Raw genomic sequence first — 56,363 nt, 5'->3', positions numbered from 1 at the left:
CCCTGCAGCAGCAACTCCCCGGCTTGCTGTTCAGCACCCACAGCGCCTCCGAGTACCGCGCCAACACACAGGCGCTGTCGCGCTGCGTGGCCGACATTGCCCGCGCCGACATCGTCATCGTCAGCATGCTGTTCATGGAAGACCACTTCCTGCCGGTGATGGAAGCCCTCAAGGCACGCCGTGAGCTGTGCGATGCCATGGTCTGCATCATGTCGGCCCCGCAGGTGATGCAGCTCACCCGCATGGGCAAGTTCACCATGGGCGGACAGAGTGGCGGCCTGATGGGCCTGCTCAAAAAGCTGCGCCCCAGCGCCAAGACTTCGGGTGAGGGCACAGCCCCTGCGGCCTCAGCCGGTGCCAAGCAAATGGCCATGCTGCGCCGCCTGCCCAAGCTCTTGCGCTTCATCCCCGGCACCGCGCAGGACGTGCGCATCTTCTTTTTGGTCATGCGCTACTGGCTGGCCGGCTCCGAGCACAACATCACAAACATGGTGCAGCTGGTGGTGGGCCGCTATGCCGCCGGCTCACGCGAGGCGTTGAAGAAACTCAGCCAGGCGCAAGACCCGGTGGAGTACCCCGAGGTGGGCCTGTACCACCCGCGGGTCAACGGCCGCATCACCGAGCAACTGGCCGACCTGCCCAAAGCCAAAGCGCAACAAGCCACCGTGGGCCTGCTGCTGATGCGCTCCTATTTGCTGGCCGGCAATGCCACGCATTACGACACCGTCATCCAGACGCTGGAAGCCCGCGGCCTGCGCGTCATTCCCGCCTTTGCCAGCGGCCTGGATGCGCGCCCCGCCATTGCCCAGTACTTCATGCAGGACGGCCGCAGCACCATTGATGCCCTGGTGTCGCTCACCGGCTTTTCGCTGGTGGGTGGCCCGGCCTACAACGACGCGCAGGCCGCCGAAGTGGTGCTCAGCCAGCTGGACGTGCCCTACATCGCCGCGCATCCGGTGGAGTTCCAGTCGATTGCCGAATGGGCCAGCTCCGAGCGCGGCCTGCTGCCGGTGGAGAGCACCATCATGGTGGCTATCCCCGAGCTGGATGGCTCCACCGTGCCCATGGTCTATGGCGGGCGCCCCGGTGCGCCCGGCACCAGCTGCAGCGGCTGCGCCCGTGCCTGCGCCTTCACCGAAGCGCACCAGTCGCAAGAAATGTTTGCCTGCAGCGAGCGCATCGACATGCTGTCTGACCGCGTGGAGCGCCTGGTGCGCCTGCGCAACAAGCCGCGCCTGGAGCGCAAGGTGGCGCTGGTGCTGTTCAACTTTCCGCCCAACGCGGGCAACATCGGCACCGCGGCTTACCTGGGCGTGTTTGAGTCGGCCTTCAACACCCTCAAGACGCTGGCAAACGAGGGCTACCGAGTGGAGTTGCCAGAGAGCGCCGACGACCTGCGCTTGGCGCTCCTGGACGGCAACCGCGAGCAATATGGCGCCGAGGCCAATGTGCACCACCTCATCCCGGTGGCCCAGCACGTACAGCAGGAAACCTATCTGCACGAGATCGAGGCGCAGTGGGGCCCGGCACCCGGCAAGCATTTGACCAATGGCAGCGGCCTGTTCATTCAAGGCGTGCAGTTCGGCCAGGTGCTGGTGTGCATACAGCCCGGCTTTGGCTACGAGGGCGACCCCATGCGCCTGCTGTTCGAATCCGGCTTTGCCCCCACCCACGCCTTCAGCGCCTTTTACCGCTACCTGCGCTCCGAGTTTGATGCCGATGCCGTGCTGCACTTTGGCACCCACGGTGCACTCGAATTCATGCCCGGCAAACAAACGGGTTTGTCGGCCCGCTGCTGGCCGGACCGCCTGATTGGCGCGATGCCCAATATTTATCTGTACGCCTCCAACAACCCGTCCGAGGGTGCCCTGGCCAAGCGCCGTGGCAGCGCCACGCTGGTGAGCTATTTGCCACCCACGCTGGCCGAGTCCGGCCTGTACAAGGGCCTGGTGGAACTCAAGCAGACGTTGGAGCGTTGGCGCGGTCTGGACGCGGTGGCCAGCGAGGAGCGCAACGAGCTGGCTGTGATGATCCACGAGCAGGCCCTGGCATTGGACCTCAAGGCCCCCGCCGCCATTGCTGCAGAAGCCGCCCTGGCCGAGCCCTGGATTGACGCCCTGCAAGCCCAGCTGCTGGAGCTGGAATACGCCCTCATCCCCGACGGTCTGCATGTGCTGGGCCAGCTGCCCACCCGCGCACAACGCCTGACCACCCTGCACGCCATGGCCCAGGCCATGGGCCTGGACAAGTGCTGCCATTTGCAGCCCCTGCTGGAGCAGCTGGTGGACGGCGCGAGCGTTGACGCCCTGGCCCGCCTGGCACCCGGCCTGTCGGCCACCCAGCGCGAGGCCCTGCACCAGCTGGTGCGCTCCAACGCCTTGCTGCAAGAAGACCATGAGATGATGGGCCTGCTGCGCGCACTGGACGCCCGCTACACCCTGCCCGCCCCCGGCGGCGACCTGCTGCGCAACCCCGAGGTGCTGCCCACCGGCCGCAACCTGCATGGCCTGGATCCCTTCAAACTGCCCACCACCTTTGCCGTGCGCGACGGCCAGCGCCAGGCCGAAAAACTCATAGCCCGCTTTGCAGCCGACGGCGGCACCTACCCCGAGTCGGTGGCCATGGTGCTGTGGGGGACGGACAACCTCAAGACCGAGGGCAGCCCCATGGCGCAGGCCTTGGCCCTGATGGGCGTGCTGCCGCGCTTTGATTCCTACGGCCGCCTGGCCGGTGCCACGCTCATTCCCCTGGCCGAGCTGGGCCGCCCACGCATCGATGTGGTGATCACCCTCTCCGGCATCTTCCGCGACCTGCTGCCCATGCAGATCAAGCTGCTGGCCGAGGCCAGCTTCATGGCCGCCAGCGCGGACGAGCCTGGTGAGCAGAACTTCATCCGCAAGCACGCCCTGGCCTATATGGCCGAGCATGGTGGCGATATCGAAGCCGCCTCGCTGCGGGTGTTCGGCAACAACGAAGGCGCTTACGGCTCGAACGTGAACATGCTGGTGGAGAGCTCGGCCTGGGACAACGAGGACGAGCTGGGCAACACTTTTACTGCGCGCAAGGGCTTTGCCTACGGCCGCGAAGGCCGCCCGGTGCGCAACAACACCCTGCTCAAAAGCGCGCTGGCCAATGTGTCACTCACCTACCAGAACGTGGACTCGGTGGAGCTGGGCGTCACCAGCATTGACACCTACTTTGACACCCTGGGCGGCATCAGCCGCGCCGTGCTGCAGGCCAAGCACGACCGCGATGGCGATGCCGCTTGCGCCCCGCCCGTGTACGTGGGCGACCAGACGCAAGGCGACGGCGTGGTGCGCACGCTCACCGAGCAGGTGGCCCTGGAAACCCGCACCCGCATGCTCAACCCCAAGTGGCACGAAAGCATGCTGCAGCACGGCTACGAGGGCGTGCGCCAGATCGAGGCGCATTTGACCAACACCATGGGATGGTCTGCCACCACCGGCCAGGTCCAGCCCTGGGTCTACCAGCAGCTGGCCCAGACCTTCATGCTCGACCCGGCCATGCGTGAGCGCCTGGCCACGCTCAACCCCACATCGTCGGCCAAGCTGGTGAACCGTTTGCTGGAGGCCTCGCGCCGCCAGTACTGGGCACCAGACGCCGACACCATGAAAGCCCTGCAAGCCGCAGGCGAAGAGTTGGAAGACCGCCTGGAAGGCATATTTGAAGGAGTCCCCGCATGATGGAAACCGCCACCGTTCCCGTGTCCCACATTGGACGCGGCAACCGCCCACCAGATGGCGAGGGCAGCCTGCAGGTGCAACTCGACCCCGCTATCAAGATCGGCACCGCCAAGGTGTTTGCCGTCTATGGCAAGGGGGGCATTGGCAAGAGCACCACGTCTTCCAATTTGTCGGTGGCCTTCAGCAAGATGGGCAAGCGCGTGCTGCAGATTGGCTGCGACCCCAAGCACGACTCCACCTTCACCCTGACCAAGAAGCTCATGCCCACCGTCATCGATGCGCTGGAAGCGGTGAACTTCCACGCCGAGGAATTGCGCGTGGAAGACTTTTGCTACACCGGCTACAACGGTGTGATGTGCGTGGAAGCCGGTGGCCCGCCCGCCGGCACGGGCTGTGGCGGCTATGTGGTCGGCCAGACCGTGAAGCTCTTGAAGGAACACCACCTGCTCGAAGACACCGACGTGGTGATTTTTGATGTGCTGGGCGATGTGGTGTGCGGTGGCTTTGCAGCCCCCCTGCAGCATGCCGACCGCGCACTCATCGTCACCGCCAATGACTTCGATTCCATCTTCGCCATGAACCGCATCGTGCAGGCCATTGGTGCCAAGAGCAAGAACTACAACGTGCGCCTGGGCGGCGTCATCGTCAACCGCAGTGATGCCACCGACCAGGTGGACAAGTTCAACGCGGTGTGCGGTTTGAAGACCATGGCGCACTTCCCCATGCTCGATGAAATCCGCAAGAGCCGCCTGATGAAGGCCACCCTGTTTGAGCTGGAAGCCACGCCGGCCGTGAAGGCGGTGCAGGACGAGTACATGCGCCTGGCTGCAGCCCTGTGGATTGGGGGCGAGCCACTGCCCGCCATCCCCATGAAGGACCGCGACATTTTTGACCTGCTGGGTTTTGACTGAGTTTGCAAGAGGAACCTGAGTCCATGAACACCGCCACCTCCACCGATACCTTGGCCCACGCCAGCTACACCCAGCGCCGTGGCCAGATCGAGCATTACTTCGACCGCACCGCCGTGGCCGCCTGGGAGCGCCTGACCTCCGACGCACCCGTGGGCCGCGTGCGCGCCACGGTGCGCGCCGGGCGTGACAGCATGCGCAGCACCCTCCTGTCCTGGTTGCCGCAGGACCTGAGCGGCACGCGCATTCTGGATGCCGGTTGCGGCACCGGCGCCTATGCCGTGGAAGCCGCACGGCGCGGCGCCGAGGTGGTGGCCATAGACCTCTCGCCCACGCTGGTGGAGCTGGCCCGCAGCCGCCTGCCGGCCGATGTGGCCGCGCGCATTGACCTGCGCAGTGGCGACATGCTGGATGCGGCCCTGGGCCATTTTGACCATGTGGTGGCCATGGACTCCATCATCCATTACTCGCCCGAAGACGCGGTGGCTGCGCTGGCCCAGCTGGCCGCGCGCACCCGCAAGACCATCCACTTCACCTTTGCGCCGCGCACACCACTGCTCTCGCTGATGATTTCGGTGGGCCGCCTGTTCCCGCGCGGCAACCGCGCGCCCTGGCTGGAGCCGATGGCGGCTGACAAAATTGCCTCGCTCATGGGCGAGCACGCTGCCTTGCAAGGCTGGGGCATAGGGCGCACGCAGCGCATCGCCAGCGGCTTCTACCAGTCGCAAGCCCTGGAGTGGAGCCGCGCATGATGTTTGCCCAGCGCTTCCGGCACATGGCCCAGCAGATTCCGGCAGGGTGGCTTCCGTTCGCGGACGTCGCCAGCACCGGTCTGCCGCTGCCTCGCCTGCTGCGCTTGTCGCTGTTCAAAGTGACCATGGGCATCACCACGGCGCTGCTGATCGGCACGCTGAACCGGGTGATGATTGTGGAGCTGCATGTGGCCGCCTCGCTGGTGTCGCTGATGCTGGCGCTGCCCATGCTGGTAGCGCCCTTCCGCGCGGTCACTGGCTACCAGTCGGACACGCACCGCTCAGCCTTTGGCTGGAAGCGCGTGCCCTTTATGTGGGGCGGCACGCTGATCCAGTTTTTTGGTCTGGCCTTCATGCCCTTCGCCTTGCTCAACCTCTCGGGCGAGGCGCAAAACCCCCTGCCCACCTGGCTGGTGGAAGCCGTGGTGGCCCTGTCGTTTTTGATGGTGGGCGCTGGTCTGCAAACCTCGCAGACCGCAGGTCTGGCCCTTGCAACCGACCAGGCCAGCGAAGAGACACGCCCGCGCGTGGTGGCCCTGATGTACGTGATGCTGCTGGCCGGTGCCGTGGGCGGCAGCCTGATTTTTAGTGTGCTGCTGGCCGACTTTCGCCCACAGCGGCTGATCCAGGTGGTGCAAGGCACCGCCCTGCTGGTGCTGCTGCTCAATGCCTATGCACTGTGGAAACAGGAGGGCCGCAACCGTGAACGGGCTGCGGCCATGAAGCTGCAGAAGCAGGAGCCCTTTGCGGCTGTGTGGTCGCGCTTTATCGGCAAGCCGCAGGCGCGCCGCTTTCTGTGGACCACGTTCCTGGGCACCATGGCCTTCAACATGCAGGACATCGTGCTGGAGCCCTATGGCGGCGAGATCCTGCACCTGAGCGTGGGCGCCACCAGCGCACTCACCGCCATGCTGGCCGGCGGCGGGCTGATAGGTTTTGTGCTGGCCGGGCGCCAACTCGCACGCGGCATGGACCCGCTGCGCCTGGCCGCCCTGGGTGTGGTGCTGGGCCTGCCCGCCTTTTCTGCCGTGATTTTTTCGGCCCCGCTGGAAGCCGGTTGGTTGTTCCGCCTGGGCGCCCTGGGCATTGGCCTGGGTGGCGGCCTGTTTGCGGTGGGCACCTTGTTTGCCGCCATGCGCCTGGAGGGCAGCGCCTTTATCGGCCTGGCGCTGGGCGCCTGGGGTGCGGTGCAGTCCACGGGTGCCGGCCTGGCCATGTTTTTGGGTGGCGCGCTGCGCGATGGCGTGGCGCAGCTGCAGGCTGCGGGTGCCTTGGGCGCAGAGTTTGCCGACCCGGCCATTGCCTACAGCGTGGTCTACCACCTGGAAATGCTGTTGCTGTTCATCACCCTGGTCGCCATTGGGCCACTGGTAAGCCGCCGCAGTGCTTCCGGCCTGCAGCGCACGCTGGGCACGGCCCGCGCCAATACATAGAACCTGAATTTTTCGAAGGAGACAATCCATGGAAACTGGAGCCATCACGCAGTACATCGATGTTGCACAAATCGTGCTGTACATGTTCTGGGCGTTTTTTGCCGGTCTGATCTATTACCTGGTGCGCGAGAACCACCGCGAGGGCTACCCCATGGACAACGGCCGCCTGGATCCCAACACCGGCCCCAAGGTCACCGGTTGGCCCGTGCCCGAACCCAAGACCTACAAGCTGGCCAATGGCCATGAGGTGCAGGCCCCCGATTTCAATCGCCCGGATGGAAGCTACCAAGCTGAGCCCAGCCACGCCTGGATTGGCGCGCCACTGGAGCCGGTGGGCGACCCGCTGCTTGCCGGTGTGGGGCCCGGTGCCTGGGCCGCACGTGCCGATGTGCCGGACGTGACGGCTGACGGCCGCTTAAAAATCGTGCCCCTGCGCTCGGACACCTCGCACGGTGTCGCCAAACAGGATGTGGACCCGCGTGGCCTGCCGGTGTTTGGCAAGGATGGCGAGGTGGCAGGGCATGTGAAAGAGATGTGGGTGGACCGCTCGGAGATGCTGTTCCGCTTCATGGAGATGCAGTTACAAGGTACAGAGTCCGGGGCCCACACCGTGCTGGTACCCATGCCGTTTTGCCGCATCAAGAAGAGTGGCGTCACCGTGGGTGCCCTGCTGGCTTCGCAGTTTGCCAAGGTGCCCACCCTGCGCAACCCGGACCAGGTCACGCTCCTGGAAGAAGAAAAGATTTCTGCCTATTTTGGTGCAGGCCTGTTGTACGCCACCGCCGACATCCAGGAGCCCCTGTTTTGAAAGCCCACCACGAACACGAATTCGAGGCCGCCCCCGGCCTGCCCGAAGCGCTGCCTGCGGGCGAGCACATCCTGTGGCAGGGTGCGCCCTCGGCCCAGTCACTGGCGCTGCATGTGTTCCATGTGCGCGCGCTGTGCGGCTACTTTGCCGCCATGCTGCTGGTGCAAGGCCTGTACCTGGCCGGTGAGCCCGACGGCCTGTCCTTCAAGCCGCTGCTGTGGAGCCTGCTTGCCGCTTTGCTGGCACTGGGTCTGCTGGGCGCAGTGGCCTGGTTTGCCGCACGCAACACGCTCTATACACTCACCAACCGCCGGGTGGTGATGCGCATCGGCATTGTGCTCACCCTCACGCTCAACCTGCCCTTCAAGGCCCTGTCTGCCGCTGCGGTGCGCACCTACAAGGATGGCACGGGCGACATCGTGGTGGACCTGGCCGGCGACGACCGCATTGGCTGGGCCCACCTGTGGCCGCATGCGCGCCCCTGGGCCCTGCGCAAACCACAACCCAGCCTGCGCTGCCTGCCTGATGTGCAGCAGGTGGCTGGCCTGCTGAAGAACGCCTGGACGGCTGCCTGACCATGTCCACGCTCAACGCGCCCCGCGCCTTCAACCCCATGCTGCTGCTGGCCGCGGCGGCCCTGTCCTCGCTTCTGCTGGTGGTGTTTGCACGCTGGAATGGCGCACCGGCGCCGCAGTTTGATTCGCCGGTGACCCACAGCCGCGCACTCATGTTTGAAGACACCGCCAGCGGCGCTGTGTCGGTGCGGGATATGAGCAGCGGCGCCCAGGTGGCATTGTTTGAAGGCGAGCAGGGTTTTGTGCGCGGAGTGCTGCGCGCCATGGCACGCGAGCGCAAATTGCAAAGCGCAGACCGCCATGCCCCGCTGCTGCTGCAAAACCATGCCGATGGTAGCTTGAGCCTGTATGACGCCAGCACCGGCGAGCGCATCCACCTGGAGTCGTTCGGCCACACCCAGCGCGAGACCTTTGCCCGCCTGCAGGACAGCACGGCGCAAAGCCATACCCCCACTTCCATAGCCAAGTAAGGAGACACCCCATGAACGCTGCCGCAATGGACTTTGACCATGTTGAACTGCTGATAGGCGCCGTGGAAAACGCCGAAGAGGCCAACGCCAAGGCGGTGCGCAGCACGGTGCTGACACCGCGCTTCTACACCACCGACTTCAAGGCGCTGGACGCGCTGGATGTGAGCAGCATGCGCGCCGAGTGGGACACCATGATGGCCGAGTACGAGGGCGACAACAACCACGACCACTTCCAGCGCGACGCCGCCTTTGCCGACGAAGTGCGTGAACTGATGCCCAAGCTCTCGCCCGAGATGCGCCAGGAGTTTCTGGACTTTTTGATCAGCTCGCTGACCTCGGAATTCTCCGGCTGCATTCTCTACAACGAGATCCGCAAGAACGTCAGCAACCCCGACATCAAGCAGCTCATGACCTATATGGCGCGGGATGAGTCGCGCCATGCGGGCTTTATCAACCAGTCGCTCAAGGACTTCAATCTGGGCATTGACCTCGGGGCCCTCAAGCGCACCAAGGCCTACACCTTCTTCAAGCCCAAGTACATCTACTACGCCACGTATCTGTCGGAGAAGATTGGCTACGCCCGCTACATCACCATCTTCCGCCAGCTCGAGCGCCATCCGGACAAGCGCTTCCACCCCATATTCCGCTGGTTCGAGCGCTGGTGCAATGACGAGTACCGCCACGGCGAATCGTTTGCGCTCTTGATGCGCGCCCACCCCGAGCTGCTGTCGGGCGTCAACAAGCTGTGGATCCGCTTCTTCATTCTGGCCGTGTACGCCACCATGTATGTGCGCGACCATACCCGCCCGCTCTTGCACGAAACCATGGGCTTCAAGTCCACCGAGTACGACTACGAGGTGTTTCGCATCACCTCCGAGATTGCACGCCAGGTCTTCCCCATCGAGGTGGACATTGACCACCCCACCTTCCGCGCCTGCATGACGCACCTGGTGAAGATTGCGGTGGAAGACGCCAAGGCGCGCAAGCAGGGCGGCATTCTGGGCAAGCTCAAACAGGGCTGGTGCGTGACGCGTGCCTTTGTCACCTTTGTGCGCCTGTACCTGCTGCCGGTGAAGCAACAGAAGCTGCCCGATCAGGTGCGGCTGGCACCCACCTGGTAGCCCGGCGCACAACAGACAGGCACACACGCAATGACGGAATTTCTCTCCTCGGTCCCTGGTGCGGTGCTGGTCGCCATCCTGAGCTGGTGGCTGGGCACGGGTGCCATTCTGTGGCTGGTGCGCCTGCCCGCACGCCTGTTCAAGCGCAGCATGGCAGCCCTCACCTTCCTGGCACTACTTAGCACCATCAGCACGGCCTGGAGCATGCGCCACGCCACCATGGCGGCCAGCTACGTGGGCTTTGTGAGTGTGATCGTGATGTGGGGCTGGCACGAGATGGCGTTCTTGTCGGGCTGGATCACCGGCCCGCGCCGCATTGCGCAAGAGAGCAGCGCGCACGGCGTGCGCCGCTTTTATCTGGCGGTGCAAGCCCTGTTGCACCATGAGATTGGCCTGCTGCTCAACATGGGCTTTTTGATGTTGCTGCAGTGGGGCAACGTAAACCACGTGGCGCTGTGCACCTTTGCCTTGCTGTGGTGCATGCGGGTGAGCTCCAAACTGAATCTGTTTTTTGGCGTGCCCCATGTGGGCGACCAGTACCTGCCCGCGCACCTGGCCTACATGGGCAGCTACTTCCGCCGCTCGGCGGTAACCGCGTGCTTTTATCTCACCATCAGCCTCTCGGCCGGCACCTGGGTCTGGCTGGTGCTGGAAGCACAGCGCAACACCGTCACCATCACCACCGGCTGGGTGCTGCTGGCCTCGCTCTTGGGGCTGGCGATTGTCGAACACCTGCTGATGGTGTTTGCCCTGCCGCTGCAGCGCCTGTGGGGCTGGGCCATGCGCCAGCGCGGCGAACTGCCCTCCCCCCTGCCAACTACTTTGCCCACCACGCGGCCCAGTCAACCGGACAGCCTATGAACGCCTTTCGCGCCACCGACGACCGCTTTGCCCACGCTACGCCCGCTGACAAGCGCCCCAAAGCCGTGGTGATTGGCAGCGGCTTTGGCGGGCTGGCTGCGGCCATCCGCCTGAGCTGCAAGGGCTATGCGGTGTCCATCTATGAAAAGCTGGACGCCCCCGGTGGCCGTGCCTATGTGCACCGCCAGGACGGCTTTACCTTTGATGCCGGCCCCACCATCATCACCGCGCCCTTTTTGCTGGAAGAGCTGTGGGCCCTGTGCGGCCAGCGCATGCAGGACGATGTGGACCTGCGGCTGATGACGCCGTTCTATCGCATCCGCTTTGCCGATGGCACCAGCTTTGACTACAGCGGCGATGAAGAGGCCATGAGCGCGCAGATCGCCAAGTTCTCACCCGCGGATGTGCCCGGCTACAAGCGCCTGATGGCTGCGGCCGAGCGCTGCCGCGTGCTGGGCTTTGTGGAGATGGGTGCAGTGGCTTTTGACAAATTCAAAGACCTGTTGGCGGCCCTGCCGTCGTTTATGCGCATGAACGCCTGGCGCAGTCTGCACAGCCTGGTGGCCAAGCATATCAAGCACCCCAAGCTGCGCATGGTGATGAGCTTTCACACGCTCCTCATTGGCGGCAACCCGTTCTCGGTGACCTGCGCCTATGCGCTGATCCACTCGCTGGAAAAAAACTGGGGCGTGCACAGCGCCATGGGCGGCACCGGCTCCATCGTCACCGGCCTTGCCAAGCTGCTGGCCGGGCGCCAAGTGCCCATCCATTACAACGCCGCTGTGACCCGCATCCGCGTGGAAGACGGGCGCGCACGCGGCATTGAGCTGGAGAACGGCGAGTATGTGGAGGCCGACATTGTGGTGAGCAATGCCGACGCCGCCTGGACCTACCGCAAGCTGATTGCCCCAGAGCACCGCCGCCACTGGACCGACCGCAAGATCGACAACGGCCGCTACAGCATGGGCCTGTTTGTCTGGTACTTCGGCACCAACCGCCAATACCCCGATGTGCCCCACCACATGATGCTGCTGGGCGACCGCTACAAAGAGCTGCTGACCGACATCTTCAAGCACAAGAAGCTGGCCGATGACTTCAGCCTGTATCTGTACCGCCCCACCGCCACCGACCCCTCGATGGCGCCCGAGGGCTGCGACAGCTTTTATGTGCTGTCCCCCGTGCCGCACCTGGACGGCGACACCGACTGGCCCACCATGGCCGAGACCTACCGCCAGCGCATTGCGCAGGCCCTGTCGGACTCGGTGCTGCCGGGGCTGCAGGACCATGTGGTCAGCTCCAAAGTGAGTACGCCGCAGGATTTTCAGGACCGGCTCTGGTCCTTCAAGGGCGCGGGCTTTGGCCTGGAGCCGCTCCTGCTGCAAAGCGCCTGGTTTCGCCCCCACAACCGCAGCGAGGATGTGGCGGGTTTGTACATGGTGGGTGCCAGCACCCACCCCGGTGCCGGGGTTCCCGGCGTGTTGATGTCTGCCAAAGCACTAGAGACGGTGGTTCCCCATGCCAACAGCTTCGCCTGAATACGCCGCGCGGGACCTCAAGGCCTGCATCGCCATGATGCAGGGCGGCTCCAAAACATTCTTTGCCGCCAGCCGCCTGCTGCCGCTGCGCGTGCGCGCCGCCTCCATCGCCCTCTATGCCTTCTGCCGCGTGGCCGACGACCTGGTGGACGAAGGCGGCAATGTGGACGCCAATTTGCAGATGCTGCGCCAGCGCCTGGACCTGATTTATGCAGGCACCCCCAGCGATAGCGTGGAAGACCAGGCCCTGGCCATCGTGGTACAGCAGCATCAACTGCCGCGCATGCTGCTGGACGCGCTCCTGGAAGGCTTTGCCTGGGACGCCACCGGACGCCGCTACGACACCCTGGAAGACCTGCACGGTTACTGTGCCCGCGTCGCCGGCACCGTGGGCGCCATGATGTGCTGGATCATGGGCTCGCAATCCGAGCGCACGCTGGCGCGCGCTTGCGAACTCGGCGTGGCCATGCAGCTCACCAACATCGCCCGCGACATCGGGGAAGACGCCCGCAACGGCCGCCTCTACCTGCCGCGCGTCTGGCTGCAGGAGGCTGGCGTAGACGTGCGCAAATGGCTGGCAGACCCTGTGTCCACCGCCGCCATCCAGACCCTCACCGAGCGCCTTTTAGCCGAGGCCGACACCCTGTACGCCCAGGCCCAGGCCGGCATTGCCGAACTACCCCCCGACTGCCGCGCCGCCATCCTGGCCGCCAGCACCATCTACGGCGAGATCGGCCAGCAGTTGCGCCGCGAAGGCCTGGACTCGATCCACCACCGCACGGTGGTCAGCACCCGGCGCAAGCTGGTCCTGCTGGCAACGTCCTGGGCCCAGGCCGGCTGGATCACCACCCGCACCGCACAGCCCGCACCCCTGGCCGCCATCCGCTTCCTGATAGCCGGTTGCCAGGCCGATGTGCTGGAACGCCAAGCCCAAGCCTACTTCCCCAACCGCGCCATGCCGCAGCGGGTGGAATGGGTGTTTGGGCTGCTGGAGCGGCTGGAGAATGCCAAGCGGGAGAGGAAGGTGGTGGGGGTTTGAAGGGGGACTAACGCCGCAATTCATTGATGTCGCGCAAGGGTTCAGTTTGACAATGAATCTCCCGTATGTACACTCATTCGCACCTAAATACTTTGAGGTGTTCGCTATGAGCAAAACACTGGATGCGCGTTTCCCTTTGGTCCGCGCGCTGATCACATGGGGATGGATCGCATGGATGGTTCTGGGCCTGAGCCACTTTGCATCGGCACAGGAGTTGCGGTTGGCAGTCAGCCCCATGTCTCCCTACGTCATTCCAGAAGGGGAGCAAGGCATTGAGCTTGACATCATCCGGGGAGCACTTCCACCCGGTACCAAGATCAAGTTTGTCTACCTGCCGTTTTCACGCATGATTGCCAGCTTCACGGACGGTACGGTAGACGCCATGTCGCCGGTGACAGAAAGTGCGGCACTCCCTGGTGCCTTTTTTTCGACCGTGCACGTCACCTACCAAAACGTCGCCATTTCGCTCAAATCGCGTGGGCTCAAGATTGGCTCGATAGCCGACCTGGGCAAGCTTCGCATCGTGGCATTTCAAAAGGCCAATCTGTATTTGGGAAAAGACTTTGCTGCCATGGCCCGGGCCAACTCCAAGTACGACGAGTTGTCTTCACTGGAGAACATGATCAAGATGATGTACTCAGGGCGGGTGGATGTGATTGTGCTGGATATCGCGATTTACAAGGACCTCAAGTCCAAGATCAAAGATGTAGACGTAAGCCAGCAGGAAGCATTCGCTGAATTGTTTCCCATCAACGAATACAAGGTGGCATTCAAGTCCAGGGAGACCGCCGCTGCGTTCAATGACGGGCTTGCCAAGCTGAAAAGCTCTGGCAAATATGCAGCCATCCTGCACCATTACATACCCTAGCGGTATAGGCCCAGGAGCGCGCTGAGACAAACGCCAACCTCATGTTTTCCAGGCATTGGCGGTCGGTACAGACCCGCTTTATGGTGCTCGTGGTCGTGGCGGCCACCTGTGTATTCGGCGGCTTTGCTTACCTCAACTACCGCAACGACAAAATTGCACGCATGGATGCGGTGCACTCCCAGATTGAAAAACTCGGTCGACGCCTTCCGCTCAGTCTGGTCAATGCCATATGGGAAGTGCATTACTCCGCCGTTCCACAAATCGTTGCCCTCGAACTCGAAGAGCCCTTTCTGCTTGGCATCACGGTGGAAGCAAGCGGGGCGTTCATACACGGCGTGCGCAGTGACCACACAGCCATCGCGTCGCCCGCAGTTGCCCCGCAGGCGGATGAGGTCCGCACATTTGATGTGGTGTACATCGATGAAACGACCCACCAGAAGATAGGCGCTGTCACGCTGTATCTGAGTTACAAGCAGGTGCAGCAGAGCCTGCAGCAGGACTTGCTGATCACCTTGCTTCAGTTTGCCGCACTCAATCTGGCGACTGTTTTGGTCATGGTATGGGCCCTTCGGCGGGTCGTGATCAAGCCCATCAAGGAACTGGGCGTGGCGCTGTCCGACGTCGCATCCGGGGAGGCCAATCTGTCCACCCGACTGACCCATAGCCACACCACCGAATTCGCTGATCTCACGGGCAGTTTCAACAACTTTGTTGAAAAACTGCAGGGGGTCATGGGCGGCACGATTGACAGCGTGCAACAGGCCATTGCCAGGGTGGCCCGCGGGGACCTGAGCGCCGACTTGCAACAATCCAATTTCAGCGAGCACAGCGTCATGGGTCGTCTGGCCGTGATGCAGGCCAACTTGCTCACCCACCAGTCCGAGGCCGCCAAGAGTGCCGGCGAACTGGCTCTTGCTCTGGAAGCCGCCGAAGCTGCCACCCGGGCCAAGGGTGACTTTCTGGCCAATATGAGCCACGAGATCCGCACGCCCATGAATGCCATCATCGGCATCAGTCGTCTGACCTTGAAGACCGACCTGAGTGACAAGCAACGCGACTACCTGCAGAAGATCAGCCAGTCGGCGCGGCATTTGCTGGGCATCATCAACGACATCCTGGACTTCTCCAAGATCGAGGCCGGCAAGCTCGACGTCGAGCATGTGGCGTTTGACCTGCAACAGGTGCTGGACACCGTGGCCAATATGGCCTCTGACCGGGTGCGCGAGCGCAATCTGGAACTGGTCTTCGACCTGGGCCGGGACATTCCGCAAAACCTGCTGGGTGATCCGCTGCGCCTGGGCCAGATACTGATCAACTACACCAACAACGCCATCAAATTTACCGAGGCAGGAACCGTGTGTTTGCGGGTGCGCAAGCTGTCTGCCACGGATGGGTTTGTAGAGCTGCGCTTTGAAGTCATTGACACCGGCATTGGCCTGTCCGAAGAGCAGATGGCCAAGCTGTTCCAGAGCTTCAGCCAGGCCGACACGTCCACCAGCCGCAAGTTTGGCGGCACGGGGCTGGGCCTTGCCATTGCAAAAAGTCTTGCGGCCTTGATGGGTGGTGACGTGGGCGTGAACAGCGTGCTGGGCCAGGGGGCATGCTTCTGGTTCACCGCCAAGTTGGGCCTGGGCGGCCAGATGGTGCCGGTGCCGCATTTGTACGGGGCGTTGCAGGGCCTGTCTGCCTTGGTGGTGGACGATAACCTGCAGGCCCGCATGGTGCTGATGGACATGCTGGTTGACCAAGGTCTTGTGGTTGAAGAGGCGCCAGACGCACGGACGGCACTGCAAGCCATTCACAGCCGCGCGCAGTCTGCAAAGCCCTTCCAGCTGATTTTGTGGGACTGGCAGATGCCCGGTATGGACGGACTGGAAGGCGCACGCCGCGTGCGCGAGATGCAACTTGCACCTTGCCCCAAACAGGTATTGGTGACGGCCTTCGGGCGCGAGGAAGTAATGAGCCAGGCGGAGCAAGTCGGCATGGATGAGGTGCTGGTGAAACCGGTATCGCCTGCGCTGCTGCTGGACAGCCTGATGCATGCGCTGGGCGGACAGGCCCGTGGAATGGTTTCAGGCCGTGGCCTGTCGGACACGCCGGGGCAAAGCCTGCTGGAACAAGAAGTTCGCAAGCTGCAAGGCCTGCGCATCCTGCTGGTGGATGACAACGATCTGAACCAGCAGGTGGGCGCCGAGCTACTGCAGGACGTGGGCTTTGTGGTCGACCTGGCCGACGATGGCCAGCAGGCCTTGGACCGGGTGCAGGCCACGGCCTACGACCTGGTGTTGATGGATATGCAAATGCCGGTCATGGACGGCCTGGAAGCGACGCGCCACATCCGTGCCTTGCCAGGCTTTGGCACCCTGCCCATTGTGGCCATGACGGCCAATGCCATGCAACGCGACCGCGACCGCTGTGTCGAGGTGGGCATGAACGGCTACGTCGCCAAGCCCATCGAGCCCGATGCGCTGTGGCGTGTCTTGCTGACCTGCATCGGGGGCACGCTCTCGGCGACCAGAGCCACGCCAGTGGTGCCCGTCAAAGCGACAGCAAAGCACAGCGTACAGCAGCCCTTTGCGTCGGCACTTGCAGGCATCCCGGGGCTGGATGTGGCACAGGCCTTGAATCGGGTGGCGGGCAATCAAGCGCTCTACTTCAAGCTGCTGTCCACATTTGTAGGTCGACTGGCGAACAGCCTGGCCGATTTGGACCAAGCTATTGCCCTGCAGGATTGGCCTGTGGCTGAACGCCTGGCACACACCCTCAAGGGATCGAGCGCCAATCTGGGAGCCAATGGACTGGCTGTGCTGGCCGGGGAAGTGGAGAGGTCGGCAAGCAAGGGCCAGGCAGCTGATACGCAGGCCATGCAAATAGAGGCCGAGGCGCTGGCCAACGCGGTACGGCCACACTTGCATGTGGGTGATTCCGTGGCCACAGCGCCGCCAGACTCCCAGCCTCCCAGCGCGGCAACATCCGATGCGCTGCAGCAACTGCGAAGGTTACTGGGTGACAGCGACCCGACGGCCGTCGATTGGACGCTGCAGCACCAGGACGTTTTGCGTTCGGCTCTCGGGCCAAACTTTCCGGCCCTGAACGAGGCCGTGCAGGAATTCGCGTTTGATGAGGCGATCTCCCTCTTGCCAACTTCGCAATATTCTTCCAGCACAGCTACAACATCAGAGATGCGCACCTCGCCGCCAGCAGATTCCTTGAGCACAGGAAGCGTCAAGGATTGAAAGTCCGGGATCCCCATTGCGCTGTGTCCACCCTGGTTGTTAGTTTTCTTTTGCACTCTATGGGAACCGGCCTTACACCGGCGAGTGGCTTTGCGGCCAATCGCGCAAGGCATCGTTCATGCGCGTCTGCCAGCTTGGGCCGGAATTCCTCGCTGCTCAACGGACGGTCATCCTCGTTGACGCCATCCCACACATAGCCACCGTCCTTTGGCAAAGCACGCACAGCGGCTCGGACTTTGGCGCGGGAGAGTTCATTGGTCTTGGAGCCAGGCATCGCATACCTCACATCTAGCGCTCAGGCTGCACCACCGTAACCTCTGCGCGCACAAACGCCTGCAGACGCTCCGAAAAATCCCAGCGCTCAATCAGGCAGCGTCCTGCAGGCGGAGGCTCATTACCGATAGCAAGCTCCGGCGTACCCGCCGCGTCCGCCCAGCGCAACAGGTTGACCGAATTGGGCACCCCCGGGCGTGTGCGGGTGGACACGGCCGTGCCGGCCTGCACCACACACAGCCGCCGCCCCAAGCCCTGCAGTGGCAGCGTGAAAGGCAGGTGGATGTGGCCGCCCATCACGATGTCAGCCCCGGCCTGTGCCCAGGCCCGCGTGGCCTCTGCGTGGCCGCGCAACAGGTTGCTGGCTTCACCGCCTGCGGGCACGGCCAGCGGCTGGTGCACCACCACCACGCGCAGTTGCTCCGGCGTGGCGGCACTCAGCACAGTGGCCACCCGCGCAATCTGGGCAGCCGATACCTCGCCATGAACGTGGCGCCACGCGCGGGTTGTGTTGACGCCCACAATCAGCCAGTCGGGCGAGGACACAACAGGCTCCAGATCGGCCCCAAAAACTTGTGCGTAACGCGCATAGGGGCGGGTCAACCGGGCCCATACATCCAACAGCGCAATGTCGTGGTTGCCGGGGATGGCCAGCACCGGCGCACCGAGCCGGTCCACAAAGGCCTTTGCCGCACGGAACTGCGCAGGCCGCGCGCGCTGGGTGATGTCGCCCGACAGCACCACCACGTCGGGCCGCTGCTGCGCAGCCAAGGCCACCAGGGCTTCCACCACCCGTGGCTGCTCGGTGCCAAAGTGGGTGTCGGAGAGGTGCAGCATCACTCCCATGCCGCACCCCCCGGGCCGTTGGCCGTACCGATGTTGGGCAGGGCCTGAAGCAGGTACAGGGGCTTGGCCAGCACCCGGATGGCTATGGGCGCGCGCATGCGTGCCACCTCGCCGTCAAACGCCACCACCACGTCCCGGCGCCCGCGCGCCATGCGGGGGCGGACCACCATGTGGTGGAACTCAAAGCTCTCCACCCCGGCGGCCTCGCCCAGCCGGCCCAGGGCGCCGTGCAGTAGGAGCCTGAGCATGGCCAGCGTGCCAATGGGCCGCAGCATCAGGGCCGCCATGCTGCCGTGGCCGGGCGTGCCGGCCAGCGTGTCGGCGGGCTCGGCGCCCAGCTGCGCCAGTTGGAGCCGGTTGTTGCCGACAAAAAGCGTCAGGGTTTGCACGTCGCGGGCCGTGCCACCGGTTTCAATGTGCAGACGCAGCCGGCGCTGCGCGCGTAGCAAGGTCGCCACGCCCGCCAGCAGGGCCACCCAGCGGCTGCGGCCAAAGCGGGCCTTGTAGGCCTCGCGGTCTTGCAGCAGCTCGGGGTACACGCCCAGGCTGGCGTTGACCAGAAACAGCCGCTCGTTGATGGCCGCCACCTGCACCGCGCCGGGTTGCGCGTGCATCAGCATCTGCACCGCAGCCCCCGGGTCGGTGGGAATGCCGTGCGTGCGGGCAAAGTAGTTGAAGGTGCCGTAGGGAATCACGCCCATGGCACAACCCGCCGTGTGGGCGGCTTGCGCCACGGTGCTCAGGCTGCCGTCGCCACCCACTGCCACCACGGCGGAGCCGCTGGCCACGGCAGCCGTTGCCGCCTCAAAGGCCACACGCTGCAGGTCTGCCGGGCTGCACACCCGCAGCTCGCCCTGGCGACCATGCTGCGCCAGGGCGGTTTGAATCACCCGGCACTTGGCATGCATGTCGTGTGCGCCCGCAGACGCGTTGATAACAAACAGCAGCGGCGCCGTGGGGTCGAAACGCGGGCCACCCGCCATCAGTCGTGCCGCAGCAGGTCGCCAAAAACTGTGTGCTCGCCATCGCGGCGCTCGGGGCCCGGTGCGTCATAGAGCACCAGCCAGCGGCGCTTGCCACCGGCTACGGCGGGTGGCAGGTCGCAGAAGGCCTCGGCACGGTTCACGCCACGTCCGTGGGGCAAGGCAATGGATTCGGTCAGCGCTGCCTCAAACCGCGCAACCTCCTGGTTGTCTCTCAGCACAGTGCGGGCTTGGGGCCACTTGAAAACACGGATGTCGCCATTGAGCACCATGGTGGGCCCAGCCAGAATGTACAGATCATCGCCAGAAAAATGCAGGTCACGGATGCCCAGACCATCAAGCTGCAAAAAGTGCTTGCGCACCAGCGTGCCTTTGGCGTCCAGGGGCACCAGGCGCAGGTACTCGCCCTGGGCCTCGACCTCGATTTCCAGCAGTGCCGACCAGCCGCGCAGCACCGGGCCCCGCAGGCCCAGCAGCAAGCGGCGGCCATCCACCGCCAGCCCCTCAATGTCAAAGCCGTTGTCCTTGCCCGGTATCGCCATGAAGGGGCCAAAGTGCGGATCGTCGGCCAGCGCGCGGGTCAGTTGGTTGGTCTGTGCATCGCCCTTGAGGCGCAGGGCCTTTCTGCCGTCCCGGGCCTGCCTTACCAGGCAGGGCTGGCCATCGGCATCGGGCTCAATGGGAAGGCAGGCCAGCAGGCGGCGGTTGCCGTCCAGGGCCAGCTTGGCCAGCCGCTTGGCATTGGCCGCATGGCTGCGCTCGGGCTGGGCGTTTTTGCGTTTAAGGCCGTGCGAGCCCACCACCCACATGAAGCCATCGGCAACGGCCATGCCTTCCAGATCGGCCTCTTCTTCCCGCGTGCCGGGCAAGTCCAGCAGGTCGGCCAGCGGAAAATCACGCACCTCGCCATAGCGCAGGGTCTCGCTGCCCACTGCCTCCAGGCGGCGCAGCCGGTCCAGGCCGCAGGCTTCGTCGCCCGCCACCCACAGCCAGTCGTCGGTGAAGGCGGCGCCCGACAAATTGGTTTGCACAAGGCATCCGGGGGAGAACTCTAGGCGAACGGCGTTGGCTTGGCGGGTGTTGGGCATGGGTCGTATGTTTGGCAGGGTGAGAGGTTTGCAGTGTGCGTCAAAGACAGGGTCGGAAGGTCAGCTTTTCCCGATGTTCAGGATCTGAAAAAGCTTCTTTTTTTAGGACCGTCAAACTGTTCCAATCCAGACCATTTGCATCCGGACAAACAGCAGTGACACATCCCAGGTTTCCCCCTCCCCCAACTGCAAGCCTGAAAGACAGGCGCAGCTCCACGGTAAACCGTATTGCGTCGGCCCACCTCGCATCCATGGGCGATACGGTGGCCGACACCGTGGGCCAGGGTGCACGGCGGCAGCTGGTCTGGCTGGGCCTGCTGGCCATGCCGCTGCTGTTCCCCGTGGCGCTGCCGGGCATGGCTTCAGCGGTGGGCGGCTTGGGCATGGTGGTGGCGATCGGGCTGTTCCGGGGTCGGGCGGTGCCCTTGCCCCGGTGGCTTGGCAAACGGGTGCTGGGTGAGCGCGTCAAAGCGCTGCTGGCCCGCATGATCCACCGGGCGCTGGCCCTCTTTGCGCGTGTGGGCCGGCCCCGCCTGCTGGCCTTGAGCAACAGACCCGCACGCACGCTCAACGCACTGATGCTGGGCCTGGCAGGCCTGTCCATGGCGGTGCCCGTACCGGTGATTACGTTTGACAATGTGTTGCCCGCCCTGGCCATTGTGCTGATTGCGTGGGGCCTGCGTCTGCGGGATGGCCTGATGCTGCTGGCCGGCTACTGCGTCACCCTTGCCGCGGCGGCCTCGGTGGTGCTGTTGTGGTGGGGTGGCTCCGTGCTGGCCACCCGGTTGCTGGCCTGGGTCAGCGGCTGAATCTGGCGCCCCGGCGCGGGCCACCAGGGGTCTGCGCCAGGGCACCATTCACTTGTGATCCCGGGTCATCCGTTCAGCAAACGAAATGCCAACCGCTGACAGCACGAACATGAAGTGAATGACTGCCACCATGGTGACGATCTGGATGTTGTCCAGCGTCAGGTCGCCACTCAGGTATGTCTTCAGGGCATGCACACCCGAAATGGAGATGATGGCAAAGGCCAGCTTCAGCTTCAGGTTGTAGGTGTTGACGTGGTCCAGCCAGTCCGGCTTTTTGATGTCCTCTTTGTCAAAGTGCCCGGTGGTCACAAACAGCGACACGCCGGCCAGCGCCACCACCCAAACCAGTTGCGCCACCATCGTCATGTCCACCAGTTCCAGCACCTTGATGATCAGGTCGATCTTTTCCAGATGGCCAAACAGCAAGGTGTTCATCAGCTTGTAGGTTTCCAGCAGGAACTTGCCCAGGATGCCGAAGATGATGCCCACCAGGCCGATGTAAAAGAACAGCATGGTGAAGCGCATGCCATAGAGCAGGGAACCAACCCTTGAGAGAACCTTTTCCACTATGCAGACCCCTTTGTACAAAAACGGTAATTCAATAAATGCCAACGCGGTGGCGTCAAACCCAAAGCGCTACCAGGAAGATGCCAACCATCACAAACGACAGCACCACCTTGGCAAGCATGCCGACCATCAGACCCAGCCAGGTGGCCAAGCCTACCTTGGCCGCCCGGTGCTGGCTTTTTTGTGCCCAGTACTCGCCCACGGTCGCACCTACCAGAGGCATAAAGAGCACCCCCACCAGGCCCATGAAGAGCCCGACCACTGTGCCAATGGCTGCGCCGATGAGGGCCTGCTTGCTCGCACCTGCGCGCTTGGCCCCCAGCAAGCCCGCCACAAAATCGAGCGCCCAGGCAAACAAGGCCAGCACACTGATGAACACCACGGTGCCAACACTCACCCGCGTGAAGTCGTCGATCCACGCGCCCAACAGCACACCACCCCACACCAGCAGCGTGCCGGGCAAGACGGGCAGCACCGTGCCTGCCAAGCCGATCAGGATGAGTGCTGCACTGGCGGTCCACAAGAAATAAATGTCCACAGCGGTCTTTCTAAAAAATCAGGTCGTTGTAGAAGTGGGCGCGGGCTGGCCGCGTGTCTTCCACAAGGACACCACCACACCACCGGCAATCAGGCCAAAGGTCACGCCAAGCGAGATCAGAGGATCAATCTTCCCGATGAAGCCGACCAGGAAAATCTTGCTACCGATAAACACCAGCACCAGGGCCAGCGCGTACTTCAGGTATTTGAAGCGGTGGATCATGGCCGCCAGCGCAAAGTACAGGGCACGCAGGCCCAGGATGGCGAAGATGTTGCTCGTGTAGACGATGAACGGGTCGGTGGTGATGGCGAAGATGGCAGGCACCGAGTCCACCGCAAACACCAGGTCCACAAACTCCACCAGCACCAGCGCCAGAAACAGCGGGGTGGCAAAGCGCACCACTTTGCCGGTGGCCGGATCGGGCTCATTCACCCAGAAGGCGTTGCCCCGCAGGCCTTCGGTCACCCGCATGTGGCGCTTGAGGAACTTGAGCAAGGGGTTGTTGGCGATATCGGGAACGTGGTCCGCAATGATCCACATCTTGATGCCCGTAAAAATCAGGAAGACACCAAACAGGTACAGCACCCAGCTGAACTGGCTGACCAGCGTGGCGCCCAGACCAATCATGATGGCGCGCAACACGATCACCCCCAGGATGCCCCAGAACAGCACGCGGTGCTGGTACTGCCGCGGAATCGCAAAGAAGCTGAAGATCAGCGCGATGACAAACACGTTGTCCATGGACAGCGACTTCTCGATCATGAAGCCGGTGTAGTAGTCCATACCGCTTTGCGCACCGAGCTGCCACCAGATCCAGGCACCAAAGGCCAGCGCGGCGCTGATGTAGCCCGCAGACAGCAGCAGGCTTTCGCGCACGCCGATCTCGTGGTCGTCCTTGTGCAGCACGCCCAGGTCAAAGGCCAGCAGCGCGACCACGATGGTTACAAAAGTCAGCCAGATCCATGCGGGCTTGCCCAGGAAGTCTGCCGACAAGAAAGGAATCAGAATGTCCATAAAACCACCTCCAGTTGCGAGGAACAAGAATCATGTGTCTTGTATGCACGGGTCGTGCAGCACGCGTGGAGGGATATTCGCTGCTTTTTTACTTCCAAAAAATCAGCATTAAATTGAATGTTTATTCGTATTAGACGAAGTATTCGGCAAGCCATCCTGGTGCAACCTTGCCGTGTGCAAGACACCCATCCGAATGCGGTTGGAGAACTTTTTTGGGTTGGCGGCATCGTTCTGACACACCACTGAGACAGCTGACCTTGCCAGGGTGCGCCGCCGCACAGAACTTGGGGGCGTATCTCACTACGCTTGAAGGCAGGCAGCAAAGAACATTCCAAAGTCATCCTTTGATGACCCATGGCTTGGTTTTGCAGTGCCACTTTTCTTCACCCACAAAGGATTCCCAATGAAATACACACTCCCCCTCCTCGCCGTCGTTGCCGCTCTCAGTCTGGCTGCTTGTGATCGCCCCACCGTGATTGCCGTGCCCGCAGCACCTGTGGCCGTACCCGGCCCCGCAGGCCCGGCTGGCGCCACCGGTGCGACTGGCAACACAGGCAGTACTGGAAACACTGGCAGCGCAGGCGGCACCGGTGCCACCGGTGATACGGGCGCCACCGGCAACACCGGCAGCACGGGCAAGGCAGGCGATGGCACCACCATCATCGTGATGCCCCAGGCTTCAGCGCCTTCCAACTGATTTTTTCAGTCAAGCTCCAAGGAAAATCTCCCGCAAGCGTCCACGCTCGAGGGAGACCTTGGAACGCAGTTGAGGACCTTCCAGCCTCGTCAGCCGCGCCGCGCTGCTTCAATGGCAGCGATATCAATCTTGCCCATTTCCATCATGGCCTCAAAGACGCGTTTGGCTGCTGCAGGGTCGGGATCGGCAATGCCGGCAATCAAGGCGCGTGGGGTGATCTGCCATGACAGGCCCCATTTATCCTGGCACCAGCCGCACACGTTGGCCTGGCCGCCGTTGTCAATAATGGCGCGCCACAAACGGTCGGTTTCCTCCTGGTTGTCGGTGGCAATCTGGAATGAGAAGGCCTGGTTGTGCAGCACGCCCGGCCCGCCGTTCAAGCCCAGGCACGGGATACCCGCCACGGTGAACTCCACCGTCAGCACATCGCCCGCTTTGCCTGCGGGGTAGTCGGCAGGTGCACGGTAGACCGTGCCTATTGCGCTGTCAGGGAATGTCCGCGCGTAGAACGTAGCCGCCTCCAGAGCGCTGCCGTTGAACCAGAGACAAATGGTGTTCTTGTTGACCATGGTGGGTGCCCTCACGTTGGATGAATGACCAGACAGATTCTGAACCAAACCGGCTGGCCAAGCAGCAAAGTCGCGCGTATTGGTCGGTCTCTTGGCAATAGGCATTAACATCGCGCCCTCAAGAACCATTGCAACGGCCCTCCTGCTATGAACAACCTGGGCCCCAGCGGCACCGCCACACCCCCACAACTGACAAACCTGCAGATCGGCTTGGTGATTGCCGCGCTGGCCTGTGGCGGCTTTGGCATTGGCACCGGCGAATTCGCCATCATGGGTTTGCTGCCCGGTGTGGCCAGCACCTTCTCGGTGACAACGCCCCAGGCGGGCTATGTGATCAGCGCCTATGCACTGGGTGTGGTGGTGGGTGCGCCGCTGATTGCCGTGGCGGGCGCGAAGGCATCACGCCGAAGCCTGCTGCTGATCTTGATGCTGGTCTTTGCCATCGGCAATCTGGCCAGTGCCGTGGCGCCCAGCTTTCTGAGCTTCATCGTGTTGCGGTTTTTCTCTGGCCTGCCGCACGGCGCCTACTTCGGCGTGTCGGCACTGGTGGCGGCCTCCCTGGTGCCAGTGTCCAGGCGCACCAGGGCGGTGGGCTATGTGATGCTGGGGCTGACCGTGGCCACACTGGCAGGCACACCGGTCATGGCCTATTTTGGGCAGACCCTGAGTTGGCGCGCGATGTTCCTGGCCGTGGGGCTGATGGGCGCGCTGACGGCCGCGCTGATCTGGAAATACCTGCCACGCGACAAGCCTGCAGAAGGTGCGAGTGTGATGCGCGAGCTGGTGGCCTTTACCCACCCGCAGGTGCTCTTGACCCTGACCCTGGCTGCCACCGGCTTTGGCGGCATGTTCTCGATTTTTTCGTACATCGCCAGCACCAGCACCGAAGTGGCGCACATGCCGGTGGCCCTGATTCCGCTCATCATGTTCCTGTTTGGCGTGGGCATGAATGTGGGCAATATCGTGGGCTCCAAACTTGCCGACCACTCGCTGATGGGCACCATAGGCGGCATGCTGGTGTTCAACATCGTGGTGATGACGCTGTTCAGTCTGACTGCGGCCAACCCGGTGCTGCTGTGCATTTTTGTGTTCCTGATCGGTTGCACGTTTGCCGCAGGCCCCGCCATACAGACGCGCCTCATGGACGTGGCGGCAGACGGCCAGACGCTGGCCGCGGCCTCCATGCATTCGGCCTTCAATGTGGCCAATGGGCTGGGCGCCTGGCTGGGCGGCCTGGTCATTGCAAATGGGTTTGGCTATGCCGCCACCGGCTATGTGGGTGCGGCACTGTCAATGCTTGGCTTGGTGGTGTTCGCCGCGTCCGTGTGGCTGGAGCGGCGCAGCGTCAGCCCCGGGTCTGCAAAAACGCGCGCAGTGTTTGCACAGTCGGGTCCGGCAATTCTTCAGGAATAAGGTGCCCGGCCCCCTGCTGGGCGCGGCTTCCACGGTCAGGGGCAATCAGACGTCCGGCTAATGGGCAGCCCGGTTGTCTTTGTAGGCCTTCTGGATATGTTGAATGGCCGATTGGAAGCGCCAGGCAAATTGGTTGGCATAGGCCAGACGGTCAGTGCCACCACTGCTGGCGGCGCGGTACAGCAGGTGACCTTTTGCAAGGTCTGGCTGGTCTACTGCCATGGTGTTGTGGTGCGGCAGCGAGCCGCGCTGCCAGAAATCGGACCGGTTGCGCAGCTCGGCAGGAATCGTTGTCGGCGCCTCCAGAATTGATTGCGAATCCCCCGGCTGGGCGTACCGTCCTGACACCAGCTGGCCAGCCCAGAGGCCCGGAATGCTGTTGCGGTCGCCATGGAAAACATGGGTGTTGGGTGGAAGTCTGCCAGACCGCGACAGATCGAATGATGAGCCCGCAGCGTAGGACGGCACCTCCATGCCCAAGCCCTGGGGCTTGGCAGGGTCATACAGTGCGAAGGCGTTGCCGCTCAACGCGGCAAAGTGTCCGTAGGAACTGTGCGCATAAAAGTCGGCAATGCCGTGGGCGGCCAGGGCAAAGCTGTCAAAGTCCAGGTTGTTCTTGCGGAATGCCAACAGGCGCTCCGCAACCCTTTGCCAGCCTTCTGCGATGAACCCATTGTCGAAATGGTCACGCGGGTCGTAGCCCTTGATCACAAAATTGTCCACGTCTTCAACCACCGGAATCACACCCCGGCTCCATCCAAACGCAAAGTGCCGGTTCAAGGAATGGACCATCTCCTGCGGTGCCAGGCCCGTGAGCGCCGTGTTGATGATGTTTTGGTGCACAAAGCCTGCAAACTTCGGATTGATGCGTTGCCAGGATTTGTAAACCAACTGCTGCAGGGTGCTGCCCTCATCCGAAGAATGCATGGCCCAGACATGGTCTCCATTGAAGACAAACCGTGGGCGGTATTCGACCGAAGCCACCTGCCCGTCAGGGGTGCCATGCTCGGCAGAGGGCCGGGCTTCTCCGGCTTCAGCCATTGCCACATGCAACGGCTCCAGAAGCTGCCACAGCCCTGACTCTGCCTTGTACATCACCCACATGTGGTCGTAGCGCCTGGCCGCACCGATGCGCTGGTGGGCGACTACGCTTCCGAGTGCAACACGCAGGTTCTACGGGCTGACACCTGAGGCCAGAAGCAGCGAGGCCAGCACAAACGCAATGTCTTCACAGTCTCCCGTGCCCAGGGCCAGCGTCTCCTCGGGGTATTGCCAGGGATCACTTCCCTTGCGTGCCTGGTAGCGAATGCGTTCGCCAACGAAGTTGGTCAGCACATGAACACGGTAGTCAAAAGCGCCCTTGCCGCGTTTGGTGAAGCGGGCCCGGCTCATGCTTTTTCGGTGCATGTAGGCGGCCACCTCTTTCACCAGCGTCTTGCGAATCACCGCATTGTTCTCAGTGGCAACATATTGCCGGACATCCATTGCATAGGGTTGATGCGGGGGAGCGATGGTCGGACGCCCGGAGGGCAGGACCGCATCGAACAGGATGACGTCTCCGTCCCAGTTCCATTGGTGAATACCCGTCATTCTGGATTGCTGCAGGCACATAGTCGATCTCTTGTTGTGTGTTTTTGATCTTCACTGGGCCTTTGCCGACACATTTTGAGAAGTATCAGCGATCACCAAAAAAAAGCCTGAATCACTTCAGGCTTTTTTGTGTGCAGATCACTCATCCTTCTTCGGCTTTTTGTAGGGCCGGTTGAGCCAGTTGGCCAGTACAAAAAAGCACAGCAGGCCAAACAGCAGGATGATGGGCATGGCAGATTTCATGGTGTCTCCTTCGGGTTGCGGATGAATAAGGGGTACATGGCCACCAGGGTCGCGCACAGCAGCAGCACTTCCAGGCTATAGACCGTGCTGTAACCGGTGACGGAATCATAAGCGTGGGCCACCGCATCGCGCAGCACGCCACCCAAGGCCATGGCAAGGCCGGCGCAGGTGGCTTGCACGGCGCCCCAGGCGCCCAGGGCCAGACCGGCCTGGTCCTTAGGTGCCAGGTTCATGGTGGCGGTGAGCGTGCCGTGGCCGAACATGCCCGCACCCAGTCCGATCAGAAAGGTGCCCAGGCCAAACAGCAGGGGCGACTGCATGGGTGCCGAGGCGATGACGGCCACAAACGCGGGGATGCCACAGCACACGCCCAGGGCCGCCATGCGGAATGGGTCCATGCCGCGGCTCAGCACGCGCGAGGCCCAGGCAAAACCAGCCAGTCCGCCAAAAGCCAGCGTGGCGGTGAGCGTGGTGGTGGAGGACACGCTGAGGTGCAGAATCTCGCCGCCAAAGGGCTCCAGCAACACGTCCTCCATGGAAAAGGCCATGGTGCCCATGCCCAACACCAAGAGGCGCCGCACCGAACGTGGGCCACTGCAAAACACCGCCCAGCTTTCCTGAAACGTGGGGTCCGCCTGGGGCCGGGCCTGGCGCGTGCGGCTGCGCGCCTCCTGCTTCCACAGGGCCACCACGTTCAGCACCAGAGTGATGAGGGCCGCACCCTGTATCACCTGCACCAGGCGCGCCGGGCTGTAGTCGGCCAGCAGCTCGCCAAAAAAGAAGGCGCTGCAAATCATGCCTACCAGCAGCATCACGCACATCAGGCCCACCACCTTGGGGCGCGACTCGGGCGCGGCCAGATCGGTGGCCAGTGCCAGGCCCACAGTCTGCGTGGTGTGCAGCCCCGCACCCACCAGAAGGAAGGCCACGCCGGCGCCCAAATGGCCAATCCAGGCAGGGGCTTGGGCGGCGTTGCCGCCACCCGATAGCACCAGCAGCGCAAACGGCATGATGGCAAAGCCGCCAAACTGCAGCATGGTGCCCATCCACATATAAGGCACGCGGCGCCAGCCCAGGGCCGAGGTGTGGTGGTCGGACTTGAAGCCGATCAGGGCGCGCAGCGGCGCAAAAAACAGGGGCAGCCCCACCATCACCGAGACCAGTGCCGTGGGCACCTTGAGCTCGACAATCATGACGCGGTTGAGGGTGCCCACCAGCAGCACAATGGCCATGCCGACCGACACCTGAAAAAGGGACAGGCGCAACAGCCTGGACAGGGGCAACTCGGCCGTGGCCACATCGGCAAACGGCAGAAAACGCGGACCCACTGAAGCCCAGGCAAAGACCAACTTCTGGCTGATACGGTTCATGGCACGCGGCCCCGGGCAAGAGGACCCAGGCCTTGCGGCCTTGGTCACTGCTTGCCCAAGAGGGCTACTTCTTCACCGGCGCTTCGACTGCCGGGGGGGCCGCAGCAGCCATGGCCACCACAGCGGACTTGCCCGCGGCGCCATTGTGAAAAGCCTTGATCCAGGTGGTGTTGGACACCAGCGTCAGATGCACGGCGAACGAGGTCACCGCCACGGCGCCCAGGAACACGGGTATGCCCAATGAAGGGTTGACCACCGTCCAGATTTTTCCGTAAATCATGGTGTGTACTCCTACTTCAGCCAGGGTGAATAGATGTAGGCCAGCAGATGGGCGAACGCGGCAATCATGCCGAATATCTGCGTGCCCTGGATGAGAGACCGGTGGATCTCCTCCGACTCAGCCACGGTCAGTCCCGTTGGCCCCACTTTATCGTCAGCCATAGTTATTACTCCTTGCAAGACGGTCACAACGTGCACAACCCGCACGGTGGGTATCAGTGGCCCGGTTGGCCACAAATTCTGGGTTTCGCATTCAGCTTCTGCGCGGCATGCGAAAGGGCAGCATGGCGCGCACGATGGGCGACACCAGCCGGGGAATGGAAAGCGACTCGTGGAAGCTGGTAACGGTCTCGCCCAGCAACGCACTCTTCAACAAGGCGCGCTGGTAGAACGGTGTGTCTTCCAGTTGTTCATGGATGCGCACGGGGGAGTCGCTGCGCATGCCGCGCTGCACGCGCCAGCGCGTGGGTGCCAGCGCTTGCGGCGGCGGCGCTTCAAAGCGCTGCACACTGCCATCGGTGCCAAAACGCAGCGGCAGCAGGGCCTGGCTGCGGTCGGGGTACTGCATGTCATACAGCACGGCAGTGCTGCCATCCTTCATGCGGCTGCGCGACCAGTCCCAGGCATGGAAGGCGCGGTCTATGGGCTCGTCGCCCTCGTTGGAATCCAGATAGGCCTGGCCGCTCCAGCGTTGGGCCGGTGCGTCCAGCGCCACCTCGATGCGCGCGCCCGGTGCCAGCGGGCCCCAGCGGTGCCTGGCGGCCGGGTCCAGCGCGGTGCTGAAGTCAAACAGGCGCTCGGGCTCCAGGCGGATGTGGCCGCGTATGCGCTGCGGGATGGGCGCGCAGACTTCGTCAATCTGCACCTGCAGGGCCTGGCCGTCCCAGTGCAGTTGGCTCGGGCCGATGTTGAAACGGGTGGCATCGCGGTGGCACAGGCGCCGCCCGCGCTCGGTCATGCTCCAGCGCCTGGCGTTGCGGCTGTAGAGCGCCACGTTCAGGCTGCAAAAATTGTCCGGGTCTACGTTGGGCCGGGTGCGGCCCCAGGCGTAGTACGGTGAGAAGACGCTGCCCACAAACGCAATCATGGTGAGCCCCCAGGTGCCGTCATCGCTGCTGGCATCGACATACCACCAGAGGTAGCCGCCGGGCGCAACCGCCTGGTCGAAGCAAGGTGCGCCAGCACGGCTTCGGCCGCCAGACGTCCCGACAGGGCTGCCATCGGCACGCCCGGCCCCGGATGGGTGCTGCCACCCGCCAGGTACAGGCCCGGCACCCGGCAGGCTGCTCCCGGCCGTGAAAAAATGCTCAGCCATCCGTGTGTTGCCTGTCCATACAAAGCCCCTCCCGTTGCGGGAAACCGTTGGTGAAAATCGTTGGGTGAGGTGCGCACCGTGCGCGCGCGCTCCAGCGCCACCTCCAGCCCGCACTGGCGCAGCCAGGCAAAGCTGCGCTCCTGGCAGCGCTCCAGTGCGTCGGGGCTGAGTGCGGCGCTGTCGCGGTCGCCCACTGCCGGGGCATTGACCAGGCACAGCAGGCGCTCATGCCCCTCGGGCACGCTGCCCGCGCCGCGGTCCTGCGCGCACACGTACACGGTGGGGTCCTGCGGCAGGCGGCCATGGGTAAAGATGTCTTCAAACTCGCTGGCATATCGCGGGCCGAAGAACAGGTTGTGGCGGTCCAGTGCCCTGCCCTCTGTGCAACGGGTCTTGGCCAGCACCGACCAGGTCAGGGCCGAGAGCGAGCGTTGCCCCGTAGCTACGGGCACGGCCGCGCGGGCCTGTGTGCCCAACAGGCCTTGCCGCAGCGCAGCTGCATCACCGTTGAACACCACCGCATCGGCGCGCAGGCTGTCACCGCTGTCCAGGCGCACGCCGCTGGCGCGGCCCTGGGCCATCAGGATTTCCTGGCAGCCGGTGTTGAAGCGAAACACCACACCGTGCTGCACGCACAGGCGCTCCAGGCAGCGGGCCAGCGCCGTCATGCCGCCCTGCACGGCCCACACACCATCCATCTCCACCTGCGTGATGAGGCTGAGCGTGGCCGGTGCCGCCCAGGGCGATGAGCCGGTGTAGGTGGCGTAGCGGCCAAACAGCTGCTGCAGGCGGGGGTCGGTGAAGTGGCGCTCCATGCTGCTCCACAAGGTGCGCAGCGGGCCAATGCCGGTAAGCAGGGCCAGGCCGCGTGGCCCCAGGCGCAGCATGAAGGCGGGCACGCTGGACAGCGGTGCGCGCATGAAGGGTGCTTCCATTTCGTCGTACAGGGCACGTGTGGTGGCGCAAAATTTCTGGAAGCGGGCGGCCTCTGCGGCACCGGCAAAGGCTTCCACTGCGGCCTCGCTTGCGCGCGGGTCGGCAAACAGATCGAGCGCGCTGCCATCGCCCCAGAAGTGGCGGGCCAACACGGGCAGGCGCTGCAGTTGCAATTCGCTGTCCAGGTCGGCGCCCACCGACTGCAGCAGCTCGTCAAACACCCAGCGCATGGTGAAGACGGTGGGTCCCGCGTCAATGGTCTGGCCGTCAATGACTTCGCCGCGCAGTTTGCCACCGGCGTGGCTGGCCTGTTCCACCACGGTGACTGCCACACCCGCATGGGCCAGGCGCAGCGCGGACACGAGACCGGCCATGCCGGCACCAACCACTACGGCACGGGTTTCAGACATACGCGGCCTCCATCACAGGGGCGGCAGGAGCAGTCGGTATCGCATCGCCATAGTGGCGCCCACACCAGACGCCCGACATGCGCAGCACGCGCATGCGGGCGAACATGGATTCCGAGAAAAAATCGTGCCGGTTGGCCGCCGCAATGGCCTGGCGGTGCGCGCCCTGGTGCGCGTAGGCCACCATGGAGGCGGTGTCATCCCAGACGCTGAAGGTGCACTGGCGCACCAGCGGCGCCTCGCCCAGGCCCATGGCCAGCTGGCAGCCTGCGGCCTGGCCCAGGTCGGCCTGGGCGGGTGGCGCATAGCGCCAGAAGGACATGGCCTTGGCCGGGCGGATGGAGCCGCGCGTGAGCACGGCCACCGGCAGGCCGGGGACAGCCGAAGCGTTGGCGTCGGACTGCGGCACTGCGGGCGCGCTGCTCAGCCGCTCCTCGGGCGTGACACCCCAGCTTTGCTGGTCCCACTGCCCGCGTATGGAGGTCACCGCCAGCTGGCCCAGCCAGTGCTCGCGCGCACGCCCCACAAAGGCCTGCAGTTCGGTGCTGCTGCAAAAGGCTTGTGCCGAAGTTTGGTCATCCAGCACAAACACCAGCCCCTGGTGCGTGGCGCTGGGGCGCAGGCCAAAGCCGCCGCCGTGGCCACTGCCCATGATCTTGGTGAAGCGCAAACCCGGCACGCCCTTGAAGCCCGCACTGCCCTGCGCCAGACGCAACCAGCCCCAGGCCCGGTGCTGGGCTGCAAAGTCCAGCAGCAAGACCACCACCACGCCGGACAGCGCGGCAGCAGTCTGGGCTTGGGCGGTAGTGCTCATGGGGGCCACACGGTGTGCTGTCCGTTATTTGGCGGCCACGGTTTCCACCAGCGGGCCTACCAGCTCCGGGTAGTCCGCGGCCATGGGCGTGCCGTTGAGTGGCTTGTACGCGCCTTGATGGCAGGTGGCGCAGTTGGCCTTGGCCACATCGCCCAGCTCGCCCTTGCGGTGTGCCGGGAAGGTGTCGGCCAAGGGCTCCAGGTAGTCGTTGTTGAGCGCGCGTGCCATGCGGATGCCGTACCAGGCCACCGCACGCTGTGGCGGGTTGCCCTCCCAGCCCTGGAAGGAGCGCGAGTTGTGGCAGTAGGTGCAGTTCACACCCAGCGACTGGGACAAGTGTGTCATCAGCCCATAGGTCCACTCGGCCTGCTTGATGGAGTGGCGGTTGCCCGAGGGCAGCGGTGTGGGGCCATTGACGCGAATGTCCTGCGCGTCCAGCAGAAAGGGCGTGAACGGGTCGTTGGGCAGGGAGGACAGGTTGACCGCCGGGTCCGGGCTGTTTTGGCCGGCCTTGTCGCCCATGAAGTTGGAGCCATAGGGCTGCGGGTTGGAGCGGTACCAGACCTGCTGTGGAATGGCATTGCCCCGGTGGCAGGTGTAGCAGGTGATGCCGGTGCCAGCCACGTGGGTCTTCCACTGGCTGTTGACGGTGCGCGTCATCTCCAGCATGCGCCGCGCCACCACCTTGGTGTATTTGCTGTCGTCGGCAAAATTGGCCGCATCGTGGCAATAGGTGCAACCCTCATTGGGCGCCACCCAGGTCACCATGGAGGCCATGATGCGGGTGAACTGGGCCACGCTCAGGTCTCCCAGCACCTTGACGTTCTTGAACACCAGCGAGGCTTTGGGGCCATCTGCTGGCGCGGCAGGCAGCGGCACCGGTGCGGTGTTGTTGTCGAGTTTGGCTTCCACAATGCGCGGGTTGTAGACCTGCAGCATGCCGGTGCCGCGGTAGCCGCGCTGTACCGAGTCCATGAAGGGGCGCTCACAGCCCGAGAGCAGCGTGGTCAGCAAGGCGAGCAGGCAAACAAACACTCTCATGGCGTCACTCCTTGCAGCAGGCTGGGGTCGATCACGGCAGGAAACACCGCCGGATACGGCGGCACCACGCCATGCTTCATGGACCAGAGGTACCAGTTGTCCACCACCGTGCCGGTGAGCAGGATGCCTATGCCGCCCACCAGGGGGCACAGCACGGCAAACCACCAGGCCCAGCGGTGAATGGATTCCATGGTGGCGTTGAAGCCCATGGTCCAGCGCCAGAACAGGGCGGCGCGCTCGGAAGCCGTGCCACGGTCCACGATCTGCTCCACCTCGCGCTCACCACCAAAGCGGGTTACCGCAAGGATAGTGGCGCCGTGCATGGCAAACAGCAGCGTGGAGCCATACAGAAACGCGATCGAGAGCGCATGGAAGGGGTTGTAGAACAGGTTGCCATAGCGCAGCGAAAAGGCCGCCGTCCAGTCCAGGTGCGGGAAGATGCCAAAGGGCACGGCCTCGCCCCAGGAGCCCATCAGCACCGGGCGGAAAAAGCCCAGCACCAGAAACAGCCAGATGGCCGACAGAAAGGCCCACGGCACATGCGTGCCCAGACCCAGCGCACGGGAGCGCCGGTAGGTGCGTATCCACCACAGGAACAGCGAAACCGTCAGAAAGCCACCGGCCATCAACCACCAGCCGCCCTGGTTGAGCGGGGGCAGATGCAGGCCGTAGCTGGGCGGCGGCGGCTCCAGCGCCAGCCAGAAGAGCTGGCGCACAAACTGCACCGGGTTCCAGTTGACCGAGGCCAGCATGTTGAGGCCAATGATGTTGAAGGCAATCATGCCGCAGACCAGCGAGGCCAGGCCCAGCGTGCCCAGGTAGATCGGGCCTATCTGCGCATTGCCAATCTTGCCCGCCCAGTAGGACACCAGCGGCTCGCCGGTGCGCGGGCTGTTACCAGCGTCCAGCTCGATGCCGTGGTGCAGCGGGCCGGTGGCCTGCACGGTGGTGAAAAGGTTTTGGTATTCAGCCATTGTTTGCTCCTATTGGCGCCAGATCGGCATGTTGAGCCACCAGCTCCACCACTCGGGCCAGCCGCGGCTCCAGAAGGGTCCGCTGAGCACAATGCACAGGGCGCTGAACAGCACCGCGGCCAGCGCCAGGAACAGGCCCAGGCGGTGGATTCCCAGCGTGCCGATGGAGTAGCCCACGATGTCCTTGAAGAAAGTGTCCTCGTGCTCGGGCGTCTTGACCACGTCGCCATGCCCGGGGTTGGCCGCCGAGAGGATCAGGCCGCCATGCAGCGAGAGCGCAAAAGTGGTGGCAAAAAAGAAGCTCACCCCCAGCATGTGGGCCGGGTTGTAGTGGAAGTGCAGGTACTGGTAGCCCACGTTGGAGACCCAGTCCAGGTGGCTGTAGATGCCGTAGGGGAAGCCGTGGCCCCAGGCGCCCATGAGCACCGGGCGAATGACTTCCAGCGTGAAGTAGGCAAAGATGGCCACGCAGAATGCGGCGGGCACGTGGTAGCCCATGGCCAGCTTGCGGCAGATTTCCACCTCGCGGGCCGCCCAGGAGACAAAGGCCCCGAGCGCGCAGATGGTGATGAGCTGCCACAGGCCGCCTGCCATCAGTGGCGCGGGGCGCAGGCCGTAGGAGAGGTCGGGCGGCGCAATGCTGATTTGCCAGAGGTTCCAGGTCGGTCCCATGGCCGCGCCCCAAAGGATCAGGGCGGTGCCAAGGAAGCTGAAGAAGAGTGTGGTGATGCCGAAGAAGCCGACATAAAAGGGGCCGACCCAGAAGTCGAACAGGTCGCCTCCGAGCAGCGTGCCGCCGCGGACTCTGTATTTCTTTTCAAAGCTGAGCATGGCCATGGTGGGGCTCCTGGGAAGCGGATGCGCGAAACGGGTTCAACCGGGAAAGAGAGCGGGCAGACACTGCGTCGAAAAAATTAGCGGTGCAGCGTCTGCCATGCCAGTTACGACTTGATCGCAGGCACTGCGGGCGGCATGGGCGCGTTTTGCGCCGTTGCCGATGCCGCGGGTTTTTTCGCGCCGTCGAGCCAGTTGAACTTGTTGGTGCTGAGCAGGATGAGGTGAATCATCGCGGCCAGCGCAAAGAGGAAAATGCCCTGAACCACCATGGCTCGCAGGGGATCGAAAAGTCGCCAAATACGCCACATAACAGTACTCCTAAAAAATGTGGGACATGAAGGTGTAAATACCAGCGCTCACCCCGGAGAAGATGTTGGTCATGTTCTCGGAGCCGGGCAGCCAGCTCTTCCACGACACGCCCAGCACCTGGCCGATGGCAGCGACGAACAACAGCAGGACAAAGCAAGGCACAAAGACCAGGGCAAACGTCAGCTTGTCACCCTTGGCAGGGTGGTGGGCTTCCGATAGGGTTGGGTGTACGAACATGGTTTAACTCCGAAGTTAGTTGCTGATCAGACTCAGAGCCAGGGCCGCCATGCCCAGACCAGGATGTGGGCCACCACGGCTACCGCCGTGAAACCCACCAGACCCTGCATCCAGTAATGGTGAAACTCCTGAGCCTCTTCGTCAGACAGTCCGGATATGGAATTCCGTGTTGACATGCGAAAGCTCCTTCTTAAAACAGCCTTGCGGCCACCACTGCGCAAGGCCCGCGCAGCAAGGGCAGCCGGGGCGGATTGCCACGACATTCGGTTGACAGCAGGCACACGGGCCCACCATCCAAAAAGTTCAGGGTGCTCATGCCGGCACCCCCATGCCCAAGGCGCGGCTGGCCTGGTCCACATGGGCATCGCCCACGCTGTCAGCCCCGGCTTCGCGCGCATGGCGCTCGGCCAGGTCGCGCAGCTGCTTGGCTGCCGATATCTGGATCAGCACCGGCTGGCTTTGCACGATGTCGCGCAGGCGGGCCTGTGCCGACTCGTCCCACGTCGCGTTGGGCACCACCACACCACGCGCGTGGGTGGGATCGACCCGGTCCATTTCTGTCCCTAAGGGCAGGATGTGGAACAGCGCGTCAAACAGCGCGTTGCACACTTCCTGAATCAGGTAGGTGGCACCGCTGTAGCCCATGAAGGGCGTGCCGGTATGGCGGCGGATGATGGCGCCGGGGAAGGACGCCGGAATAAAGGCCGCACGCATGGGGCCCGCACCTCCGGCTTCGGCCAGGTACATGCGCTCGTTGTAGCTGCCAAACATGATCAAAGGCATCTGCGTCTTGCACATCTGGCGGATGGCCTGGTTGTCGGTCTTGGTGCCCGCCGTGCGCGAGACGGCAAACTTGCAGGGCAGGCCCATCTCCACTTCCAGGAAGTGGCGGATGCCGCGGGTATAGGTCTCCGTGGCCACCACCGCAAAGCTGGCGGTGGAGAAAAAATCCTGCGTGACCGAGCGCCACAGGTCCCACAGGGGCTTGAGCGTGGTGTGGCGTTCACGCTCGATAAAGGGCTCCGGGTCCAGGTGCAGCAGCTCGCCTAGCTTGCGCAAAAACTGCGTGGTGCTGTGCAGGCCGATGGGGGCTTGCAGGTAGGGGCGGTCCAGCGCTTCGCACAGCATGCGGCCGAACTCGCGGTACATGCAGATGTTCACATCCGCCTCGACCAGGCGCGAGACATCGGCCACGTGGCTGGTGAGCGGAAACACCATGTTGATGTCGGCGCCAATGCCCTGCACCAGGCGGCGGATTTCGGCCAGGTCGCTGGGCGAATTGAAGGTGCCATAGGCCGGGCCGATGATGTTGACGCGCGGCTTTTCACCCACCGGGCGCTCGGCAAAGGGCTTGCGTGCAGGCACCTTGCGCAGGCCGTACTCGCTCCACAGCCAGTACATGGCGCGGTTGGCGCACTGCCACTGGTCTTCGTCAATCGTGCGCGGCAGAAAGCGCAGGATGTTGGTGCCCTCGGGCGTGACACCGCCGCCAATCATTTCGGCAATCGAGCCGGTGACCACCACGGCGGGCAGGTCCGGGTCCAGCGCGGCGTGCGCGCGCTTCATGGCGCCCTCGGTGCCTTCGCGGCCCAGCTGCTCTTCGCCCAGGCCGGTCACCACAATCGGCAACTCGTGCGGAGGGAGCGCATCGGTGTAATGCAGCACCGAGGTCACCGGCAGGTTCTCGCAGCCCACCGGGCCGTCGATGATGACCTGCAGGCCCTTGATGGCGGTGAACACATAGACGGCACCCCAGTAGCCGCCGGCCCGGTCGTGGTCAATGACAAACATCAGCCCATCTCCTCGGCTTTGCGCTTCTTCAAAAGCTTGGCCAACTGGCGCTTGGTCTCAGCGCGGAATTCGGGGTGGTCTTGCGGCACGTCTTCCCACACGCCAGACGCATGGCCCGCACCCACCTGTCCAAAAAAGCCGGACATGGCATCGAAGCGGGCCTGGTTCCCAATGGCTGCCTGCACCACCTGCACCAGCGATCCGGCCCCGGCCACACCCATGAGGGGCCGGGCCGAGATCAGGTTGGTGAAATAGAGCGAGGGGATGGACAGCTGCTTGGCCTTTTGCACCACGGGGGTGGTGCCTATGGCCAGTTGTGGCTTGTATTCATGCACAGCGGCCAGGTCCTGCTCCAGCGAGGCGCGGAACTGCACCTGCACGCCGTGCGCCTGCAGCCAGGCGGCGTCTGCCGCGTTCCAGGGTGTGGCCGGGCAGGCGCTGCCTACGTAGCGCAGATCGGCACCGCACTCCACCAGCAGGCGGCCCACCAGCAGCTCGGAGCCTTCGTAGCCGCTGAGTGTGATACGGCCTTTGATGGGCTTGGCCGCAAGGAGCGGACGCATCGCAGCCAGCGCCTGGTTGCGTGCCAGATCAATCTTGTCCTGGGCCACGCCACAGGCACCGCCTATGGCTTGCAGCCAGTCTTGCGTGCCTTCCAGACCGACGGGGGCCGAGCCCACCACAGGCCGGCCAGCCGCCTGGAACTCGCGCACGCTGGCGGTATAAAACGGGTGGATGGCAGCCACGGCGGTGCAGTCGAGTGCGGCATACAGCTCGCGCCATTCGCGCGTGGGAACTACCGGCCCAGCGGCCAGGCCCATCGGCGCCAGCAGGTGGGCAATGCCGACAGGGTCGGCCGGGAACATCTCGCCCAACAGCGTGACGGTAGGCCGCTCGTTGACGCCGCCGCGCGGGGCCTGCACCGGGCCGTTGAGAATCTCCTGGCGGGCGTAGCGCAGCATGGCACCGGCCAGCACGTCCTTGGCCTCGGCGTGCGTGGGCACGCCAAAGCCGGGCACATCGATGCCGATAATGCGCACGCCGTTGATCTCCTTGGGCAGCAACTGCAGCGGCACGCCGCTGGCACTGGGCACGCACAGGTTGATGATGACGATGGCGTCATATTGGGCCGGGTCGGCCTGGGCGTGCACTGCCTCGCGAATGTCTTCAAACAGCTTGCCGGTGACCAGTGACTCGGAGTTGAAGGGCACATAACCCACGCTGCGGCGCGCACCGTAAAAATGCGAAGTAAAAGTCAGGCCATACACACAGCAGGCCGAGCCTGACAGGATGGTGGCGGTGCGGCGCATGCGCAGGCCCACGCGCAGCGAGCCAAAGGCCGGGCACATGCTTTGCGGCTGGTCATGCGGGCCGGCGTTTTCCTTCTTCGGATAGTCCTGCGCGTACTGCGCCAGGATCTCCGACTTGCCTGCCGCCTTGGCCGCGGCAAGCAGCTGCTCGCCACCGGCGTGGCAGCCCATGCCATCGCCTTCAATGGCGGTGGACTGCGGCGCGCGCGCAGCCAGCGCCTCGGCCGGAACAATGGGAATGATGGTTCCCGAAGGGGTGGTGGTCATGCTGCTCAGGCCTCGTCGTAAACCACTTCCAGGCTGGGCTTGACCACGTCCACGCGGCCCACCATGTCAAACACGGTGGCGGGCTCCAGCACCACGTTGCGGCCCACCACATCGGCGCTGAACAGGCCCAGCAGTTCGTCCTGCGTCTGCGGCTTGGGGCGCACCGGGGGTGCTGCACCCACGTTGACCGCCAGTTCTTCAAACAGCGGGCCCCACTCGGAGCCGGGGATGCCGATGATTTCGTAGCTGGCGCTCTTGCGGCGGATGTCCTCATGGGCGGGAATGGCCGCCAGCACCGGGATGCCCACCTTTTCGGCAAAGGCCGCAGCCTCACCGGTGCCATCGTCCTTGTTGATGACCATGCCGGCCACGCCCACATTGCCACCGAGCTTGCGGAAGTATTCGACAGCGGAGCAGACGTTGTTGGCCACGTAGAGGGATTGCAAATCGTTGCTGGCCACCACAATGACCTTTTGGCACATGTCGCGGGCAATCGGCAGGCCAAAGCCGCCGCAGACCACGTCACCCAAAAAGTCCAGCAGCACGTAGTCAAAGCCCCAGTCGTGAAAGCCCAGCTTCTCCAGCGTCTCAAAGCCGTGGATGATGCCGCGCCCGCCGCAGCCGCGTCCCACCTCGGGGCCGCCCAGCTCCATGGCAAACACGCCGTCGCGCTTGAAGCAGACGTCGCTGATGCTCACCGCCTGGCCGGCCAGCTTGAGGCGCGAGGACGTCTCGATGATGGTGGGGCAGGCCTTGCCGCCAAACAGCAGGCTGGTGGTGTCGCTCTTGGGGTCGCAGCCGATGAGCAGCACTTTTTTTCCTTGCTGCGCCATCATGTAACTGAGGTTGGCCAGGGTGAAACTTTTGCCTATGCCGCCCTTGCCGTAGATGGCAATGATTTGCGTCTCCTTGGTGGGCGCGTTGGTGTGCACCTGGGGCGGCTCCACGGCGGCTTCTTCGCGCAGCAGCTGCACAAATTTGATGGGCTGCTCGGTCGAGGTCAGGGGGTTCGTCATGCGTTGGCACTCCAGTCCAGAATCATCTTCAGACATGCGGCATCGCCAAATGCCACCTCGTAAGCCGCCAGCGCCCTTGCAGGTGCTTGCTGGTGGGTGATCAGGCCGTCCAGGGACAGGCGGCCGTTGTGTACCAATTCATTGACGGCCAGCAGGTCGGGCCGTTTCCATTCGGCTGCGGTACGAATGGTGGCCTCGCGCATAAAGGCCGGGGCAAAGGCAAAGTGCAGGTCGCTCTTGTAAAAACCGGCCAGCACCACTTCGCCACCGGGGGCCAGGCGCTGGATCAGCTGGTCCAGCAGGTTGGAGTCACCGCTGACGTCGTAAATCGCCTTGTAGTCTTTGCGCGGGTCGTCTTGCGGGTGCAGGGCCACGTAGCCCTGGGCGCCGCTGAGGCGGTCGGCCTGGGTGTCCCACACGGTGGGGGCCGGCGCGCCGGAGGCCACCGTCATGCGTGCCAGCAGGCGGCCCATGACGCCGTGGCCGACGATGAGATCGGGCGGGTTGATGATCTGGCGCTTGCCGCCACCCGACACCGCGTGGTAAGCCGTGGCGGCGAGCGCCAGCAGCACGGCGTTGGCGCCCAGCCGGTCTTCCACCGGCACCACGCGGTCCTGGTTGACCACCAGTTGCGAGGCGGTGCCGCCAAACAGGCTGCGAACGCCCTGCAGGCAGCTCGCGCCGGGCACAAACACGCGCTGGCCCACTTGGTGTGTGGCCGTGTCGCTGACTTCTACCACCCTGCCCACGGATTCATAGCCGGGCACCAGCGGGTAACCCATGCCGGGGAAGGCAGGCATGCTGCCGTCCCACAACAGGCGCTCGGTGCCGGTGCTGATGCCGCTGTATTCCACTGCGACCCGGATCTGGCCCTCAGTCAGCTCCGACAGGTCCAGGGTCTGCAGCGAAAGCTGGCGGGGCTGCTGGAATACGACGGCTTGTGATTTCATGATCTCATTCTTTACGTTACACCAATGCATGTAAAGCTACATTTACACATTTGGCTAAAAAAAGGGTAAACACCTAGCAACCCGGCTTGCGCGCAACCAGCAAGCGGGTGTGGATGGGCATGGCGTTGGGCAGCAGTTCCACGTGCACAAAACCGGTATCAGCCAGCATGCGGCTGAGCTCGGTGGGCGTGCGCAAGCGCCCTGCCCCCATGGCCAGCAAATAAAAATGGAAATAGGCGTCGCCCGCCTGCGCCTCCAGCGGCTCTTGCGCCATGGGTTCGGCCAGCAACAGGGTGCCGCCCACGGGCAAGGCGTCAAAAATTTTCTGGAAGATGGTGCGCACCTGGTCATCCGGGTGGTCATGGGCCACACGGATCAGGGTGACCAGATCGGCGCCCTGCGGCAACGCGTCATCGAAAAAGCTGCCAGGGTGGTATTCCACCTCGGCCTGCAACCCGAGTGCGGCGTGGTTGTGCCGGGCCAATGCCAGTACCTGCGGCAGGTCAAAAAGCTGCAGGCGCAGCTGCTTTTCGCGGCCCGCCAGTTCGGCCATGAAGCGGCCCTTGCCCGCACCCACGTCCAGCACGCAGCGGTATTGGCCAAAGGGGAAGGTATCCAGCACCTCCTGCAGCACAAAGGTCTGGGAGGCTGCCATCAGCGCCGAGTAGCGGTCCACATGCGCGGCGTCGGCCTCTTTGGCCTGCTGGGGCGTGGCGGCATGGGCATAGGGCCAGTAGGCCGCCATCTGGCCGCTCCAGGCGTCCTGCAGAAAAGTGGTGGGCTCGGCCAGGTCGCGGTAGAGCAGGCTGTTGTGCTCGATCATGGCGCGTATGCCTTCGTGGGCCGCAATCGGCATGCCCAGCGGCCCCAGTCCATAACGCTGATGGCTGCGCCGCTCCAGCAGCTTCAATGACACCGCCGACAGCAGCAGTCGCTGCAGTGCGGCTTCGGGCATGTGGCAGCGGCTTGCCAGTTCTTCCAGGGTGGCCGGGGCCTTTTGCAACTGTGCGAACAGCTTGAGGCGCACGCAGGAGAGCAGCACCTGCGAGTACACAAAGCCGGACATGAGGTCGAAGATCTGGCGGGTCCTGCGCTGGGCAAACCAGCGCGTCAGCGGGTTGGACAGGGCCAGCCGGTAGAGCCACGGCTGGGCCATCCACTGCTCCACCTTGCGGTGCACGCCGTCCATCCAGTCGTGCGTGGATGCCAGGCCGCTTGGGCTGTTGGCGATGTCGAGGTTTGGCATGGCGGCCCCTTCTTTTTGCGACAGATGAACCGGTGCTTCAGGCAGACACAACCGGGGCGCTGCGGGCACTGGGCAGGCGGTAGGCTGCGCAGGCGGCGCTGGGTACCAGACGCTCGGACTCGCGCCGCACCAGCTGCTGCAGCATGTCGCGGCAGGTGCAGGCGGGCACGCTGTCCACAGCGGTCTGTATCAAGTCCTGGAAGTAGTCCACCGCACCGCCCAAGCCCAGTTCGCTGGCGGCGCTGGGGCGCGTGTGCAGCAGGTCCTGACCCGCAGGCTTACCCAGGTCGGCGCTCAGGCCCATGACGTCACGGATGTCATCGGCCACCTGGTAGGCCTCTCCCAGGCTGGCGCCCAGTGTGACCCAGGGCTGGGCGTCACTGCCCGAGGCCAGGGCACCGGCACAGGTAGAGGCCACAAACAGGGCACCGGTCTTGGCGCGCTGGTACTGGCCCAGGTCGGCGCGGGGCTCGCATTCCCAGGCCTGACCGGCCACGATGCCGTTGGGCAAGCCCACCCCGGCGCTCATGCTTTGCATCAGCCCTATGAGGCGCTCAGGCAAGGCGTGCCCGGCATTGAGCAGCACCTGGTAGGCCATGACAATGAGCGCATCCCCGGCAAGCAACGCCAGGGGCTCACCAAAGGCCTTGTGCACCGTGGGGCGGCCACGCCGGATGTCGGCGTCGTCAAAGGCCGGCATGTCATCGTGCACCAGGGACGCGCAGTGCATCAGCTCCAGTGCGCTGGCCGCCGCGTTGCTGAGCGCGGGCTGGTCATCGCCACAGGCAATGGCTACCGAGAGGGTGAGCTGGGGGCGGATGCGGGCGCCTCCGGAAAACACCGCATGCCGCATGGCGGCCACCAGGCGGGGGGGCGCTGAGTGGCCGACGGCGCCCTCAAAGCTGAATGCCAGGGATGTTTCTGCACGCGCTAACAGGCTCATGGTGACCTCGCTTCTTCGTGTGGGAGTGTCACTATGAATTGACACTTGTTTGTGTCAATATAATCAATCAAAACCCTTTGTCAATCACAAGTTACACCAATACGCGAAGCGGTACAGCGCCACCCAACCAAGGAGTCCAGCTATGGGGATATGGATTGAGTTAGGAATTTTTATACTCGTGCTGGCCTTCGGTCTTTGGCAAATCCACGATGTCGGTTTGGAGCGCCGAAAACGGCAAGCCCGGAAGGAAAAAGGGGATATCCCACGCGATCCAGAGTAAAAATTTCCTTGCCCAATTGAACAAAATTCAACTTGGTTCGGGAAAACAGGGGGTAGGCGCCGCAATGCCCGGCTCCTATACTTTGTACCTCTCTATAGGCAAACCTTTTTCCGGCTTGCTGCATGCAGGGTAAAAGCGGAAGACACAAATAAAAGCATGCCTCTTTGATGATGGGCAGACGCCCCATCCACGGATCATGCATAGGAGCAAACATGGACCTCGGTTTGGTTGCCCCCCTGTGTGGCGGGTTGCGGTTTCCTGTACTTTTGCATGATTGGCATTGGACAGCCATGTCCATGGTGGGGTCCAGCGCCTCCAGAACCAAATCCGACAGCAATTGCGGCGAAGAGGGGGACGAAGGCTACGAGGAATGCAAAGGCTCCCTGCGCAGTGTGATCGAGTCCCAGATCATTCCGCGCCTGCTGCAAGCCCATGCATCGTTTTCGGCGTCCAATGCGCAGACCTTCAACACGGCCTATGACCCCGACCGCGCGGAAGTGGATGCCTTTGCCACACTGTGCGTCCAGGCCTCTGCGGAAGGTGCCACGGCGTTCGTGAAGCGGCTTCAAAAGGATGGCGTAAACAACGATGACCTGTTCCTGAAGCTGATGGCACCTGCAGCGCGCTGTCTGGGCACCTGGTGGGAAGAGGACAAGACCGACTTCACCGTGGTCACGCTGGGCCTGCTGCGCATGCAGCAACTCACCCATGAATTGGGCTATGACTACCACGAGGGGCCGCAGGATGCGGGTATGGTGCGCCGTGTGATGCTGGCGGCTGCACCCGGTTCGCAACACATTCTGGGCTTGGTGATGGTGAGTGAGTTTTTCCGCAAGGAGGGTTGGCAGGTAGTCGTGGAAATCGCCAACACCGACAAGGAAATACTGCAGGCAGCCAGAAACGAGTGGTTTGACCTGATTGGACTCTCCGTAGGTCTGGTGGAGCAACTTCCCACACTGGCCAATCTGATTGCCCAGGTGAAGAAGGCTTCACGCAATCCCGATACCCCCGTGCTGCTGGGTGGCCCGGCGTTTTACAGCAGCGACATCACTGCCGAAAGTGTGGGCGCCAATGGCATTTCTCTGGATGCCCTGCACGGCATCAAGCTTGCCGCTGCGCTGGTCGATCCGCTGAAAAGAGTAGCCCCATAGATGCGGTGCCACTGCACACACATCAAAAAAGGGCTAGCCGGTATAACCAGCTAGCCCTTTCACATTTTGGTCGGGGCGAAAGGATTCGAACCTTCGACCCTCTGGTCCCAAACCAGATGCGCTACCAGGCTGCGCTACGCCCCGACAGCTAGTATTCTAACTGCTGGCTGCCTCGCATCCGTTTGCAGGCTCACAATTTTTCACGGACCCGTCTGGATACACCACCTATGCCCCTGCAACGCGCCCTCCCCTGGCTGGAGCCAGGAGACAGTTTTCCCGAAGTGGCACAGGCCTGGCCACTGGATTCCGATGCGCCCGGCTTGCTGGCAGCCGGAGGATGCCTGGATGTGCAGAGTTTGGTGCGAGCCTATTCACATGGCATTTTTCCGTGGTACAGCCAGGGCCAACCGATTCTGTGGTGGAGCACCGACCCGCGCATGGTGCTGCAAGTCGGACAATTCAAACTGCACCGCTCACTGCGCAAGACCATCAAGAGCTTCAAGGGCAACCCGCGTTGCGAGGTGCGCATTGACTCAGACTTTGCCGCAGTGATTGGGCACTGCGCCCAAACCGCGCGCAGCGGTCAAGGTGGTACCTGGATCGTCGATGAAATGCAGTCAGCCTATCTGGCGCTGCACGAGGCAGGGTATGCGCACAGCGTGGAAACGTGGATCGACGGCAAACTGGTGGGTGGCCTGTATTGCGTGGCCATAGGCCGGGCGGTGTTTGGCGAGTCCATGTTTAGCCACCAGACCGATGCCTCCAAACTGGCCCTGGCAGCGCTGGTGGGCTTTTGCCGGGCACAGGGCGTGGAGCTGATCGACTGCCAGCAAAACACGAGGCACCTGGCCTCGCTGGGCGCTGGCGAAATGCCACGCGCCCAGTTTGCCCAGCGGGTGCGTGCGGCCATAGTCCTGCAGCCCATGGTCTGGCGTTTCGAGCCCCTATACTGGGACCATCTTCTGGACATTTGATACCTGCCCTGTGACAGATCTCAAAGACCTTCCGCTCCAAATCCTGCAGTTTTATGCAACGGCGCCATATGCCTGCAGCTACCTGCCGGAGCGCATGGCGCGCTCCCAAGTGGCCACCCCCAGCCACCTGATCAACAACGCCACATATTCCGAGCTGGTGGGTCGCGGTTTTCGCCGTAGCGGACTTTTCACCTACCGCCCTTACTGCGAGGGCTGCCAAGCGTGCACGCCACTGCGTGTGCCTGTGCAAGACTTTCAACCCACACGCAGCCAGCGCCGTGCCTGGTCACAACATGCGCACCTGGCTGTGCGGGTGCTGAAATTGGGGTTTGAGGAAGAGCATTACGCCTTGTACCTGCGCTACCAGAACAGCCGCCACGCGGGTGGCGGCATGGATGAAGACAGTGTGGACCAATACACCCAGTTCCTGCTGCAGAGCCGGGTGAACTCGCGCCTGGTCGAATTCCGCGAAGTGCACGCAGACGGCAGTCCGGGCACACTGAAGATGGTCTCGATACTGGATGTGCTCGATGATGGACTCTCGGCCGTCTACACCTTCTACGAACCCGTTGACCACGCCAGCTACGGCACCTTCAACGTGCTGTGGCAAATCCAGCAAGCCAAAAACCTCGGATTGGGCTTCGTCTACTTGGGTTACTGGATCGATGGCAGCCCGAAAATGCACTACAAAATCCGCTTCGAACCCTGCGAAATCCTGACGGATGGAAAGTGGCAAATTCACCAAAAGCCGTAAAGCGATTTGGCCTGATACTTCAGCATGGCAAAAAAAGACCCCGATCTACCCAGCGTACCGGCTGTGCAAGTGCTGGAGCGCATGTTCACCCTGATAGACGTACTGGCATCACGCGAAGAAGCTGTCTCGTTAAAAGAAATCAGCGAGAAGGCTGGCCTGCACCCCTCCACGGCGCACCGCATCCTGAACGACCTGGCCACCGGACGCTTTGTGGACCGCCCGCAGCCAGGCAGCTACCGCTTGGGCATGCGTCTGCTTGAACTGGGCAACCTGGTCAAAGGCAGACTCAATGTGCGTGACGCGGCCCTGCTGCCCATGCGTGAATTGCACAAGCAAATCCAGCAGCCCGTGAACCTGAGCATGCGCCAGGGGGATGAAATCGTGTACGTGGAGCGTGCCTACAGCGAGCGCTCCGGCATGCAGGTGGTGCGAGCCATTGGGGGCCACGCGCCTCTGCACCTGACCAGTGTGGGCAAATTGTTTCTGGCAGCCGACGACCCCCAGCGCATACGCGCCTATGCCACCCGCACCGGATTGCAGGGTCACACCAAGAACAGCATCACCTCGCTGGAGGCCCTGGAGCGTGAACTCAGCAAGGTGCGGCAATACGGCCAGGCTGGCGACAACGAAGAGTTGGAATTGGGCGTTCGCTGCATGGCAGCAGGCATTTACGATGACCAGAACAAGCTGGTAGCCGGTCTGTCGATCTCGGCACCGTCAGGCCGCCTGGAAGACGAATGGCTGCCCAAACTCAAGGACACGGCGCGCAATATTTCTGAAGCCCTGGGCCACAAAGCAAACGGCGCGCGCTGAATTAGCTGCCCCCACGTTCGCCCACTGCGTGTGGCTCTCTGCCCCCTCAGGGGGCTAACCCCGCTCGGGGCGGCCCAGCGCGGGGTTGCAGGACATTGGCCCGCCAATCTAGTTTGAGACGATGCGCTGCTCGGGGATGTGGGCAGCCAAAGGTGAACCGGCCTTGCGGCTCAGCAACGGATTGTTCTCAACCCAGTGGCGAACACGCTCGGCGTCCGCAATGCGGCTGAGCTTGCCAGCTGAATCCAGGAACACCATGATCAGCTTGCGACCAGCCACCTTGGCCTGCATGACCAGGCACTGCCCGGCTTCGGTGATGTAGCCGGTCTTCTGGATACCAATGTCCCACGCCGGGTTCTTCACCAAGCGGTTGGTGTTGTTGTACTGCAGGGTACGGCGGCCCACTTCAACCTGGTAGCCGGTGGAGGTGGAGAGTTCACGCAGTTGCGGGTCGCCATAGGCAAAGTTCACCAGGGTCGCCAGATCACGTGCGCTGGACTGGTTTTTGCTGGACAAACCGGTGGGCTCTGCATATACCGTGTCATTCATGCCCAAGGTCTTTGCGCGCATGTTCATACGCTGCACAAAGTGCGACAGACCGCCGGGGTAAGTGCGTCCGAGTGCATGGGCTGCGCGGTTTTCGCTGGACATCAGGGCCAGATGCAGCAGCTCACCACGGCTGAGTTCGGTGCCCACAGCCAGACGGGACGAGCTGCCCTTCTCGGTGTCAACATCATCCTGGGTAATGGTGATGGTTTCATCGGACGGCAGATGGGCTTCGCTGACCAGCAAACCCGTCATCAGCTTGGTGATCGAGGCAATCGGCAGCACTGCCTGTTCATTCTTGCTGAACAACACCTCCTTGGTGTCCTGGTCCATGACCAGGGCCACACTGGACTTGAGTTGCAAAGAATCATGCTCGCCATGCAAGCCAGCAAGTTGTCCAAAAGACGGTTGTGCTGCGACAACCGCTACGGCTTTGCGCGCCGCATGGCGTACCACCTGCTTTTTAACGGGCTGCTTGGAGCTTTCAGCTCGCTTCATGGCATGTGCAGTCATGGGCGCCACCAAGATCCAAGCAGCCAAAAGCAACAAACCTGTTCGCGATTTATGTTTATTCACTGTGTTATCCAATCATTCAGCGGGGCAAGTTGGAGCCAAAACCCGGCAGTTCGCAGGCTGATGGGTATAAGTGTAATCAGGAAAGTCCCGCAAGATCAAGTACTTGCGCAAGAAACCTAAAGAAACTCCCCCTCCCTGCGCCTCAACCCTGTGCTGCCACGCGGTCTGCTTTGCTTTGCAACTTGTTGAGCGCGCTCAAGTAGGCTTTGGCCGAAGCAACAACGATGTCAGGATCGGCCCCCACGCCGTTCACCACCCGGCCGCTGTTCTGCAGGCGCACCGTCACTTCGCCTTGGCTTTCGGTGGAACCGCTGATGGCGTTGACCGAATACAACACCATTTCGGCACCGCTTTTCACATGCGACTCAATGGCCTTGAGTGAAGCGTCCACCGGGCCATTGCCCTCCGACTGGCCCTTGACTTCTTTGCCATCCACAGTAAACACGATGCTGGCCTCTGGCCGCTCACCAGTTTCGCTGTGCTGGGACAGCGAGACAAAGGCGTACTGCTCCTTGTCGTGCAAAACGGTTTCTTCGCTGACCAATGCCAGGATGTCTTCGTCGAAGATTTCGCTCTTGCGGTCAGCCAGTTCCTTGAAACGGGTGAAGGCAGCGTTGATTTCGGCTTCGCTTTCCATCTGCACGCCAAGCTCCTGAAGGCGCTGCTTGAAGGCGTTGCGGCCGCTGAGCTTGCCCAGCACAATTTTGTTGGCGGTCCAGCCCACATCCTCGGCGCGCATGATCTCGTAGGTGTCGCGCGCCTTGAGCACGCCGTCCTGGTGGATGCCCGAGGCATGGGCAAAGGCATTGGCCCCCACCACCGCCTTGTTGGGCTGCACCACAAAGCCGGTGGTCTGGCTGACCATGCGACTGGCAGCCAGGATGTGGCGGGTGTCTATGCCCAGTTCCAGATTGAAGTAGTCGCGGCGGGTTTTCACCGCCATCACAATTTCTTCCAGGCTGCAGTTACCCGCGCGCTCGCCCAGGCCGTTGATGGTGCACTCCACCTGGCGTGCGCCACCGATCTTCACGCCGGCCAGGGAGTTGGCCACGGCCATACCCAGGTCGTTATGGCAGTGCACCGACCAGATCGCCTTGTCGGAGTTCGGAATGCGGGTGCGCAGATCCAGCAGGAAGTTGCCGTACAGCTCGGGTATGGCATAGCCCACGGTGTCTGGCACGTTGATGGTGGTGGCGCCCTCGTTGATCACGGCTTCGAGCACCCGGCACAGAAAGTCCGGGTCGCTGCGGTAACCGTCTTCAGGGCTGAACTCGATATCTTCCACCAGGTTGCGGGCAAAGCGCACGGCCTGCTTGGCCTGCTCGAACACCTGGTCGGGGCTCATGCGCAGCTTCTTTTCCATGTGCAGCGCAGAGGTGGCAATAAAGGTGTGGATGCGGGCGCGATTGGCGCCCTTCAAGGCCTCGGCCGCGCGGGCAATGTCCTTGTCATTGGCACGTGACAAGGAGCAGATAGTGGAGTCCTTGATGGTGTTGGCAATCAGCTGCACGGCTTCGAAGTCGCCGTTGGAGCTGGCAGCAAAGCCGGCCTCGATCACGTCCACCTTCAGGCGCTCCAGCTGGCGCGCAATGCGCAGCTTCTCGTCGCGCGTCATGGAGGCACCGGGCGACTGCTCGCCGTCGCGCAAAGTGGTGTCAAAAATAATCAGTTTGTCGGTCATGTCGCGCTCTCCGGATTCAATGCAGGCCGCGTTCGTCGGGCTCGTCGGTGGAAGTGCTGATCACACTCGTCTGCAGGCCACGCCACTTGCGCCAACCATAGACGCAGTAACCGCTCAGGCCGTAGAGCACAAACAGGCCAAAAATGATTTTGGGTGGATCGATGTTGACAATAGCAATCACCAAGGCGATGGCCACGATCACCACAAAGGGCACGCTGCGCTTCATGCTGACGTCCTTGAAACTGTAGAACGGCACGTTGGTGACCATGGTCAAACCGGCATACAGAGCCACCACAAAAGTGGGCCAAGTAAGTTCCGATCCTTTAAAGCCCAGGTCATTGGCCAACCAGATGAAACCGGCCACCAGGGCCGCTGCCGCGGGCGAGGGCAATCCCTGAAAATAGCGCTTGTCCACCACGGCCGTGTTCACGTTGAAACGTGCCAGACGCAGGGCAGCGCAGGAGCAGTACACAAAAGCTGCAAACCAACCCCAGCGGCCCAGGCTGTGCAGGGACCATACATAGGAGATCAGGGCCGGTGCCGCACCAAAGGACACCATGTCGGAGAGCGAATCCATCTGCTCGCCAAAGGCACTCTGGGTGTTGGTCATGCGGGCCACGCGGCCATCCAGGCTGTCGAGCACCATGGCGCAAAACACGCCCACTGCGGCCAGGTCAAAGCGGCCATCAATGGCCATGACGATGGCATAAAAGCCACCAAACAAGGCAGCCAGGGTAAACAGGTTGGGGAGAATGTAGATGCCCTTGCGCGGCGGCTTGCGCACGACCACGGCATCGCCGTCTTGAGCGGAGGAATCGCTTCCATCTTGCATAAATTTTCCTGACCTTTGTCCAACAAGCAACAAAAAAACAGGTGCGCTTCGCTGGCCGCTACCCGGTGACCGAGTGTAAGCCACGGGCCGATTGTCGCAGGCCCCACACAGCTCCACCCGCCAGCATAAAAAAAGGCCACCGAAGTGGCCTTTTTCAGAAAGCAGCAATGCTTAGTTGCGGGTCTGGTCGACCAGCTTGTTCTTGGCAATCCAGGGCATCATGGCGCGCAGTTTGGCACCCACTACTTCGATCTGGTGCTCAGCTGTCAGGCGACGGCGGGCCGTCATGCTGGGGTAGCCGGTGCGGCCTTCCAGAATGAACATCTTGGCGTACTCACCGGTCTGAATGCGCTTCAAGGCGTTGCGCATGGCTTCACGGCTTTGGGCGTTAATGACTTCGGGGCCGGTCACGTACTCGCCGTATTCGGCGTTGTTGGAGATGGAGTAGTTCATGTTGGCGATGCCGCCTTCATAGATCAGGTCCACGATCAATTTCAGTTCGTGCAGGCATTCGAAGTAAGCCATCTCGGGCGCATAGCCGGCTTCCACCAGGGTCTCGTAACCCATCTTCACCAGTTCCACCGCGCCGCCGCACAGAACAGCTTGCTCGCCGAACAGGTCGGTCTCGGTCTCTTCCTTGAAGTTGGTCTCGATGATGCCGGCCTTGCCGCCACCATTGGCCATGGCGTACGACAGGGCCAGGTCACGGGCCTTGCCGGACTTGTCCTGGTGCACAGCCACCAGGTGGGGCACGCCGCCACCCTGGGTGTAGGTATTGCGCACAGTGTGGCCAGGGGCCTTGGGCGCCACCATCCACACGTCCAGATCGGCGCGGGGCACGACCTGGTTGTAGTGCACGTTGAAGCCGTGGGCAAACGCCAGGGACGCGCCCTGCTTCAGCGACGACTCGATCTCTTTGTAGACACCGGCGATGTTTTCGTCGGGCAACAAAATCATGACCACATCAGCCGAGGCAACTGCTTCGTTGACTTCAGCAACCTGCAGGCCAGCCTTGGCAACCTTGTCCCAGGAAGCGCCGCCCTTGCGCAGACCGACCACAACCTTCACGCCGCTGTCGTTCAAGTTCTGTGCGTGGGCATGGCCCTGGCTGCCGTAGCCAATGATGGCAACCGTTTTGCCCTTGATGAGGCTCAGATCGCAGTCCTTGTCGTAAAAAACCTTCATGTCATCTCTCCGTTGTAAAAAGTTAAACGCGCAAAATGCGCTCGCCGCGACCGACTCCGCTGGAGCCTGTGCGCACGGTTTCCAAAATGGCTGAACGCTCAATGGCGTCCAGAAACGCATCGTTCTTGGACTGGTCGCCCGTGAGTTCGATGGTGTAGCTCTTCTCCGTGACGTCAATAATGCGTCCCCGGAAAATGTCGGCCATGCGTTTCATTTCCTCGCGCTCCTTGCCCACCGCGCGGACCTTGACCATCATAAGCTCGCGCTCGATGTAGGCGCCTTCGGTCAGGTCCACCACCTTGACCACCTCGATCAGGCGGTTCAGGTGCTTGGTGATCTGCTCAATCACGTCTTCCGAACCAGCTGTCTGGATGGTCATGCGCGACAGACTGGGGTCTTCGGTAGGAGCCACGGTAAGCGACTCAATGTTGTAACCCCGTGCCGAGAACAATCCCACCACGCGCGAAAGCGCACCGGGCTCGTTCTCCAGCAAAACTGCAATGATGTGTTTCATAAGAATGAACTCCTCTTTTCGCCGCCCTCCCCCTGCCGCGGTAACGTCAGGGCTTGGCGGGCAATAGATTCGTCAGTTGGTTAAGTTGATAGAAGTGGCGGCTTACAGGTCTTCCGACCCGAGCAACATTTCGGTAATGCCCATGCCGGCCTTGACCATCGGGAACACGTTCTCGGTGGGGTCGGTGCGGAAGTCCATGAACACCGTGCGGTCCTTCAAGCGGCGGGCTTCGCGCAGGGCGGGCTCCACATCTTCCGGGCGCTCGATCAGCATGCCCACATGGCCATAGGCCTCGGCCAGTTTCACAAAGTCGGGCAACGCGTCCATGTAGCTGTGGCTGTAGCGGCCTTCGTACTCCAACTGCTGCCACTGGCGCACCATGCCCAGGTAGCGGTTGTTGAGCGAGCAGATCTTGATCGGCGTGTTGTACTGCAGGCAGGTGGAGAGCTCCTGGATGCACATCTGCACCGAGCCTTCACCGGTGATACAGAACACCTCGCTGTCCGGCTTGGCCAGCTTGATGCCCATGGCGTAGGGAATGCCCACGCCCATGGTGCCCAGGCCACCGGAGTTGATCCAGCGGCGGGGCTCGTCAAAGCGGTAGTACTGCGCAGCCCACATCTGGTGCTGGCCCACATCGGAGGTGATGTAGGTATCGGCATCCTTGGTCATGTTCCACAGGGTTTCCACGACCATCTGGGGCTTGATGACATCGCCCTTGCCATGGTCATACTTCAGGCAATCTTTCTTGCGCCAGCCTTCGATGGTTTCCCACCAATTGCCCAGCGCATCCGCGTCGGGTCGGGTGGCGCTTTCCTTGATCATGGCGATCATCTCGGTCAGCACATCTTTCACGTCGCCCACGATGGGGATGTCCACCTTCACGCGCTTGGAGATGCTGGAGGGGTCAATGTCGATGTGGATGATCTTGCGTTCGTTTTGCGCAAAGTGCTTGGGGTTGCCAATCACGCGGTCATCAAAACGGGCACCCACAGCCAGCAGCACATCGCAGTTCTGCATGGCGTTGTTGGCTTCCACCGTGCCGTGCATGCCCAGCATGCCCAGGAACTTGCGGTCGCTCGCAGGGTAGGCACCCAGGCCCATCAGGGTGTTGGTGCAGGGGTAGCCCAGCATATCCACCAAGGTGCGCAGCTCAGCCGAGGCGTTGCTCAGCAGCACGCCGCCACCGGTGTAGATGTAGGGGCGCTTGGCCGCCAGCAGCAACTGCAAGGCCTTGCGGATTTGTCCGCCGTGGCCCTTGCGCACCGGGTTGTAGGAACGCATTTCCACCGTGCTGGGGTAGCCTGCGTAAGGCACCTTCTTGAAGGACACGTCCTTGGGGATGTCCACCAGCACCGGGCCGGGACGGCCGCTGCGGGCAATGTGGAACGCTTTCTTAAGGGTGTCGGCCAGATCTTTGGCGTCCTTGACCAGGAAATTGTGCTTGACGATGGGGCGGGTAATGCCCACAGCATCGCACTCCTGGAAGGCATCCATACCAATGGCGTGCGTGGGCACCTGACCACTGATGATGACCATCGGGATACTGTCCATATAGGCCGTGGCGATGCCGGTCACCGCATTGGTGACACCGGGGCCGGAGGTGACCAGGGCCACACCCACATCGCCCGTGGCGCGCGCATAGCCATCAGCCGCATGGACAGCTGCCTGTTCATGGCGTACCAACACGTGCTGAATGGTGTCTTGTTTGAAGAAGGCGTCGTAAATGTGCAGGACAGCGCCACCGGGGTAACCCCAGATGTATTTGACGTTTTCGGCCTGCAAAGCCTTGACCAGAATCTCCGCACCGCGAAGTTCTGCAATCGAGCCGGATTTTTGTGCGGCAGTTGCCGCTGAAGCGATTTCAGCTTTGGATATTTCCATGATGAACCTTTGTGAATTTCTCTAACGAAAAACCTTGGGTGCCCCTTCGCAAACACTTGTGGCGTCGCGTCAGGACTTAAGGACCAGGACATGAGCGCAGTGAATAACGCGCCGGACCGGGACCCGTTTGCCTTTTGATGAGCAACGCGGATTATGGCATCGTCCGGGTGAAATTGCCGACATGCACCGAAATTTCTGCACCACGAATGAGATAATGTTTCTTTTTCCTGCGGACTTCCCTGTCTTGGCTTCTGAATCCGAACTCACAGAATTTCTGAAAAGCGTAGAGAAGCGCGCATTCAAACGTTCGGTTTACCACGTCCGCAACCAGGAGTCGGCACTGGACATCGTGCAGGACAGCATGATGAAGTTGTCTGAACACTACGGGCACAAGCCTGTGGAAGAGCTGCCCATGCTGTTCCAGCGCATCCTGTCGAACTGCACACTCGACTGGTTCCGCCGCCAAAAGGTGCAGAACGCCCTGTTTTCGAACATGAGTGACTTCGAATCTTCCAATGAAGACGAAGACTTCAACCTGCTGGAAGCCCTGGACGCCTCATCCGGCTCTGACCTGGGGGAAAGCGCCGAAAGCATCACCGACCGGGCACAGACCTTGCGGGGTATTGAAACGGAGATTCAGCAGCTTCCAGGGCGTCAACGGGAAGCCTTCCTGATGCGTTACTGGGAAGAGATGGACGTGGCAGAAACCGCTGCGGCGATGGGCTGCTCACAAGGCAGCGTGAAAACGCACTGCTCGCGAGCAGTCGCAGCGCTAAGCAAGGCATTGAGGGCTAAGGGGATTAAATTATGAATACGCACGAAGACAACCTGTTTCAGGTCCGCGCCGATGCCTTGGGAAAGGCCGTCTCGCTACGTCTCTCCGAAGGCGTGGAGAGCATGCCCCATGACATTTCCGAGCGACTCAAGGCCGCCCGTGCCCAAGCGGTTGCCAAACGCAAAATAGTGAGTGTCCAAGCTGTCAGTGCAAGCTCTGTGGCATTTTCTGGTGGCGAGGCCGCCATGCAATCCGGTGATTCCGATGGCGGATGGTTCAATCGCATCGCATCCCTGCTCCCATTGCTGGCCTTGGTTGCTGGCCTGATTTCCATTGCAGTGCTACAGGACGATGACCGCAGCAGAGAACTGGCAGAAGTAGATGCCGAATTACTGACAGACGACCTGCCTCCTTCT

At 62.7% G+C, this 56,363-nt stretch carries 55 protein-coding genes, 1 tRNA gene and 1 pseudogene (2 of these 57 running past the window's edge); 22 read left to right on the top strand and 35 right to left on the bottom strand.

Annotated elements, in window-relative coordinates:
• The 13 genes from DIC66_RS11250 to DIC66_RS11190 all read left to right on the top strand — a co-directional run.
• Positions 1–3,704: the 3' portion of a magnesium chelatase subunit H gene (locus DIC66_RS11250; protein WP_117177148.1), read on the top strand. It extends 106 nt beyond the left edge of the window; only the last 3,704 of its 3,810 coding nucleotides appear in the window; the start codon falls outside the window, past its left edge; its stop codon occupies positions 3,702–3,704.
• The gene (gene bchL / locus DIC66_RS11245) at positions 3,704–4,615 is read left to right on the top strand and encodes a ferredoxin:protochlorophyllide reductase (ATP-dependent) iron-sulfur ATP-binding protein (protein WP_199534716.1); all 912 of its coding nucleotides are present in this window, start codon (positions 3,704–3,706) and stop codon (positions 4,613–4,615) included. Before DIC66_RS11250 ends, bchL begins: the two co-directional genes overlap by 1 nt.
• 23 nt (positions 4,616–4,638) lie before the next feature.
• Positions 4,639–5,364 carry a magnesium protoporphyrin IX methyltransferase gene (gene bchM / locus DIC66_RS11240; protein WP_117177144.1) on the top strand — a complete coding sequence of 242 codons (726 nt, stop codon included), beginning with the start codon at positions 4,639–4,641 and terminating at the stop codon, positions 5,362–5,364.
• A complete protein-coding gene (locus DIC66_RS11235) occupies positions 5,361–6,797 on the top strand; it encodes a PucC family protein (RefSeq protein ID WP_117177142.1) in 1,437 nt (478 codons plus the stop codon). The genes bchM and DIC66_RS11235 overlap by 4 nt, the downstream gene beginning before the upstream one ends.
• Positions 6,798–6,825: 28 nt before the next feature.
• Positions 6,826–7,605 (top strand): photosynthetic reaction center subunit H, encoded by a 780-nt coding sequence (puhA, locus tag DIC66_RS11230; protein WP_117177140.1) that lies wholly within the window; start codon positions 6,826–6,828, stop codon positions 7,603–7,605.
• Positions 7,602–8,180: a photosynthetic complex putative assembly protein PuhB gene (gene puhB / locus DIC66_RS11225; RefSeq protein ID WP_117177138.1), complete on the top strand. Its 579-nt coding sequence runs from the start codon at positions 7,602–7,604 to the stop codon at positions 8,178–8,180. Before puhA ends, puhB begins: the two co-directional genes overlap by 4 nt.
• Positions 8,181–8,182: 2 nt before the next feature.
• Positions 8,183–8,650: a photosynthetic complex assembly protein PuhC gene (gene puhC, locus DIC66_RS11220; RefSeq protein WP_117177136.1), complete on the top strand. Its 468-nt coding sequence runs from the start codon at positions 8,183–8,185 to the stop codon at positions 8,648–8,650.
• An 11-nt stretch (positions 8,651–8,661) separates the two neighbouring features.
• Positions 8,662–9,771, top strand: coding sequence for a magnesium-protoporphyrin IX monomethyl ester (oxidative) cyclase (gene acsF / locus DIC66_RS11215; protein ID WP_233505877.1), 1,110 nt, complete (start codon positions 8,662–8,664; stop codon positions 9,769–9,771).
• A 30-nt stretch (positions 9,772–9,801) separates the two neighbouring features.
• Positions 9,802–10,632: a putative photosynthetic complex assembly protein PuhE gene (puhE, locus tag DIC66_RS11210; protein ID WP_117177134.1), complete on the top strand. Its 831-nt coding sequence runs from the start codon at positions 9,802–9,804 to the stop codon at positions 10,630–10,632.
• On the top strand, positions 10,629–12,167 hold the full coding sequence (locus DIC66_RS11205; RefSeq protein ID WP_117177132.1) for a phytoene desaturase: 1,539 nt from the start codon (positions 10,629–10,631) through the stop codon (positions 12,165–12,167). Before puhE ends, DIC66_RS11205 begins: the two co-directional genes overlap by 4 nt.
• Positions 12,148–13,206, top strand: a complete 1,059-nt coding sequence (locus DIC66_RS11200; RefSeq protein ID WP_117177130.1) for a phytoene/squalene synthase family protein — start codon at positions 12,148–12,150, stop codon at positions 13,204–13,206. Before DIC66_RS11205 ends, DIC66_RS11200 begins: the two co-directional genes overlap by 20 nt.
• Before the next feature lie 106 nt (positions 13,207–13,312).
• The gene (locus tag DIC66_RS11195; RefSeq protein WP_158558892.1) at positions 13,313–14,074 is read left to right on the top strand and encodes a substrate-binding periplasmic protein; all 762 of its coding nucleotides are present in this window, start codon (positions 13,313–13,315) and stop codon (positions 14,072–14,074) included.
• Between the two features lie 80 nt (positions 14,075–14,154).
• A complete protein-coding gene (locus DIC66_RS11190) occupies positions 14,155–17,310 on the top strand; it encodes a response regulator (RefSeq protein ID WP_158558891.1) in 3,156 nt (1,051 codons plus the stop codon).
• A 72-nt stretch (positions 17,311–17,382) separates the two neighbouring features.
• Here the strand turns inward: DIC66_RS11190 and DIC66_RS23755 are convergent.
• From DIC66_RS23755 to DIC66_RS11170, 4 genes and pseudogenes are all read right to left on the bottom strand, one after another.
• Positions 17,383–17,460: pseudogene (locus DIC66_RS23755) on the bottom strand (BrnA antitoxin family protein); the annotation flags it as partial.
• A gap of 138 nt (positions 17,461–17,598) precedes the next feature.
• Positions 17,599–18,420, bottom strand: a complete 822-nt coding sequence (locus DIC66_RS11180; protein ID WP_338052491.1) for a metallophosphoesterase family protein — start codon at positions 18,418–18,420, stop codon at positions 17,599–17,601.
• The gene (locus DIC66_RS11175) at positions 18,420–19,412 is read right to left on the bottom strand and encodes a diacylglycerol/lipid kinase family protein (protein ID WP_117177122.1); all 993 of its coding nucleotides are present in this window, start codon (positions 19,410–19,412) and stop codon (positions 18,420–18,422) included. Before DIC66_RS11175 ends, DIC66_RS11180 begins: the two co-directional genes overlap by 1 nt.
• The gene (locus DIC66_RS11170; RefSeq protein ID WP_233505876.1) at positions 19,412–20,443 is read right to left on the bottom strand and encodes a DUF3616 domain-containing protein; all 1,032 of its coding nucleotides are present in this window, start codon (positions 20,441–20,443) and stop codon (positions 19,412–19,414) included. The genes DIC66_RS11175 and DIC66_RS11170 overlap by 1 nt, the downstream gene beginning before the upstream one ends.
• 308 nt (positions 20,444–20,751) lie before the next feature.
• Here DIC66_RS11170 and DIC66_RS11165 point away from each other — a divergent pair, with 308 nt between their 5' ends.
• Positions 20,752–21,309, top strand: coding sequence for an exopolysaccharide biosynthesis protein (locus DIC66_RS11165; protein WP_117177118.1), 558 nt, complete (start codon positions 20,752–20,754; stop codon positions 21,307–21,309).
• 48 nt (positions 21,310–21,357) lie between these two features.
• On the opposite strand, the gene DIC66_RS11160 is transcribed toward DIC66_RS11165, so the two are convergent.
• From DIC66_RS11160 to DIC66_RS11150, 3 genes are all read right to left on the bottom strand, one after another.
• Positions 21,358–21,834 (bottom strand): YqhA family protein, encoded by a 477-nt coding sequence (locus DIC66_RS11160; protein ID WP_275405221.1) that lies wholly within the window; start codon positions 21,832–21,834, stop codon positions 21,358–21,360.
• Between the two features lie 97 nt (positions 21,835–21,931).
• A complete protein-coding gene (locus DIC66_RS11155; protein ID WP_117177114.1) occupies positions 21,932–22,414 on the bottom strand; it encodes a DUF456 domain-containing protein in 483 nt (160 codons plus the stop codon).
• 18 nt (positions 22,415–22,432) lie between these two features.
• On the bottom strand, positions 22,433–23,428 hold the full coding sequence (locus tag DIC66_RS11150; protein WP_117177112.1) for a TerC family protein: 996 nt from the start codon (positions 23,426–23,428) through the stop codon (positions 22,433–22,435).
• A gap of 403 nt (positions 23,429–23,831) precedes the next feature.
• On the opposite strand from DIC66_RS11150, the gene DIC66_RS11145 reads away from it, so the two are divergent.
• Complete coding sequence (locus tag DIC66_RS11145) at positions 23,832–24,125, top strand: hypothetical protein (RefSeq protein ID WP_117177110.1); 294 nt, start codon at positions 23,832–23,834, stop codon at positions 24,123–24,125.
• A gap of 89 nt (positions 24,126–24,214) precedes the next feature.
• Here DIC66_RS11145 and DIC66_RS11140 read toward each other — a convergent pair whose 3' ends face one another.
• Positions 24,215–24,694: a VOC family protein gene (locus tag DIC66_RS11140; RefSeq protein ID WP_117177108.1), complete on the bottom strand. Its 480-nt coding sequence runs from the start codon at positions 24,692–24,694 to the stop codon at positions 24,215–24,217.
• Between the two features lie 147 nt (positions 24,695–24,841).
• Here DIC66_RS11140 and DIC66_RS11135 point away from each other — a divergent pair, with 147 nt between their 5' ends.
• Entirely contained in the window at positions 24,842–26,107 is a 1,266-nt protein-coding gene (locus tag DIC66_RS11135; protein ID WP_117177106.1) for an MFS transporter, read from the top strand.
• Between the two features lie 57 nt (positions 26,108–26,164).
• On the opposite strand, the gene DIC66_RS11130 is transcribed toward DIC66_RS11135, so the two are convergent.
• From DIC66_RS11130 to DIC66_RS11035, 20 genes are all read right to left on the bottom strand, one after another.
• Complete coding sequence (locus DIC66_RS11130) at positions 26,165–27,154, bottom strand: hypothetical protein (protein WP_233505874.1); 990 nt, start codon at positions 27,152–27,154, stop codon at positions 26,165–26,167.
• 126 nt (positions 27,155–27,280) lie between these two features.
• Entirely contained in the window at positions 27,281–27,718 is a 438-nt protein-coding gene (locus tag DIC66_RS11125; RefSeq protein ID WP_117177102.1) for a transglutaminase domain-containing protein, read from the bottom strand.
• A gap of 218 nt (positions 27,719–27,936) precedes the next feature.
• The gene (locus DIC66_RS11120) at positions 27,937–29,310 is read right to left on the bottom strand and encodes a PucC family protein (protein WP_117177100.1); all 1,374 of its coding nucleotides are present in this window, start codon (positions 29,308–29,310) and stop codon (positions 27,937–27,939) included.
• A 64-nt stretch (positions 29,311–29,374) separates the two neighbouring features.
• Complete coding sequence (locus DIC66_RS11115) at positions 29,375–29,590, bottom strand: light-harvesting protein (RefSeq protein WP_117177098.1); 216 nt, start codon at positions 29,588–29,590, stop codon at positions 29,375–29,377.
• Between the two features lie 11 nt (positions 29,591–29,601).
• Entirely contained in the window at positions 29,602–29,751 is a 150-nt protein-coding gene (pufB, locus tag DIC66_RS11110) for a light-harvesting antenna LH1, beta subunit (protein WP_117177096.1), read from the bottom strand.
• 91 nt (positions 29,752–29,842) lie between these two features.
• Positions 29,843–30,676: a carotenoid 1,2-hydratase gene (locus DIC66_RS11105; RefSeq protein ID WP_117177094.1), complete on the bottom strand. Its 834-nt coding sequence runs from the start codon at positions 30,674–30,676 to the stop codon at positions 29,843–29,845.
• On the bottom strand, positions 30,673–32,250 hold the full coding sequence (gene crtD, locus DIC66_RS11100; protein WP_117177092.1) for a 1-hydroxycarotenoid 3,4-desaturase CrtD: 1,578 nt from the start codon (positions 32,248–32,250) through the stop codon (positions 30,673–30,675). The genes DIC66_RS11105 and crtD overlap by 4 nt, the downstream gene beginning before the upstream one ends.
• Positions 32,243–33,061 carry a hypothetical protein gene (locus DIC66_RS11095; RefSeq protein WP_117177090.1) on the bottom strand — a complete coding sequence of 273 codons (819 nt, stop codon included), beginning with the start codon at positions 33,059–33,061 and terminating at the stop codon, positions 32,243–32,245. Before DIC66_RS11095 ends, crtD begins: the two co-directional genes overlap by 8 nt.
• Before the next feature lie 24 nt (positions 33,062–33,085).
• Complete coding sequence (gene pufC, locus DIC66_RS11090; RefSeq protein ID WP_117177088.1) at positions 33,086–34,102, bottom strand: photosynthetic reaction center cytochrome PufC; 1,017 nt, start codon at positions 34,100–34,102, stop codon at positions 33,086–33,088.
• Complete coding sequence (pufM, locus tag DIC66_RS11085; protein ID WP_117177086.1) at positions 34,099–35,076, bottom strand: photosynthetic reaction center subunit M; 978 nt, start codon at positions 35,074–35,076, stop codon at positions 34,099–34,101. Before pufM ends, pufC begins: the two co-directional genes overlap by 4 nt.
• A 9-nt stretch (positions 35,077–35,085) precedes the next feature.
• Positions 35,086–35,913, bottom strand: a complete 828-nt coding sequence (pufL, locus tag DIC66_RS11080) for a photosynthetic reaction center subunit L (RefSeq protein ID WP_117177084.1) — start codon at positions 35,911–35,913, stop codon at positions 35,086–35,088.
• A gap of 104 nt (positions 35,914–36,017) precedes the next feature.
• On the bottom strand, positions 36,018–36,221 hold the full coding sequence (gene pufA / locus DIC66_RS11075) for a light-harvesting antenna LH1, alpha subunit (protein ID WP_117177082.1): 204 nt from the start codon (positions 36,219–36,221) through the stop codon (positions 36,018–36,020).
• Positions 36,222–36,231: 10 nt separating this feature from the next.
• The gene (locus DIC66_RS11070; protein WP_117177080.1) at positions 36,232–36,459 is read right to left on the bottom strand and encodes a hypothetical protein; all 228 of its coding nucleotides are present in this window, start codon (positions 36,457–36,459) and stop codon (positions 36,232–36,234) included.
• A 32-nt stretch (positions 36,460–36,491) separates the two neighbouring features.
• The gene (gene pufB, locus DIC66_RS11065; protein ID WP_117177078.1) at positions 36,492–36,635 is read right to left on the bottom strand and encodes a light-harvesting antenna LH1, beta subunit; all 144 of its coding nucleotides are present in this window, start codon (positions 36,633–36,635) and stop codon (positions 36,492–36,494) included.
• A gap of 136 nt (positions 36,636–36,771) precedes the next feature.
• Positions 36,772–38,250 (bottom strand): chlorophyllide a reductase subunit Z, encoded by a 1,479-nt coding sequence (gene bchZ, locus DIC66_RS11060; protein WP_117177076.1) that lies wholly within the window; start codon positions 38,248–38,250, stop codon positions 36,772–36,774.
• Entirely contained in the window at positions 38,250–39,827 is a 1,578-nt protein-coding gene (gene bchY / locus DIC66_RS11055) for a chlorophyllide a reductase subunit Y (protein WP_117177074.1), read from the bottom strand. Before bchY ends, bchZ begins: the two co-directional genes overlap by 1 nt.
• Before the next feature lie 5 nt (positions 39,828–39,832).
• Positions 39,833–40,843, bottom strand: a complete 1,011-nt coding sequence (locus DIC66_RS11050) for a chlorophyllide a reductase iron protein subunit X (RefSeq protein ID WP_117177072.1) — start codon at positions 40,841–40,843, stop codon at positions 39,833–39,835.
• Entirely contained in the window at positions 40,840–41,793 is a 954-nt protein-coding gene (bchC, locus tag DIC66_RS11045; RefSeq protein WP_117177070.1) for a chlorophyll synthesis pathway protein BchC, read from the bottom strand. The genes DIC66_RS11050 and bchC overlap by 4 nt, the downstream gene beginning before the upstream one ends.
• Before the next feature lie 73 nt (positions 41,794–41,866).
• Positions 41,867–43,039: a methyltransferase gene (locus tag DIC66_RS11040; RefSeq protein WP_117177068.1), complete on the bottom strand. Its 1,173-nt coding sequence runs from the start codon at positions 43,037–43,039 to the stop codon at positions 41,867–41,869.
• Between the two features lie 37 nt (positions 43,040–43,076).
• Entirely contained in the window at positions 43,077–43,982 is a 906-nt protein-coding gene (locus tag DIC66_RS11035) for a polyprenyl synthetase family protein (protein WP_117177066.1), read from the bottom strand.
• A gap of 570 nt (positions 43,983–44,552) precedes the next feature.
• Here DIC66_RS11035 and DIC66_RS11030 point away from each other — a divergent pair.
• Positions 44,553–45,413, top strand: coding sequence for a cobalamin B12-binding domain-containing protein (locus DIC66_RS11030; RefSeq protein ID WP_158558890.1), 861 nt, complete (start codon positions 44,553–44,555; stop codon positions 45,411–45,413).
• A 67-nt stretch (positions 45,414–45,480) separates the two neighbouring features.
• Here DIC66_RS11030 and DIC66_RS11025 read toward each other — a convergent pair.
• Positions 45,481–45,557, bottom strand: a tRNA-Pro gene (locus DIC66_RS11025).
• Positions 45,558–45,640: 83 nt separating this feature from the next.
• Here DIC66_RS11025 and aat point away from each other — a divergent pair.
• Genes aat through DIC66_RS11010 form a run of 3 tightly spaced genes read left to right on the top strand, consistent with a single transcriptional unit; the run spans position 45,641 to position 47,954 of the window.
• Positions 45,641–46,387, top strand: coding sequence for a leucyl/phenylalanyl-tRNA--protein transferase (gene aat, locus DIC66_RS11020; protein WP_117177062.1), 747 nt, complete (start codon positions 45,641–45,643; stop codon positions 46,385–46,387).
• Between the two features lie 10 nt (positions 46,388–46,397).
• Complete coding sequence (locus tag DIC66_RS11015) at positions 46,398–47,141, top strand: arginyltransferase (protein WP_117177060.1); 744 nt, start codon at positions 46,398–46,400, stop codon at positions 47,139–47,141.
• A 24-nt stretch (positions 47,142–47,165) separates the two neighbouring features.
• Positions 47,166–47,954 (top strand): IclR family transcriptional regulator, encoded by a 789-nt coding sequence (locus tag DIC66_RS11010; RefSeq protein WP_117177058.1) that lies wholly within the window; start codon positions 47,166–47,168, stop codon positions 47,952–47,954.
• A gap of 108 nt (positions 47,955–48,062) precedes the next feature.
• Here DIC66_RS11010 and DIC66_RS11005 read toward each other — a convergent pair whose 3' ends face one another.
• The 6 genes from DIC66_RS11005 to DIC66_RS10980 form a co-directional block, all read right to left on the bottom strand.
• Positions 48,063–49,013 (bottom strand): D-alanyl-D-alanine carboxypeptidase family protein, encoded by a 951-nt coding sequence (locus tag DIC66_RS11005; RefSeq protein ID WP_117177223.1) that lies wholly within the window; start codon positions 49,011–49,013, stop codon positions 48,063–48,065.
• A 205-nt stretch (positions 49,014–49,218) separates the two neighbouring features.
• A complete protein-coding gene (locus DIC66_RS11000) occupies positions 49,219–50,757 on the bottom strand; it encodes a 2-isopropylmalate synthase (protein ID WP_117177056.1) in 1,539 nt (512 codons plus the stop codon).
• A 16-nt stretch (positions 50,758–50,773) separates the two neighbouring features.
• A complete protein-coding gene (gene pssA, locus DIC66_RS10995) occupies positions 50,774–51,589 on the bottom strand; it encodes a CDP-diacylglycerol--serine O-phosphatidyltransferase (RefSeq protein WP_117177054.1) in 816 nt (271 codons plus the stop codon).
• A 171-nt stretch (positions 51,590–51,760) separates the two neighbouring features.
• Entirely contained in the window at positions 51,761–52,774 is a 1,014-nt protein-coding gene (gene ilvC, locus DIC66_RS10990) for a ketol-acid reductoisomerase (protein WP_117177052.1), read from the bottom strand.
• Between the two features lie 22 nt (positions 52,775–52,796).
• Positions 52,797–53,288 (bottom strand): acetolactate synthase small subunit, encoded by a 492-nt coding sequence (gene ilvN, locus DIC66_RS10985; protein WP_117177050.1) that lies wholly within the window; start codon positions 53,286–53,288, stop codon positions 52,797–52,799.
• 102 nt (positions 53,289–53,390) lie between these two features.
• Entirely contained in the window at positions 53,391–55,172 is a 1,782-nt protein-coding gene (locus DIC66_RS10980) for an acetolactate synthase 3 catalytic subunit (RefSeq protein ID WP_117177048.1), read from the bottom strand.
• A gap of 244 nt (positions 55,173–55,416) precedes the next feature.
• On the opposite strand from DIC66_RS10980, the gene DIC66_RS10975 reads away from it, so the two are divergent.
• Positions 55,417–55,983: an RNA polymerase sigma factor gene (locus DIC66_RS10975; RefSeq protein ID WP_117177221.1), complete on the top strand. Its 567-nt coding sequence runs from the start codon at positions 55,417–55,419 to the stop codon at positions 55,981–55,983.
• Positions 55,980–56,363, top strand: the 5' portion of a protein-coding gene (locus DIC66_RS10970) for a DUF3619 family protein (RefSeq protein ID WP_117177046.1). It continues 57 nt past the right edge of the window; only the first 384 of its 441 coding nucleotides appear in the window; its start codon is at positions 55,980–55,982; its stop codon lies off the right edge, out of view. Before DIC66_RS10975 ends, DIC66_RS10970 begins: the two co-directional genes overlap by 4 nt.

Source organism: Rhodoferax lacus, from assembly GCF_003415675.1.
Classification (GTDB): Bacteria; Pseudomonadota; Gammaproteobacteria; order Burkholderiales; family Burkholderiaceae_C; genus Allorhodoferax; species Allorhodoferax lacus.
The sequence above is the reverse complement of the archived record's forward strand: the minus strand, read 5'-3'. Positions and strand labels throughout refer to the sequence as shown.

What these genes read in the sequence shown, in the direction of transcription:
- bchL (WP_199534716.1), top strand. Translation starts at nt 3,704, where the DNA reads ATGGAAACCGCCACCGTTCCCGTGTCCCACATTGGACGCGGCAACCGC.
- bchM (WP_117177144.1), top strand. Translation starts at nt 4,639, where the DNA reads ATGAACACCGCCACCTCCACCGATACCTTGGCCCACGCCAGCTACACC.
- DIC66_RS11235 (WP_117177142.1), top strand. Translation starts at nt 5,361, where the DNA reads ATGATGTTTGCCCAGCGCTTCCGGCACATGGCCCAGCAGATTCCGGCA.
- puhA (WP_117177140.1), top strand. Translation starts at nt 6,826, where the DNA reads ATGGAAACTGGAGCCATCACGCAGTACATCGATGTTGCACAAATCGTG.
- puhC (WP_117177136.1), top strand. Translation starts at nt 8,183, where the DNA reads ATGTCCACGCTCAACGCGCCCCGCGCCTTCAACCCCATGCTGCTGCTG.
- acsF (WP_233505877.1), top strand. Translation starts at nt 8,662, where the DNA reads ATGAACGCTGCCGCAATGGACTTTGACCATGTTGAACTGCTGATAGGC.
- puhE (WP_117177134.1), top strand. Translation starts at nt 9,802, where the DNA reads ATGACGGAATTTCTCTCCTCGGTCCCTGGTGCGGTGCTGGTCGCCATC.
- DIC66_RS11205 (WP_117177132.1), top strand. Translation starts at nt 10,629, where the DNA reads ATGAACGCCTTTCGCGCCACCGACGACCGCTTTGCCCACGCTACGCCC.
- DIC66_RS11200 (WP_117177130.1), top strand. Translation starts at nt 12,148, where the DNA reads ATGCCAACAGCTTCGCCTGAATACGCCGCGCGGGACCTCAAGGCCTGC.
- DIC66_RS11195 (WP_158558892.1), top strand. Translation starts at nt 13,313, where the DNA reads ATGAGCAAAACACTGGATGCGCGTTTCCCTTTGGTCCGCGCGCTGATC.
- DIC66_RS11190 (WP_158558891.1), top strand. Translation starts at nt 14,155, where the DNA reads ATGGTGCTCGTGGTCGTGGCGGCCACCTGTGTATTCGGCGGCTTTGCT.
- DIC66_RS11180 (WP_338052491.1), bottom strand. Translation starts at nt 18,420, where the DNA reads ATGCTGCACCTCTCCGACACCCACTTTGGCACCGAGCAGCCACGGGTG.
- DIC66_RS11175 (WP_117177122.1), bottom strand. Translation starts at nt 19,412, where the DNA reads ATGGCGGGTGGCCCGCGTTTCGACCCCACGGCGCCGCTGCTGTTTGTT.
- DIC66_RS11165 (WP_117177118.1), top strand. Translation starts at nt 20,752, where the DNA reads ATGGGCGATACGGTGGCCGACACCGTGGGCCAGGGTGCACGGCGGCAG.
- DIC66_RS11160 (WP_275405221.1), bottom strand. Translation starts at nt 21,834, where the DNA reads ATGCGCTTCACCATGCTGTTCTTTTACATCGGCCTGGTGGGCATCATC.
- DIC66_RS11150 (WP_117177112.1), bottom strand. Translation starts at nt 23,428, where the DNA reads ATGGACATTCTGATTCCTTTCTTGTCGGCAGACTTCCTGGGCAAGCCC.
- DIC66_RS11145 (WP_117177110.1), top strand. Translation starts at nt 23,832, where the DNA reads ATGAAATACACACTCCCCCTCCTCGCCGTCGTTGCCGCTCTCAGTCTG.
- DIC66_RS11140 (WP_117177108.1), bottom strand. Translation starts at nt 24,694, where the DNA reads ATGGTCAACAAGAACACCATTTGTCTCTGGTTCAACGGCAGCGCTCTG.
- DIC66_RS11135 (WP_117177106.1), top strand. Translation starts at nt 24,842, where the DNA reads ATGAACAACCTGGGCCCCAGCGGCACCGCCACACCCCCACAACTGACA.
- DIC66_RS11125 (WP_117177102.1), bottom strand. Translation starts at nt 27,718, where the DNA reads ATGTGCCTGCAGCAATCCAGAATGACGGGTATTCACCAATGGAACTGG.
- DIC66_RS11120 (WP_117177100.1), bottom strand. Translation starts at nt 29,310, where the DNA reads ATGAACCGTATCAGCCAGAAGTTGGTCTTTGCCTGGGCTTCAGTGGGT.
- DIC66_RS11115 (WP_117177098.1), bottom strand. Translation starts at nt 29,590, where the DNA reads ATGATTTACGGAAAAATCTGGACGGTGGTCAACCCTTCATTGGGCATA.
- pufB (WP_117177096.1), bottom strand. Translation starts at nt 29,751, where the DNA reads ATGGCTGACGATAAAGTGGGGCCAACGGGACTGACCGTGGCTGAGTCG.
- DIC66_RS11105 (WP_117177094.1), bottom strand. Translation starts at nt 30,676, where the DNA reads ATGATTGCGTTTGTGGGCAGCGTCTTCTCACCGTACTACGCCTGGGGC.
- crtD (WP_117177092.1), bottom strand. Translation starts at nt 32,250, where the DNA reads ATGTCTGAAACCCGTGCCGTAGTGGTTGGTGCCGGCATGGCCGGTCTC.
- DIC66_RS11095 (WP_117177090.1), bottom strand. Translation starts at nt 33,061, where the DNA reads ATGAGCACTACCGCCCAAGCCCAGACTGCTGCCGCGCTGTCCGGCGTG.
- pufC (WP_117177088.1), bottom strand. Translation starts at nt 34,102, where the DNA reads ATGAGAGTGTTTGTTTGCCTGCTCGCCTTGCTGACCACGCTGCTCTCG.
- pufM (WP_117177086.1), bottom strand. Translation starts at nt 35,076, where the DNA reads ATGGCTGAATACCAAAACCTTTTCACCACCGTGCAGGCCACCGGCCCG.
- pufL (WP_117177084.1), bottom strand. Translation starts at nt 35,913, where the DNA reads ATGGCCATGCTCAGCTTTGAAAAGAAATACAGAGTCCGCGGCGGCACG.
- pufA (WP_117177082.1), bottom strand. Translation starts at nt 36,221, where the DNA reads ATGTGGCGTATTTGGCGACTTTTCGATCCCCTGCGAGCCATGGTGGTT.
- DIC66_RS11070 (WP_117177080.1), bottom strand. Translation starts at nt 36,459, where the DNA reads ATGTTCGTACACCCAACCCTATCGGAAGCCCACCACCCTGCCAAGGGT.
- pufB (WP_117177078.1), bottom strand. Translation starts at nt 36,635, where the DNA reads ATGTCAACACGGAATTCCATATCCGGACTGTCTGACGAAGAGGCTCAG.
- bchZ (WP_117177076.1), bottom strand. Translation starts at nt 38,250, where the DNA reads ATGTTTGTCATTGACCACGACCGGGCCGGCGGCTACTGGGGTGCCGTC.
- bchY (WP_117177074.1), bottom strand. Translation starts at nt 39,827, where the DNA reads ATGACCACCACCCCTTCGGGAACCATCATTCCCATTGTTCCGGCCGAG.
- DIC66_RS11050 (WP_117177072.1), bottom strand. Translation starts at nt 40,843, where the DNA reads ATGACGAACCCCCTGACCTCGACCGAGCAGCCCATCAAATTTGTGCAG.
- bchC (WP_117177070.1), bottom strand. Translation starts at nt 41,793, where the DNA reads ATGAAATCACAAGCCGTCGTATTCCAGCAGCCCCGCCAGCTTTCGCTG.
- DIC66_RS11040 (WP_117177068.1), bottom strand. Translation starts at nt 43,039, where the DNA reads ATGCCAAACCTCGACATCGCCAACAGCCCAAGCGGCCTGGCATCCACG.
- DIC66_RS11035 (WP_117177066.1), bottom strand. Translation starts at nt 43,982, where the DNA reads ATGAGCCTGTTAGCGCGTGCAGAAACATCCCTGGCATTCAGCTTTGAG.
- DIC66_RS11030 (WP_158558890.1), top strand. Translation starts at nt 44,553, where the DNA reads ATGTCCATGGTGGGGTCCAGCGCCTCCAGAACCAAATCCGACAGCAAT.
- aat (WP_117177062.1), top strand. Translation starts at nt 45,641, where the DNA reads ATGCCCCTGCAACGCGCCCTCCCCTGGCTGGAGCCAGGAGACAGTTTT.
- DIC66_RS11010 (WP_117177058.1), top strand. Translation starts at nt 47,166, where the DNA reads ATGGCAAAAAAAGACCCCGATCTACCCAGCGTACCGGCTGTGCAAGTG.
- DIC66_RS11005 (WP_117177223.1), bottom strand. Translation starts at nt 49,013, where the DNA reads ATGACTGCACATGCCATGAAGCGAGCTGAAAGCTCCAAGCAGCCCGTT.
- DIC66_RS11000 (WP_117177056.1), bottom strand. Translation starts at nt 50,757, where the DNA reads ATGACCGACAAACTGATTATTTTTGACACCACTTTGCGCGACGGCGAG.
- pssA (WP_117177054.1), bottom strand. Translation starts at nt 51,589, where the DNA reads ATGCAAGATGGAAGCGATTCCTCCGCTCAAGACGGCGATGCCGTGGTC.
- ilvC (WP_117177052.1), bottom strand. Translation starts at nt 52,774, where the DNA reads ATGAAGGTTTTTTACGACAAGGACTGCGATCTGAGCCTCATCAAGGGC.
- ilvN (WP_117177050.1), bottom strand. Translation starts at nt 53,288, where the DNA reads ATGAAACACATCATTGCAGTTTTGCTGGAGAACGAGCCCGGTGCGCTT.
- DIC66_RS10980 (WP_117177048.1), bottom strand. Translation starts at nt 55,172, where the DNA reads ATGGAAATATCCAAAGCTGAAATCGCTTCAGCGGCAACTGCCGCACAA.